We start from the raw sequence: 57671 nt of genomic DNA, 5'->3' as shown, positions 1-57671 counted from the left end.
GCCGTGGCGGTTCATCACCGAACCGAGGAACAGGTCGGTCACGCCGACGATTTTCAGGGTGAAGCCGAGTTCGGTTTTCCACTGCTGGTTGCGCTCGGCAATCAGTTGGGCCAATGCCCGGTTTACACCGCCGAAGCCGACTAGAGCCAGTTTGTATTCAGTCATTTTTGTTATGTCCCTTGATCCGGGTGATGAGGTTTGTTGGGATCTAGGTTAGGGGGCTGGGGTGGGCAGTGAAATATGCCAATTTGCTCTATTTTCTGGGCGTTTTGACCAGGGGGTGGGCGAAGTGGTGGGTGGGGGGAAAGCCGACAGAATCGACTGGCCGAACACAGGCCTCTGTGGGAGTGAGTCTGCTCGCGAAGGGGTCAGGTCAGGCAACATTGATGTCGACTGGTCTACCGCCATCGCGAGCAAGCTCGCTCCCACAGTTTTTTTCAGTGTTTGGTCCATTGGAGTCGGGGCATTCATCTGCGCCGGCTCTTGTGGCGAGGGAGCTTGCTCCCTCGCCACGGGGTTTGTGGTGGCTGGCTTATTTGTGAACACCATTAGCGGTAGTGAGTAGGCGGGGCCTGGCTGAACACATTCCCCTGTGGGAGCGGGCTTGCTCGCGAAAGGGCCAGGTCAGGCGACATTGATGGTGGCTGGTGTACCGCTATCGCGAACAAGCCCGCTCCCACAGTTTTCTTCAGTGTTTGGTCTATTAGCGGCAGAGCATGCACCCGCCGGCTCTTGCTCCCGCTGGGCTGCGCAGCGGCCCCAAATCATTCAACGCGGTGGGTCAGGTTGATTGAGTCAACTTGGTTGGGGCTGCTTTGCAGCCCAGCGGGAGCAAGCTCCCTCGCCACGGGGTTTGTGGTGGCCGGCTTATTTGTGGACACCATTAGCGATAGTGAGTAGGCGGGGCCTGGCCGAACACAGGCCTCTGTGGGAGTGAGTCTGCTCGCGATAGGGCCAGGTCAGGCGACATTGATGGTGGCTGGTGTACCGCTTCGCGAGCAAGCCCGCTCCCACAGTTTTCTTCAGTGTTTGGTCTATTAGTGGCAGAGCATGCACCCGCCGGCTCTTGTGGCGAGGGGATTTATCCCCGCTGGGCTGCGAAGCGGCCCCAAATCATTCAGCGCGGTGGGTCAGGTTGATCGAGGTCAACCTAGTTGGGGCTGCTTTGCAGCCCAGCGGGAGCAAGCTCCCTCGCCACGGGTTGGGTGTAGGTTCAGACCACCGAAGACAACACAAACGATGTCACGGTGTTCTCCACGCCCGGCAGCGCGGAGATCTCTTTCCATACTTTATGGACCCGCTCCGGGTTCGCCGCCCCCACCCGCAGCATCAAGTCAAACTCGCCACTCATGACGTCGCACTGCAGCACTTCCGGCATCGCCTGCAACGCTTGCAACACCTCCGCGCCACGCATGCGGTCGTAGCGGTAGACGAAGATCACGGCGTTGATGTTCGACGACGCTTGCGCGCCCTCCCCCGTGCGAACGGTGTAGCCCTGGATCACGCCGTCGCGTTCGAGGCGTTCGATGCGTTGGCGGACGGCGTTGCGCGAGAGGTTGACCTTGGCCGCCAGCTCGGCGTGGGCGGCGCGGGCGTTGAGTCGCAGTTCGGCGATGATGCGTTCGTCGAGGGGATCGAGGATTCGCTTCATGGGGCCTCCTGTTACAGCGCGCCGAGCAGTTGATGGAGGGCAGCGAGGTCGTCCGGCTGGATGCGATGGATCTGCGCTGGGCCATGCTCGGAAGCCGGACGTTGTTGCGCCGCCACGGGGATCCCCAACTCACCGAGCAAGACCGCCGATTTGATCGGTGATATCTCGCCCAGGGTCACCATCGGTGCCACCAGGCTTCTGCGGTACAAACGCGCCGCGAGCACGCCGGTGGCGGTGTGTGGGTCGATGACATAACCGGTGTCGCGATACAGCGAAGTGATCTCGTTCAGCGTCTGTTCATCGCTGACCGCGTACGAGTCGATGATCATCCGCGCCTTTAGCCAGAATTCATTGGCGATGGTCATTTCGCCGTCGGTTTCGAAGGTGTGCATCAACGCGCTCACGGCTTGATCATCATGCCCGTAGAGCTCCCAGAGAAAGCGTTCCAGGTTGGAGAAGATCGACAAGTCCATGGCCGGCGACAGGGTCTTGCTCGCACGTAACCGCGAATAGTGGTTCTTCAAAAAGAACTGATGCAGCGCATCGTTCTGGTTGGTGACGACGATCATTTGCGTGATCGGCAAACCCATCTTCTGAGCGATGTAGCCGGCATAGACTTCGGCAAAACTCGCCGCCGGTACGCTGAAACCGATGGGCCGCTGACCGCCGCCCAACTGCAGCACGGCGTGAAAATAAAACACCAACTGCGCCATGACGCTGACCCAGTTGCTGGAGTTGAAACTGATCGCCTCATGCTCTCGGAACAGTTGGGTGACGAGGGTCTGGCATTCATCGAAACTGCCCTCCACGGCGACTTGATGAATCCGCGGATGCGCCGTTGCTTGCAAGTCGTGAAGCTGGTCTTGCGGTACGCCGGCCTCGGGATAGATCACCACCACGTCGGTCTCGTCGCAGTGCTTGAAGGCCTCGATGGCGGCCAGGCCGGTGTCGCCGTTGGTCACGCCGATCACCACGGCGCGACGCCCGCGTTTGCGCAGGAAATACTGCACCAGCCGCGCCTGCAATTGCGCGGCAAAATCTTTCGAAGAGCGAGTCGGCCCATGGAACAATTCCAGGACCCACTCGTTGCGGTCCACCTGATGCAACGGCGCCAGGGAGCGGTGGCTGAACTGGCTGCCGGCTTCCTTGAGCAAGCGCTTGAAGTCAACCTCGGGGATCGCCTCGCCTACGAACGGGCGCATCACTCGGTAGGCCAGTTCGTCGTAGGACAGCGTCGACCAATTAGCGATGTCCTGGGGTTCGAACTGCGGCAGTTCCACGGGGACAAACAGCCCACCATCTTCGGCGATGGCCGACAGCACGACTTTTTCGAAATCGACCTGCACGGCGGAATTTCGGGTACTCACGTAGCGCATGGTCAACTCCGCAAACTCAGATAAAACAGCTCATTTGTAGCGATGCGCCTGCTCCACCAGCCAGGTGGAAAACCGCGCCGCGTCCGGGTGTTGCTCGGCCCCGGAACTGCGCACCAGGTAGAACGATTCGCTGGCTTCGATGCGCTGGGCGAAGGGTTCGACCAGGCGTCCGTCGTCCAGCAATTCACTGACCATCGATGACCGCGCCAGGGCGATGCCCTGCCCCAGTTCGGCCATGCGCAAGGTGCAGACCAGGGTGTCGAATTGCAGGCCGGTCGAAGAATCCACGCTGTCGACGCCGACCCTGTTCAGCCAGTAACCCCAGCCTTCTTCGTAGCCCAATACGTGCAGCAGCGGATGCTTGGCTACGTCCGTCGGCGCCTTCAGCGTCGCCATCAGGGCCGGCGAGCAAACCGGGAACAAGGTGTCCCAGGTCAGCCGTTGCGACACCAGGCCGGGCCATTGGCCGTGGCCCCAGCGAATCTCCATGTCGTCTTCGCCGTCCAGCTCCTTGACCCAGATGTTGCTGATGTAGCGGATATCGACGTGGGGATGTGCCTGACGGAAATCCACCAGTTTCGGTGCCAGCCAGTGCACGAAAAACGCCAGGCTGCCGCGCACCTTGATCGGCCGGCGCTTGTGCTGGCCGAAGATTTCGTTGGTGCCCACCGCCAGTCGCGTGATCGCGTCTTGCACCACCGGCAGGTAGGCCTGGCCTTCTTCGGTCAGACCCAGGCCACGGGGCAAGCGCTTGAACAGCGCCACGCCGAGGTGGCTTTCCAATTGGCGGATCTGCTGGCTGACCGCGCCCTGGGTCAGGAACAATTCATCGGCGGCGTGGGTGAAGTTCAGGCAGCGGGCGGACACTTCGAACGCCCGCAGCCAGTTCAACGGGGGCAACGTTTTTTGCTTCATGGTCTTACCTCGTTAACCCCCACGCACCGGGCACGCTTGCCCGCCCCGTCGATGCGGTTAGAACGCGTCGGACGGTTGTGCCACGAGGGCGACCGACAAGCGTCGCTCGCGGCTTTTGCGGGTAATGTAATACACGAAGTAACACCAGGCGATGAACGGCAAGCCGAAGTACAGCGCCACTCGCTGTTCAGGGTCGAAGGCGATGCCGACACACGCCAGGCTGCAGCACACCAACGCTCCCAGCGGCACCCACGGATAACCGCGAACGCGGAACTTGAGGTCGCGAATGTCGCCGCCGTTGGCGACGTAGTGGCGGCGGAAGCCGATCTGGCTCGCCGCGATGCTCATCCACACCACCACCACGGCCAGGCCGGAGATCGACACCAACGCCAGGTAGATGGTGTCGGCGGCAAACACGCTGCTGAGCAACGATGCGGCGCCGCCGGCCATGCTGACGATGATCGCGTTGAGCGGCGTTCCCATGCGGGTCAGGGCCGAGAACTGCTTGGGCAGGTGGCCTTGGTCGCTGAGGGTCCAGAGCATGCGCGAGGCGGCATACAGCCCGGAGTTGGCCGCCGACAACAGGGCGGTGATGATCACGAAGTTCATGATGTCGGCGGAGTACGGAATGCCGATGTAGGTGAACACGGTGACGAACGGACTTTCCACCAGGCCAGCCTGTTCGCGGGGCAACAGCGTCGCGAGGACAAAAATGGTCCCGACAAAAAACACCGCCAGGCGCAGCACCGTGGTGCGGATGGCGCGGGGTACGTTGCGTTGCGGATCCTTGGTTTCCCCGGCAGCGATGCCGATCAGTTCAGTGCCGGAGAAGGCGAAGGAAACTGCCAGCAGCGTCATCGCAATCGGCATGAAGCCCGTAGGAAAAAGTCCTTCGCGAGTGAAGTTGCTTAACCCGATGCTGTGGGCCTGGTCGATGTTCAGCAAACCGAGAATCGCACCACCGCCGATCAGCAGGAACACCACCACAGTCAGCACTTTGATCAACGACAGCCAGAACTCGGTCTCGGCGAACAAACGCACCGACACTACGTTGGTGAGGAACACCACGCCGGCGAACAGCGCACTCCAGATCCACACCGGGGTGTCGGGAAACCATCGGGTCATGAGAATGCCAGCGGCGGTGAACTCGGAACCGATCGCCACCGTCCATGTCAGCCAGTACAGCCACGCCACGGTGTAGCCGGTGCCGGGGCCGAGGAAGCGTGTTGCATAGGTGCTGAACGAGCCGGTTTCCGGCATCTGCACCGCCAGCTCACCGAGGCACATCATCACCATGTAGACCATGAGCGCGCCGATGACGTACGCGATGACCGCGCCCATCGGGCCGGCCTGGTTGACGGTGTAGCCGGAGGTCAGGAACAGCCCGGTGCCGATCACGCCACCCAAGGCGAGCATGACGATATGGCGCGTCTGCATTTCCTGCTTGAAGCCGGCCCGCGTACTGCTTTGTTGTTCTGTTAGGGACATGGTTGTTTCTCATGAAATGTCAGGGCGCGCATCGACGTCTACGCGAGTCAGACAAGCGCCGCTGAGCTTTTATTATTATTCCTATTCATGAACGCCCCGCTGACAGCCTTGTCGCGGGGTTATCAACTTGCTGACTTCAGTTTGCGGCCTCGGTGAGCACTTCATTGAGTTGCGGGTCGAGGGACTTCCTGACGAAGGCGAAGGCCTGTTTCAGGTCATCCAACAAGTCGTCGGTGTCTTCGATGCCGACCGACACGCGCACCAGCCCTTCGGAAATCCCCAGGGCCAGGCGTTCTTCCAAGGTGTTCTCGACGTGACTGGTGGTGCGGGCCGGGCCGTAGATGGTTTCGACTGCGCCGAGATTGCCCGCGCAATGAGCAAAGCGCAGACGCGGCAACAACACCTTGACCGTGTCCATGCCTCCCTCCAGCACAAAGCTGACAATGGCGCCGAAACCGGACATTTGCGCGCAGGCCACTGCGTGATTGGGATGGCTCGGCAAGCCGGGATAGTTGACCGATTCCACCAGCGGTTCCGTGCACAGGAACTCCGCCAGGGCGCGGGCGCTCGCCTGTTGCTGGCGCATGCGCAGGGCGAGGGTTTTCATGCCACGGATGATCATGTAGGCCGAGAACGGGTCGAGCGTGGCGCCGTTGATTTCGCGGTAATGACGCACCTTCGCCATCAAGGCTTCGCTGCCGCACACCAGGCCGCCGAGCACATCGCCGTGGCCGCTGAGGAATTTGGTCGCGCTGTGGATCACCACGTCGACACCCAGTGCCAGCGGGTTCTGGTTCAACGGCGTGGCGAAGGTGTTGTCCGCCACCACCAGGGCGCCGACGTGTTTCGCCGCCGCAACCAGGCGCGGGATGTCGAGGATTTTCAGGGTCGGGTTGGTTGGCGTTTCCAGGTACAGGACCTGGCAGCCCTTGGCGATTTCCCGCTCGATTTCCTCGTGGTCGAAGGTCTCGCACAAGGTCACCGCGACGCCGGTGCGCGGCAGGAATTCTTCGAAGATTTTGTTGGTGCCGCCGTAGCTGTCCTTGGTCGACACCACGCGATCGCCATTGGCGAGGAAGGTGTAGAGCACGCTGCTGATCGCCGCCATGCCGCTGCTGAAGGCCACGGCGGATTCGGCCATTTCCAGTTCGCGGATCTTCGCTTCGACGGTCTCGACGGTCGGGTTGCTCATGCGGCTGTAGATAAAGCCCGGCGCCTTGCCCAACGCGACGTCGTACCAGACGTCGATGTCGTCATAACCGTACGCGGCGCTGACGACGATGGGGGTCTGGGTGGCGTTGTAAGGATGCCTGACTTGCTCCCCGCCCCACACCGCCCGGGTGCCCGCTCCTGCGTTGATAAGCCCTGCGCTGTCAGGTTTTTTGTTCATTGTGACTACTCGCACTGAGGGGGTGGACGTTGAGCCATCCGCCGGAATCTGAGGGCCAATATAGGGAAAAGCCGCGCCTCCGAGAAACGATGTTATCGGTGCCAAAGGGGTTGTTTTTTTAATGGCTGGATGAGACCCAGCAAGTAAGTGGGTAATACAAAAATCTGTGGGAGCGAGCTTGCTCGCGATTGGGATTTATCTGCTGCAAAGATGTTGGCTGACCCACCGCTTTCGCGAGCAAGCTCGCTCCCACAAGGGATTTGGTGTGGTTCCAGCCTATCCGGGACCAATTAAAGATTTGCCCTACAAACACTGCCTCCTTCCCTGACTTATTTCTCCGGCCATCCCCGGCAAAGTCTCGCGCCCACTTCAGCGTTGCGAGAGGCCTACATGTCCATCAACGACAAAATCCTTGCCCAGGGCAACGTCATTGGTTCGTTGGTGATGGCGCTCATGGACTCGGACCAGCCGGATGTCGAGGCGGTGTTGCAGGACTTTCGCCACTGCCTGAGCGACTACGACAGTTGGGCGGAACGTTTCTGGACGGGTCGGGCGTTGGACATCGAGCAGATGTTCAAGGTGGGCAACGAGGTGTCGCTCGCACCCGCGAAAAATGGCGGCAAGCAGGTCAGCGCCGTAGTGGCGGCCTGCCCCGCCCAAGGCCCGCTGACGCTCGTGCACATGTTCCAGTCCTCGCGCTTCGTGCCGATTGGCAACACACCCGTGATGCTGGAACCGATCATTGGGGGCGAGCCGGGGAAGGAAATTTTCGGCGAGCCGATCCGCCACGAGATCGGGCCGAGCGGCATCCTGGAAGTCAGCGAATGCGACCGAGGAAAGCGCTACCGCATCACCTTTTTTCCTGATGTAACGACTGCTCATGTCGAGGCGCTGTACGCGTCCTACCAGAAGGTGATTGGCGAGCTCGAAGGCTGGCTGAGTGCCGAGTGGGACGAGTTTCACCCCCTGTGGAAAGAGTTCTCCGACAGCGGCTTCGCGAAGCGCTTCAATGTGCTCCAGCAAGCCGAGCTTCGCGGCTTTGAAAAAGCCGTGTACGGACTGTGGGACAGCGTCAAACAGCTTTTCAAGCTGCTGGCGGACCTGCAAGCCAACAGCGAAAAGCTGTTGGAATACCTTACCGAAGCCGAGCTTGAGCAACTGCTGGAAGCGTCATCCGAAGCGATTGCCAAAGGCCTGATGATCCTCAGCGATGAGCCCTTGCTCTTCGTCTACACGGCGGCCTTTACCAGTTGGCTGCGGATGATGCCGCCGCAGTACAGCGCCGAGGTCATGGGTGAGTTGCGCGCGTCGGTGCTGATCAACTTCCTGTTGGCGGCGGTTACCGGTGGACTGGGCGTCGGCCTGCGCATGAGCGGCAAGGTGCTGCGTCATGTCCGTTCGGAGCGTGTCCGGACGTGGCTGCAGGCCTCGAGCCAACGCCTGGGCCAACTCGGTGGCGACAGCCTTAACGCTCATGCCGATGTGCTCAAGCCGGTGGTGATCGCAGGCCGAGGCCCGTCCGTGGGTCCCGCGCCTGTCACTCCGCTACAGATCACTGCAGGAGATTCCCCACCACTGTCGGTCAGAAATCCGGCCCCGGTCGTGCGGGAAAAATCCCAGCCCTCTACTCGGCTGAGCAAACAAGAACACCACGACGACGCCTCCACTCAATCGACAAACCCCAACGGCGACCCCGCCGACAGCGCCGCCCAGACCCGCACCCACGGCTGCCCGGTGTCGATGGTCACCGGCGAAGAACTGCTGACCTTGGACGACGGCATCCTCGACGGACGCTTGCCGTTTACCTTCACCCGCCTCTATCGCACCAGCGCCGCCGAGCTGGACATCGGCCTCGGCCGCGGGTGGAGCCATGCCCTGGCCCATCGCCTGGTGATCGAAGGCGAGCAGGTCATCTGGCTCGACCAGGAAAACCGCCGCACCACCTTCCCCCGGCCCAGCCTGAAACGCCCGGCCATCCACAACAGCCTGGCCCGCGCGGCGATCTACCTGAGCAATGAGCCGGACGAACTGATCATCGCCCAGCCCGGCGAAGACGCCCCTTTCCTACATTTTCGCGACGGTTGTCTGATCGCCCTGAGCGATCGGTACGACAACCGCCTGACCGTCCAGCGCAACATCTACGGCGACATCAGCCGGCTGGACAACGGCGCCGGACGCTGCCTGCGCTTGCGCTACGAACATCGCCACCTGGTCGCCATCGACTACCAGAGTTTTCACCCGGCGCCGACCCGCGACGAAAGTTGGCGCACTGAACAAACGCTGGTTTCCTACCGCTACGACGGCCGTTTCCGACTCATCGAAGCGACCAATGCGGCTGGCGAAAGCGAGCGCTACGACTACGACGACCAGCACGTCATCCTCCAGCGGCAACTGGCCGGCGGCGCGAGTTTTTACTGGGAGTGGCAGGGCTCCGGTCCGGCGGCGCGCTGCGTGCGGCACTGGGCGTCGTTCGCGCAGATGGACAGCCGCTACACCTGGAGCGAGGACGGCAGCGTCACCGTTCACAACCTCGATGGCAGCCAGGAAGTCTACGTCCACGACGACCGCGCGCGACTGGTGCGCCAGGTCGATCCCGCCGGCGGCGAACACCTCAAGGCCTATGACGAACAGGGCCGGCTGATCGCCGAGCAAGACCCGCTCGGCGCCGTCACCGAATACCGCTACGACGAAGTCGGACGGCTGGTGGCGCTGATTCCGCCTGAAGACGAGCCCACGTCCTACGAATACCGAAACGGTTTCCTGCACACCCGGCAGCGCGGCAAAGCCGTGTGGACCTACCGCCGCAACGACCAGGGCGATGTCATCGAGGCCATCGACCCGGACGGCCAAAGCACCTGGTACCACTACGACGGCCAAGGGCAACTGAAAACCATCAGCTACCCGGACGCCAGCACCCATTATTTTGTGCGCAATCACCTGGCCCAGTTGACGGAAGAAACCCTGCCCGATGGCAGCCAGCGGTGTTTTTCCTACGACGCCCAAGGGCGTTTGCTGACCCGCCAGGACGAACACGGCGCCACCACCCATTACCAATGGGACGCCGTGGGCCGCTTGCTGCAAACCACCTTGCCCGGTGGCGCCACCCGCACCTGGCGCTACAACGCCTACGGCAAGGTCATCGCCGAACGGGACGAACTGGGCCGCACCACCCGCTACGAATACGCCGACGATTTGCACCTGATCAGCCGTCGGCTCAACCCCGACGGCAGCGAACTCAAATATCGCTACGACTCGGCGCGGCTGTTGCTGACCGACATCGAGAACGAATCCGGCGAACACTATCAGCTGGACTACACGCCCAACGGACTGATCCGACAGGAAACCGGCTTCGATGGCCAGCGCACCGGTTATGCCTACGACCTCAACGGCCACCTGCTGGAAAAGACCGAGTTTGGCGCCGATGGCAGTCAGCGCATCACTCACTACCAGCGTGACAGGGCTGGCCGCCTGGTGCGAAAAACCTTGCCAGATGGCGAGGCGGTCGATTACCGCTACGACGCCCTTGGACGCTTGGTCAGCGTCGACGACGGCCATTGGCCGCTGGCTTATGAATATGACCATCAGGACCGCCTGGTCGCCGAACACCAGGGCTGGGCCACCCTGCGCTATCGCTATGACAGCGTCGGTCGTTTGATCCACTGCCGACTGCCCGACCGCAGCACCCTCGACTATCGCCACGCCCGCGGCGGCGCGCTGATCGCCATCGACCTCAACGGCACCTGCCTGACCGAACACCGTTTCAAGGGCGGCCGCGAAACCCAACGCCAGCAAGGCCTGCTGCTCAGCGACTATCGCTACGACGAGCAAGGTCGCCTCAAGGCCCAAACCGTGTGGCAGACCGAGCAGCACCAATTGTTCTGGCGCGATTACTCCTACAGCGCCAACGGCAACCTCGCCGCCCTTTCTGACAATCGAAACCGCCGCAGCTACCAATACGACGCGCAAGATCGCCTGCTCCGCATCGACTATGCCCACAGCCAAGGCCCCGAACGCTTCGCCCACGACCCGGCCGGCAACCTGCTGCTGCAAGACCGCCCCGGCCCGACCACCCTCAAGGCCAACCGCCTGCTCATGGAGGGCGACCGCCACTACGACTACGACGCCTACGGCAACCTCATCCGCGAACGCCGCGGCAAAACCCAATGCCTCGTCACGCACTACCGCTACGACAGCCAACACCGCCTCATCGGCGTCACCAGCCCGGACGGCAACGAAACGTCCTACCGCTACGATGCCTTCGGCCGACGCATCGAAAAGACCGTGGCCGGCCAGACCACGGAATTTATCTGGCAAGGCGATCAAGTCATCGCCGAAAGCAGCGACCACTACCAAAGCTACGTCTACGAACCCGGCACCTTCCGCCCCCTCGCCCTGCTCGAAGGCGAAGGCCCGGACAACGCCACGCCGTTCCACTACCACAACGACCACCTCGGCACGCCCCAGGAACTGACCAGCCACCAGGGCGAAATCGTCTGGGCCGCGCGCTACAACGGCTACGGAAAACTCACCGAACTGCGGCACGGCAACAGCAAGCGCCTGGAACAACCGCTGCGCTTCCAGGGCCAATACCACGACCGGGAAAGCGGCCTGCATTACAACCGGCACCGGTACTACAATCCGGAGACGGGGCGGTATCTGACGCTCGATCCGAGCAAGCTCAAGGGTGGTCTCAACGGGTATCGGTACACCCTGAACCCGACGGGGTGGGTGGATCCGTTGGGGTTGGAGGATTGCCCTGGGGGTGACGGGTGTAAGAGGCCTGCGGTTGGCGAGCAGGATCCGGCGGCTAAGGTTGCAGTTAGCCAAACCGAACCTAAGTTACCTATTCCTAAAAAGGAAGAGGATTTCCTGTATCGCGGCGATGAGCGGGATCCCGAAGATGTTTTTGAAAATGGCTTTAAAAGCAAAGGTAAAAGCAAGGATTTGTTTCTACACTCTATAGATAGTGATTGGCCCCCTAGCTATTACATTAGTACATCCTCTTCAAGAAATGTAGGAAAGAGATTTGCCACCGGCGACCACACAAGAATAGGGTACTTGTATACACTGCAGAAAATTCCGGGGCATGATCTGAAAAAAGAGCTAGGGTCGGCATATTTGTTTGGAGCCGAACAAGAGATTGCAATTCCAGGCCGAATAAAAAATGAAGATGTGCTCGGAGCAACTTTAATACTTGAAAATGGAAAAGAGTTTGGGTACTCCATACCCAACCCCAATAGGAGAATAAAATGATCTCCAAAGTCGACGTGTACATATCCAGAGGGAAAACAAAAGAAAAAACCCGTCTTGTGTGTGACTCAGAAAAAATCGCAATAACTTTTTCTACAGCAGGCGGCATTGAAAAAACTTATGCGGGCGGCAATTTTTATAGGTGCTTTTCTAGTCTCCGGCGAGACAATCCGGATGTGATTTTTTTCTGTAAAGGTGCGAAGACGAATGTTCACCCCTCCGGAATGTCAGCACAGATGTCGCAGGGGCTAAAAGCGTATGAACTGAGCATGGGCGTCGCTCCAACGCTCGATGACTTGGTTTATATATTTGATTATGACGATAGCAATTTGGCAAGCGACCCGGACAAACAAGAAGCTTTTTTCAAGGAGTGGATTGAATCTCACTTAAGAAAAACTTAAAAGTTAAACTGCATTTTCTTTCAATACAAAGAACAGCAACGCGCAGCAGCAGTCTAGTCAATGGGCCCCGTCAATTAAAAAAGCGTCTTAATTCGAAGCCTAGCGCACCTACAGAGCTTATTAAGCAACAATGAAAATCAAACACCACGAACTCTTTCAGTTTTTTGGATGCTACTTCCATCAAGATTGGATGTGCGAGTCGCCAGACCCTGACGACATAATAAGAAGCTTTGCTTCTGACTCTACACCTGAAACCATATTCATGGTTAAAAATGAAATCTCGACGCTATTAAAGCTTAAACTTAGCAACGAAAATATTAGAAAACTTATTATGAGTGAGATGCCATGCAACTATTGCTACTGGTTGGATTGGGAGTCCGGCGAAATGTGGTTAAAGCATATTCTGCAAGTTATGACTCACACTGATGCCTCCCAGCTTGGCAATGATTAAAGGTGGCAGCCGTACGCAGGTTAGCAGACCGGGGAAACAAGAAACCGGCGCGTCCGGGGACGCCCTGCGCACAGCCACCATCAAGTACAGAATGAAGAACTTCTGACTGGATGACGCCTTGCACAACCTGTTTCACCACGAGCTGCTAAACCCGATCACGATGAGCAGTGACGGGATTCAGCTACCGGCGTGGGCCGAGGCGCACAAGCCGGCGGATTCTGGCGTAGTTGTAGGCAAAGGCGCAAGGCGGTGTCGGCAAGCTGTCACCTCTGTGGATTATGGAGATAGGTCTGTCAGATCAGTTGGATAACTCCCGGCTGACACACCGCCATCGCGAGCAAGCTCGCTCCCACAAGGGATCACCTAAAGGCCCAGAGCCGCGCTTCGAGCCGGCCATGACGCCGATAACCAAAAAAACGGAACCCAATCCCAGCGCTCCCCCTCAATTCCAGAGAGACCAACCCGAGACGGAGCCCGCCGCCATGAACCACCCGACCCTCACCTTCGCCCAACTCCACCTCGGCGATCGCTTCACCCTGCCCGCCGATCACCGCTTATTCACCAAGCTCACCGACAGCACTGCCCGTGAGCACAGCGTGCATTCGATCAATCTGAAGGAGGAAGGTTACGGTTACGCCGAAGACCCCATAAAAAACCTGCCCGGGGAAGCGCCGATCGAGTACGTCCCGGTCGGTGGGCCGTTGCGGGCTGGTGGATAGGGCTCCTGCCGACGTTATAAACGCCGCGACATGAGCCACGGTTCCTTGCCCCAGGCCTCGAAGCGCTCCAGCACTTCCCAACCAAGCTTGGCGTAGTAGTCCCGTTCACTGTGGGTGTGCAGGTACAACGTCGCGAAGCCAGCCTCTTTGGCATCGTTGCAGATGCCTTCGATCAATCGCGCGGCGAGGCCTCGGCGGCGGGCGTCCGGGTGGACGAATACGCAGGCGAGCCAGGGGCCGAGCTCGGGGCGCTCGGGCAGGTCGTCATTGGCCAGCGAGGCGCCGCCCAGTAGCTGGTCGTGTTCCAGGGCGACCAGGCATTTCCAGCGGCCATCGCGCTGCCCTGCCGAGAATTCCTCCTGCCAATGGCCGAGTGATTGGTGGGCGAATTCGTAGGTGAATTCCCGATATAGCCATTCGGCCATCAGGTTGCATTTGTCCATGTGGTTAACAAGCCAATCCACTCGCAGCATTTGTACGGTCCTTATCGAGTCGCTCCACCAGCGCGAATACCTCCGCAGATGCCTACCCGCGCGCATTCCCAGCAAATACCCACCAGCAACGCCCCAACCTATCGTAATCTCGCATCTGCACAAGCCCTGCCCCGAATCCGGCCGAGATCACAGTCCAAATGCCTTCCATCTATCAACTCAAGCCCGCTTTCCAGAATCTGCTTCGCCCCACCGTACAACGCCTTTACAACAAGGGCGTCACCGCCAACCAGGTGACCTTGCTCGCGGGCGTCGTTTCCGTGCTGGTGGGGGCGGTGATTGCGTGGTTCGCCAGTCATCCGTGGGTTTTCGTCCTGGTGCCGGTGTGGATGTTCCTGCGCATGGCGTTGAATGCGGTGGATGGCATGTTGGCGCGGGAGTTTGGCCAGCAATCGAATCTGGGCGCCTACCTCAATGAGCTATGCGATATCATCGCCGACGCTGCCTTGATCCTGCCTTTTGCCCTGTTTCCCGATACCAGCCTGTTGCTCGTGTTGTTGGTCACGCTGTTGGCGTTGTTCAGCGAATACGCCGGCGTGCTCGGGGCGATGGTCGGGGCTTCGCGGCGCTATGACGGGCCGATGGGCAAGAGTGATCGCGCCTTTGTGTTTGGCGTGCTGGCGACCGGTATTGCCCTGGGTTGGCTCGGGGCGCTGTGGGTTGATGGTGTGATGGCGGTGGTTGCCGCCCTGCTGGTTTATACCTTGGTCAATCGGGTCCGTCATGGCCTGAGCCAAGTGACGGAAAACGCTCCCTCAGCATAAGGAAGTTGCAATGCGCGAAGCCCAGGAACTGACGTTCACCACCCACGATGGCGTGGAGTTGTTCTACCGGCACTGGCCGGCTGTCGAGGCCACGGCGGGTGAACCCCGCCAGGCTGTGTTGTTGTTTCACCGCGGCCATGAGCATTCGGGGCGCATCGCGCACCTGGTGGATGAGCTGGATTTGCCCGGGTTCGAGTTTTTCGCCTGGGACGCACGCGGCCACGGCCAGTCGCCTGGCGAACGCGGCGACAGCCCGAGCTTTGCCACCAGCGCCCGGGACGTGCAGACCTTCTGCGATCACATCGGCGCGACGCACCAGATCGACGAACAGAACATTGCCGTGGTTGCGCAAAGCGTCGGCGCGGTGATCGCGTCCACCTGGGTCCACGATTACGCGCCGCGCATTCGCTCGCTGGTGCTGGCGTCGCCGGCCTTCAAGGTCAAGCTCTACGTGCCGTTCGCCCGTCCGGGCCTGGCGCTGATGCGCAAGTTCCGTGGCAACTTCTTCGTCAACAGCTACGTCAAGGCCAAGTTCCTCAGCCACGACCCGGAACGAGTCGCGTCCTACGACAGCGATCCGCTGATCACCAAGGCCATCTCGGTGAATGTGCTACTGGGCCTGTACGAAGCCGCCGACCGGGTTGTAGCCGATGCCCAGGCGATCCAGGTGCCGACGCAGCTGTTGATTTCCGGTTCCGACTTCGTGGTGCATCGCAAACCCCAGGAGCAGTTCTTCGAGCGGCTGGGCAGCTTGCACAAGGAAAAACACATCCTGCCGGGCTTCTTCCACGACACCCTCGGTGAGAAAAACCGTGCGCCCGCCATCGCCAGCGCCCGTCGCTTTATCTTGCAGAATTTTGCCCGTCCGCTGGAGCGCCCTTCCCTGCTGGACGCCGATCGCCTCGGCGTGACCTGCGCCGAAGCCGAAACCCTGGCGACGCCGCTCCCGCACAACTCGCTGCGTGACCTTTACTGGCGCATGACCCGCGCCAGCATGCGCTTTGGCAGCAAGTTGTCTGCGGGTGTGAAGCTGGGCTTCGACACCGGGTTCGACTCCGGCAGCACGCTGGACTACGTCTATCGCAATCGCCCCACCGGTACCTCGGCGCTGGGCAAGATGATCGACCAGAACTATCTGAACTCCATCGGCTGGCGCGGCATTCGCCAGCGCAAGGTGCACGTTGAAGAACTGCTGCGCCTGGCGATGGCCGAGCTGCGCGCCCAGGACCGCGAGGTGCGCATCGTCGACATCGCCGCCGGTCATGGCCGCTACATCCTCGAAGCGCTGCAAGGCGTCAGCCCGTTGCCGGAGTCGATCCTGCTGCGCGACTACAGCGACATCAACGTGCGCGACGGCAGTGCGCTGATCGTGGAAAAAGGTTTGGGCGAGATCGCTCGATTCGTCAAGGGCGATGCCTTCGACCGCCAGGACCTGGCAGCGCTCGAACCGAAGCCGACCCTCGCCGTGGTCTCCGGCCTGTATGAATTGTTCGCCGACAACCAGATGGTCGGAGGCTCCCTCGCCGGCCTGGCTGAAGCCGTGGAGCCCGGCGGTTTCCTGGTCTACACCGGCCAGCCATGGCACCCGCAACTGGAACTGATCGCCCGCGCCCTGACCAGCCACCGCGCCGGCCAGGCGTGGGTAATGCGTCGACGCACCCAGGCGGAAATGGACCAATTGGTCGAGGCAGCAGGCTTCCGCAAGATCACCCTGCGGGTCGATGAGTGGGGCATTTTCAGCGTTTCGCTGGCGCAGCGGGTCCAGTAATGAGCGCCGTCATCGCTCCAGCCCGCGAACCCGCGCTGTTGAAACCGGCAGTGCTGTGGCTGCTGTTGCTGGCGCCGCTGTTTTTCACCACGTACGGCTTCGCCACCTGGGTCACGGCCCAGCGTGACGACGTCGGCAGCCTGGTGTTCGGCTGGGAAAGCCACATGCCGTTCATGGCCTGGACCATCGTGCCGTACTGGTCGATCGACCTGCTGTACGGCTTGTCCCTGTTGCTGCCCAACAGCCGCGACGAACTCAAGCGCCACGCCTTGCGCCTGCTCACGGCCCAGGTGATCGCGGTCAGTTGCTTCCTGCTCTGGCCGCTGACGTTCACCTTCCCCCGACCGGAAATGGACGGCGTGTTTGGCTGGTTATTCGAGGTGCTGGCGGGCTTCGACAAGCCGTTCAACCAGGCACCGTCGCTGCACATCGCGCTGCTGGTGGTGCTCTGGGTTTGTTATGAGCGCCACCTGCAAGGCGTCTGGCGTTGGTTGATGCACGGCTGGTTCGCGTTGATTGGCGTGTCGGTGCTGACCACGTATCAACATCATTTTGTCGACGTGCCGACTGGCGCGCTGGCCGGGTGGTTGTGTGTCTGGTTGTGGCCGCTGGACCGACCGAGTCCGCTGTTCAGTGCGCGCCTGACGACAGATCCTCCCCGCCGCCGCTTGGCCTTGCGTTATGGCCTGGGCGCGGCGGCGATGTTTATCCCGGCGTTTGCCTTCGGTGGCACATGGCTCTGGCTGATCTGGCCAGCAGTGGCGGTGCTGATGGTGGCGCTGAATTATCTGCTGTTCGGCGCGAGTGGGTTCCAGAAGCGCGAAGACGGTCGACTGAGCCCGGCGGTGCGCTGGATTCTGGCGCCTTATCTGGCGGCGGCGTGGATCAATTCCCGCCTGTGGACGCGCAAGCACCCGCAGCCGGATCAGATCATGGATGACGTCTGGCTCGGGCGGATTCCTACGTCATCTGCGCTGAAAGACAGTCCGTTCAGCGGGGTGCTCGACCTTTGCGCCGAGTTGTCCATGGACACCACGGCCATCGCCTACCGCTCCGTGCCGGTACTCGACCTGACCGCACCGACCGCCGAGCAATGCCTGGAGGCCGCACAGAAAATCGAGCAACTGCGCCAGCACGGGCCGGTGCTGGTCTGCTGTGCCTTGGGTTATTCGCGCAGCGCCACGGCCGTGGCGGCGTGGTTGCTTCACAGCGGCCGGGCGGCGAGTGTCGATGCCGCAATCGTGCAGATCCAGCGCGCTCGACCGCGCATCGTCTTGCACGCCGAGCACCGTCGGGCACTGGAACAGTTATCCACAACGCAGGGGAATGCTCATGATCAGTGATATGGAGCTCCACACCGTGGCGAGCCTGTTGCGCCGCGGTCATTCGTTGGATCAACTGTCCACGGGGCTGACGTTGCTGGCGGCGCTGCTGGGGTTGGGGCAATGGCTGGTGGGCGTGATCGATCCGTGGTTGCTGCTGTTGAGTGCTGCGCTTGTGGTTATCGGGGTGCTGGAAAAATACTGGGCGTTGCGCGTGGCGTTCGACGCCGATCTGTTCCAGCGCATGGCGGACAGCACCCACTCCCTGGCCGAACGCACCTATGAACTGGATCAAGCCCTGACCGCGTTGGGCCTGCAACCCGCCGAACGCGCCGGGCGCCTGTGGACCGAAAGGCGGCACGGCGCGTTATTGCTGCTGCGGCGGCAGTCGCGGTTGCTGGCGATACAAGTTGTCCTGGTGCTGGGCTTCATCCTGGCCAGTCCCTGGCTAGCGTCAGGTATCTAGATCGTTGTAGTTGTTGTGGCGAGGGGATTCATCCCCGCTGGGCTGCGCAGCAGCCCCCAAACCGGACAACTTGGTGTGCCAGGAAGATTGAGTAAAGCTTTAGGGCTGCTGCGCAGCCCAGCGGGGATGAATCCCCTCGCCACAAAAGAGTGCTCGCCACAGTGATACTTATGTTTCTCAGGACAAGGAATCCTCATGTTCGAACCCGTGGTCGCCAACCTCATCACCTCCGCCGCGCGGATGGTCACCGGCGCTCGCAGCCTGTGGCTCGGCTGCGCGCCCAAGCCCGTGCAGCGGATCTATTTCGCCAACCACAGCAGCCACGGTGATTTCGTGTTGCTCTGGGCCTCGCTGCCGCCGGCGCTGCGCAAGCTCACCCGCCCGGTCGCCGGGGCTGATTACTGGCAAACCAGCCCGATGCGCCGCTACATCATCAACCGGGTGTTCAACGGCGTATTGGTGGACCGCGAGCGCAAGGATCCTTCCTACAGCCCCTTGCAGCCAATGCTCGACGCGCTGGAAAACGGTGACTCGCTGATCATCTTCCCCGAGGGCACGCGCAACCCGGACGAAGGCCTGCTGCCGTTCAAGAGCGGGATCTACCACTTGATGAAAAGCCACCCCGAAGTGGAGGTGATCCCGGTGTGGATCGCCAACCTCAACCGCGTCATGCCCAAGGGCCGCGTGTTGCCGTTGCCGCTGCTGTGCACGACCAGTTTCGGCGCACCGCTGTGCATCGAAGAAGGCGAAAGCAAAGAGCAATTTCTAGAACGCAGCCGCGCCGCGCTGCTGGCACTGGCCCCGGAGCACGTTTGACATGGATCGATATACCCTGATGTTGTTTGGCGGGATCGGCGCGATTCTGGTGCTGGCCTCGTTGGTCGGTTTCATCCTCAAGCTACGGACCAAAGGCGCGCCGAACTCGGTCATCGAGAACCTCAACGCGCGGATCAACGCCTGGTGGATCATGGTGCTGGTGATCGGCATCGCGTTCTGGCTCGGCAACGCGGCAGTGATCCTGTTGTTCTACGCGGTGTCGTTCTACGCGCTGCGGGAATTCCTCACCCTCACCCCAACCCGGCGCAGTGACTACCCGGCCCTGGTGGCGGCGTTCTACCTGGCGCTGCCGCTGCAATACCTATTGATCTACTACGACTGGTACGGGCTGTTCTCGATCTTCATTCCGGTGTACGTGTTCCTGCTGCTGCCGATCCTCGCGTCTCTGGGCGGCGACAGCACGCACTTCCTGGAACGCGCTTCGAAAGTGCAATGGGGCTTGATGATCGCGGTGTTCTGCATCTCCTTCGTGCCCGCCCTGCTAACGCTGGACATCGCCGGTTTTGAAGGACGCAACTTGTTGCTGATCGCCTACCTGGTGATCGTGGTGCAGCTCTCGGATGTGTTGCAGTACGTCTGCGGCAAGCTGTTCGGCAAACGCAAGATCGCGCCCAACCTGTCGCCCTCGAAAACCGTGGAAGGTTTTGTCGGTGGTATTTTCCTCGCCTCGCTGATCGGCGGTGCGCTGTGGTGGATCACGCCGTTCAATCCGTGGCAGTCGTTCCTCATCGCGCTGTTGATCAACCTGCTGGGCTTCGCCGGCGGCATCGTCATGTCGGCAATCAAGCGCGACCGTGGGGTCAAGGATTGGGGCCACATGATCGAGGGCCACGGCGGCATGCTCGACCGCCTGGACTCGGTGTGCTTCGCCGCACCGATCTTCTTCCATCTGGTTCGGTATTGGTGGACTTGAGATAACCCTGTCCTGAGACACCGCTTACCCCTGTGGCGAGGGGATTTATCCCCGTTGGGCTGCGAAGCGGCCCCATAATCCGCGCATGCTGTGCGTCAGGTTGACCGAGTTACTTGCTCTTGGGACCGCTTCGCGCTCCAGCGGGGATAAATCCCCTCGCCACAGGGGCATTTGCACCCACCCAACAGGTACCTTGCCCTCGGTTCAATGCGCCAACATATTGTGATGCACGCTGTACATGATCCACAGCGACAGCCCCACCAGCAGCGCAATCACCACGGTGGAGAACACCAGCGCCGTCACGTTCCAGCGTTGATGCGGTGAGAAGTTGAGGTGCAGGAAGTAGATCAGGTGCACGACGACCTGGATCACCGCAAAAATCGCCACGACGCCGGCTGTCACAGGCTTGGGCAGCGTGGGATACATCACCAGGGCGAACGGGATGACGGTGAGGATGACCGACAGCACAAACCCGGTGAGGTAGGATTTCACGCTGCCGTGACTGGCGTCGACGCTGCCATGAAGGTTGCTCATTTACATCACTCCAAACAGATAGACCACGGTAAACACGCAGATCCACACCACGTCGAGGAAGTGCCAGAACAGGCTCAGGCAGCCCATGCGCGTGGCGTTGACCGTGGTCAGGCCGTTGCGTTGGACCTGGAACATCACCACCGCCATCCAGATCAGGCCGGCGGTGACGTGCAGGCCGTGTGTCCCCACCAGCGTGAAGAACCCGGAGAGAAAGGCGCTGCGGTCGGGGCCGTAGCCTTCGCCGATGAGCTTTTGGAACTCATGGATTTCCATGCCGATAAACGCCAGGCCGAGGACGAAGGTCAGGCCGAGCCAGGCCAGCACCTTCTGCTTCTGCCCGGCGCTCAGCGCGAGCATGGCGAAGCCGTAGGTAATGCTGCTGAACAGCAGGATGAAGGTTTCCGTGAGAACGTAGGGCAATTCGAAAATATCGGCGGCACCAGGCCCGCCGGCCACGCTCTGCCCGAGCACCGCATAGGTCGCGAACAGCGTTGCGAACAAAATGCAGTCGGTCATCAGGTAGATCCAGAACCCGAACAGGGTCATGGAGCTTGCATCCGAATGCCCGTGTTCGGATTCCGGCGCGGTGGCGTTTGGCTGGACGAGATTGGACATGGTCAAGCCTCCGCCAACATCTTGATGCGTTGGTTTTCGATGCGCGCCACCTCCTCGGCAGGCACGTAGTAGTCGATGTCGTCATCGGCGCTACGCCAGATCACGCCACCAATGGCGGCGACGAGCCCGACGATGGCCAGCCACCAGATATGCCAGACCAGGGCAAAGCACATGATCAGGCTGAACAGGCTGATGACCAGCCCCATGGCAGTGTTGCGCGGCATATGGATGGCTTGGAAATCGGCTTCGACGGCGCTCTTCTGGCCGCGCTCCTTCATGCCCCAATAGGCATCGATACCCTCCACCACCGGTTGCTGGGCGAAGTTGTAGAACGGCGGCGGCGAGGCGGTTGACCACTCCAGCGTGCGCCCGTCCCACGGATCCCCCGTCAGGTCGCGGTTCTGGTGGCGTTGGCGGATGCTGAAGTAGAACTGCAGGATCTGGCAGCTGACCCCGCAAAGGATGATGCCCACGCCCAGCAACTCCGCCAGCAGCCATGGCTCCCATTCGGGCACGTTGAAGTGGTTCAGGCGCCGGGTCATGCCCATGAAGCCGAGGAAGTAAGACGGCATGAAGGCGAAATAGAACCCGATGATCCAGCACCAGAACGCCGCCCGGCCCAAGCGGTCGTGGAGCTTGAAGCCGAACGCCTTGGGGAACCAGTAGGTCAGGCCGCACATATAGCCGAACACGGCGCCGCCGATGATCACGTTGTGGAAGTGGGCGATCAGGAACAGGCTGTTGTGCAGCAGGAAATCCGCCCCGGGCACCGCCAGCAGCACGCCGGTCATGCCGCCGATGCTGAACGTGACGATAAAGCCCACCGTCCACAGCATCGGCGTTTCAAAGCGCACCCGCCCGCGGTACATGGTGAACAGCCAGGTGAAGATTTTCACCCCGGTGGGCACGGCGATGATCATGGTCATGATGCCGAAGAACGCGTTGACGTTCGCCCCCGAGCCCATGGTGAAGAAGTGGTGCACCCAGACGATGAACGACAGGATGGTGATGACGATCGTCGCCCACACCAGCGAGTGATAGCCGAACAGGCGCTTGCGGCTGAAGGTCGACGCGACCTCGGAAAAGATGCCGAACGCCGGCAGGATCAGGATGTACACCTCCGGGTGGCCCCACGCCCAGATGAGGTTGACGTACATCATCGGGTTGCCGCCCAGCTCGTTGGTGAAGAAGTGCATGTCCAGGTAGCGGTCGAGGCTGAGCATGAACAACGTGGCGGTGAGGATCGGGAACGACGCGAGGATCAGCACCGCCGTGCACAGCACCGTCCAGGTGAACACCGGCATGCGGAAAAGGGTCATGCCCGGTGTACGCATTTTCAGGATCGTGACGAAGAAATTCACCCCGGTGAGCAACGTCCCGACCCCGGATATCTGCAAGGACCAAATGTAATAGTCCACCCCGACCCCAGGACTGTAGGAAAGCCCCGATAACGGTGGATAAGCCACCCAACCGGTGCGGGCGAACTCACCCACCGCCAGGGAGACGTTCACCAACATCGCCCCGGCGACGAACAACCAGAAACTCAACGCGTTGAGGAACGGGAACGCCACGTCCCGGGCGCCGATCTGCAAGGGCACGACGATGTTCATCAAGCCCACCACCAGCGGCATCGCCATGAAGAAAATCATGATCACGCCGTGGGCGGTGAAGATCTGATCGTAGTGCTCCGGCGGCAGGTAGCCGGGCGAACCGTCGGACGCCATCGCCTGTTGCGTGCGCATCATGATCGCGTCGGAGAAGCCGCGCAGCAGCATTACCAGGCCGACGACGATGTACATCACGCCGATGCGCTTGTGGTCCACCGAGGTAAACCACTCGTTCCACAGGTAGGCCCACTTGCGGTAGTAGGTGATGGCGGCGATGCCAGCCAAGGCGATCAGCGCCACTACGGCGAGGGTCCACATGATGATGGGCTCATCCGTCGGGATCGCCTCAAGCGTCAGTTTTCCAAACATGCTGTTCTACTCCAGATCGTGTTACTGCCCTTGCTGCCGGGCCCCGACGGGTGATTCGATGCTGCCTTGCATGTGCCCCATGCGATGCTCGACTTCACGGGAGCGGTTCATGCCTTCGTACTTATCGATGATGCTCTGGAACAAATCCGGCTGGATCGAGGCGTAGTGTTCAACCGGGTGCTTGACCGTAGGCCGGGCGAGTCGCGCATAACTGTCCTTGTCCAAACGCCCCTGCCCCGCCCGTACGCCGGCGACCCACTTGTCGAAGCCCGCCGCATCGGTGGCCAGGGTCCGGAAGTGCATGTCGGAGAAACCCGGGCCGTTGTAGTTGGCGGCGATGCCTCGGTATTCCCCCGCCTCGTTGGCGATCAGGTGCAGTTGGGTCTGCATGCCGGCCATGGCATAGATCTGCCCGCCCAACGCAGGAATGAAGAACGAGGTCATGGCGCCGTCGGACGTCACGCGAAAGTTCACCGGTGTGTCCAACGGCATGGCCAGTTCGTTGACCGAGGCGATGCCCAGTTCCGGGTAGATGAACAGCCACTTCCAATCGGTGGCGACCACCTGTACCACCAACGGCTTGACGTCGGAATCCAGCGGTCGATAAGGATCGAGCGCATGGGTGGACTTCCAAGTGACCACCCCCAGAATGATGATGATCACCAGCGGCACACCCCAGACCACGGTTTCGATCTTGCGCGAGTGCGCCCACTCCGGCGTGTATTTCGCCTTTGTGTTGGAGGCGCGGTATTTCACGGAAAAGATGAACGCCATGACAATCACCGGTATCACCACCAGCAACATCAACAGCGTCGAGAGAATGATCAAGTTGCGTTGGTCAACGCCGACCTGTCCCTTGGGATTGAACAACACCATGTCGCAACCGCCGAGCAACAGCATCCCGCCGACCAGCAACAACCTTGATACGTAACAAGGCAGTCGGGTTCGCATGTCTTGGGCTTCGCTTATGGGTTGTTTGTCAGTTGCCGCGCGATCTTGTCCTTGATCGACAGGCGCTGCTCCTTGAGCCCGCGGAGGTCGTCATCCTCGACGTTGCCCGCCGAAATCGATTCGGCCGCCAACACTTGGTTATCCACATCCGTGTATTCATCGAGCAAGCGATCAAGTTCCGGGTCTTGCTGGCGCCGCTGTTGAACCGCCTCTTTGCTGCAATTCAAATCCTGGTAAAGATCGTGAGAAGCAGGCATGGCCTTCTCCTTTCAGCAGTGTTGTTGGGTACACGATTTTTAGAATTGGCCCCCACGCCTTAGTTGAGAGAAACATCCTGATACGGTGACGAACGGCATCGCTGGCAAAAAAAAGCCCACGAGACGTGGGCAAAGGGAAAGCGGATATATCGAGGGCCGCGTCAGGAGGATTGTCTACCGGCGGCCGAGGGCATTGCCGTGGAGTCCACCCGGACCGTGCGTGACTGAAGTATTGCCTTCTCCCACTCCCTGGCATCGTGGCTGCAAAAAATCTCGACGTGCCCGTCCTGAACCCGCGCCAGTTCCCGCAGGCGATCCTGATTGCGCATCCGTGCCGAGCGGCAGGTGTCCATCATGTATTGATAGAACTTCAGGCCCGGCGGGCAACGGCGCTCGGCTTGATGGACTTCATCGTGAAAAAAATACGCGTCGCCGGCATGCAGCATCCAGCCGTCAGGCGTGCGCAGGGCGATCCCGGCATGGCCGGCGGTATGGCCCTGCAGCGGCACCAGGAAAATGTCCTCTTCTTCGGCGCCGATCAACGCACGCACCGAATCGAAACCGAACCAGGTGTCGCCGTCCGGGGCATAGAACTCCCAATTATCGACGCCCTGCCACTGGCGCGCCTGGAACCGGCGCCGACTGATCCAGCTGTCAGCCGAGCGGGCCGCCGCCATTTCGTCGCGCATGACATGCACCCGCGCCTGGGGAAAATCCTGCAGCCCGCCGGCGTGATCGAAATCCAGATGCGTCAGCAGGATATGCCGCACGTCGTTGGCATCGAAACCCAGGCGCCGCACCTGATCCAGGGCCGTCAGGCGATGTTCGAACTTGATGTTGTTGAAGGCCCGGAAAAATCGACTCAATCGCTCGGGCGTCTGCACGTCCCGCTGGCCAAAACCGGTGTCCACCAGGACCAGGCCGTTGCTGTCGGTTTCAATCAGCAGGCAATGACACACCAGGCACGCCGTCAGCCCCCGGCTGTAGCCGTCGAACAGCTTCCCGCCCACCGGGCACATGCAACCGCAGTTCAGGTGGTGGATATGCATGGAGGCCTCCTGCACGAATGGCGTGTCGATTTCTAGACTCTAAGAAATCGACAGGAAGGCGACAGGTGCAATTCCGCAAAGGCGACAGGCGGTGGCTATGCCCGGGAAAAGATACCCTGTGGGAGCGAGCTTGCTCGCGATGGCGGCCGGTCAGTCACATGGATATCGACTGGTCCACCGCTATCGCGAGCAAGCTCGCTCCCACAAGGGGTTCGGTGTCAGGGGATCAATCGAGGATCAGATGCGGCAGGAACCGGCTGGAGTCCTTGGTGATCAGGCTGTTGTCTTCCCGCACGCCAATGCCGGCCGCCTGGTCGCCGATGACCCAGGAACCGATCAGCGTGTAGCTGTCGCCGAAGCGTGGCAGTGGCGCGAATTCCTGGAGGATGAACGGCGCGTCGGTGTAGGGCCCGTCTTCCTTGACGATCAAGCCGTCAGCGGTCTGCAACTCGATGTTGGCGCCTTCCCGGGAAAAGAACGGCTTGCGCACCCAGCCCTTGGGCACCGCTTTGCTGGTGTCGGTGTCGAGGTGAGCCGCGAGCAGGTTCGGGTGGCCTTTGTTGAATTCCCACAGCAGGGGCAAGATGCCTTTGTTGGAGATGATCGACTTCCAGGCCGGTTCGAAAAACTGCGTGTCGCATTGGGCAATCGCAGCACCAAACGGTTCGTGGAAGATGAACTCCCAGGCGTGCAGCTTGAACAGGTGCGGAATCCAGCGTTCTTCCAGGTCGACGAACCGTCCGTCGCTGTTGAGGCCGATGTCTTCGATATCGATGTGCCGCGATTCGATGCCGACTTTTTCCGCGATCAGGCGCAAGTAATCCGTGGTGCCCTTGTCCTCCACCGAGCCTTTCATCGAGGCGAAGTAAAATGGCTCGGTGAGCTGCAACTGGGCGAAGGCCTGGTGCAGCTTGGTGTCGATGCTGTTGAACTGGTCGGCATGGGCCGGCAGCATGCCGCGCTCGATGCACTGTTCCAGCCAGCCCCACTGGAACGCCGCCGCCTCGTAGAGGCTGGTCGGCGTGTCGTAGTTGAGCTCCAACAGCTTGGCCGGGCCCGTGCCGTTGTAGGAGAAATCCATGCGCCCATACAGGTGCGGGTGGCCTTCAAGCCATGAGGTGCGCACCAGGTCGAAGAACGGCGCGGGAATGCTCAGGCGCTCCAGCAATTCTTCGCTCCGGACCACCCGGGCCACGAGGTCCATGCACATCTCATGGAGCTCGGTGGTCGGGTCTTCCAGGTCATCCTCGATCTGCTTGAGGGTGAACTGGTAGTACGCGCTTTCGTCCCAATAGGGTTCGTCGTCGATGGTGTGAAACAGAAAGCCGAGCTGCTCAGCGGTCTGCTTCCAGTCAGGACGTTCTGCGCACTGGATCTTCTTCATGGCGCTGGTTCCTCAACCGCCGGAGCTGCTGGAACCGCCCCAACCGCTGCGGGCGCTGGAACTGCTGCCGAAACCACCACGGGACGTGGAGGACGAGACGGACATCGCCTTGCTGCTCTTGATGGAGTCGGTGTAGCTGCCATACCGCGCCTGGTTGGACTTGTTGAAGGTCGAACCTCTCGACACCCGCTGGCTGAGCGTCGAAGACCCGAAGTCGCCACGGTCATCGCGGTAGCGGTAGACCGGTTCGGAGTAATAGCTGTTGCGGTTGCTGCTCAACATGTTACCGATCAGCATGCCGGTCAGCAGGTTGCCGAAGCCGGAACCACCGACGTTCGCTTCCGACGCCGGCAATTGGGCCCGGGCGGCGTCGACCTGGGATTGCGTGACTTCGCCATCGGCACTCAGCTCGAAACCACCGAGCTTGGGGATGAACTTGCCGGCCGAGTCCTGCTGGCACCAATCGGGGACAAAGTCGGCATCGCAATCAGCCTGGCTGTCGTAGGTCGGCGCGATGCGACGGTGCTCGGCCATGGCGGTCATGTAGGCGTCGGCGCAGATGTCCACCGGCAGCTTTTCATCGACACATTGCTGGACGGACTGGAAGTTGTACTTCTTCTGCAACTTGTAGGTTTTTTCCGTTGGCCCGCAACCGGATATCGCCAGGGCGACCGATGCAGCCAGCGAAAGCTGGACGTACTTGCTTCGTTTCATCGGGATCTCCGTGGCGCGATCAGTTCGTGGAAGGCGTCATGCACGCGGCGTTCAACATGCCGACGCTGATGGCCACGGCGGCAATGTAGATACCGGCGGCGATTTCACCGTTCTTGATGCGCGCGGAAGCGCCCTTGAGTACCAGGCTGGTCACCAGGAACGCCAGCAACTGGACGACCGCGGCGATCACCGCCCAGACGACGAAGTCCAGCATGTTGATCGAGTAGGCAATCACGTTGCTGGCCGGAATGGCGAAACCGATGACGGCACCGCCCAGGGCGATGGCCGCGGCCACGTTGCCCGAACGGATCAGTTCGAATTCCTTGTGCGGTGTGACGCGGGTGTAGATGAACTGGAACAGCGCAAACAGCACGGCGGCGCCGAGGATGTACATGACAAAGCCGAGCACGGCGGCTTTGTTCAGGGAAATGGAGAGCGCTTCAAGCATGGACTTCTTCCTTATTCAAAAAGTGTTCAGGTCAGTGGTGTACAGCGAAATACCCAGCGAAGTGCTCAGGCTGACAGTGCCTTCGGCGTCCTCTTCGACGGAGAACAGCAGGAACTCCCGGCGATCCGTCAGGCCCGTGTCGCGGGCGTACAGCATCGAACGGTGTTCGACGTTGTAGGACTCGTCCGGATTGCTCACGCGCTCGCTCAACACCACCAGCTCCGTCTGTCCCGCCTCGGTGCCCCATTCGCGGGTGTATTCGACGCCGTCGTGGGTGTAGGTCGGCAGGCCGATCAGGCTTTCGGGGCCGGCGAGGCGACGCAACTCGGCCTCACTGTTGATCGTGACGTAGCTGAGGTAGTTGAACAGGATCACCGACTCGACCTGCCCGGCGACGTCACCGCTGGTGTGCACCTGAAACCAGTAGTCCTCGTCGTTCATGTAGGCGCGCGACAGCCAGTTCGACTGCCCGAGGTCGACGATGCCCAGGCTCCAGATCTGTTGGTTGGCCGGGACCACCACGGCGCTGTTGCCGTCGAGCAACAACTTGAGCGTCGCATCGAACATGACTTGCTTGCCAGAGGCCAGGCCCAGCGGCCCAACGACAGGTGTGCTGGTTGTCGTGTTCGCGTTCGGGGCCTCAAGCCCCATCAACTGTTTAAACCACCCCATGGGAAATATCCTTGAGACGCGTGGAAGCGATGTAGAAAAGTTCGCCGCCCATGACGCGGGTGGCGCCAGGCGGGTTGATCGATGGATGTCGGGCGCCCTTTGCGCGGTAACCGATCAGCGTAGCGTTGTGCTGCTCTTTCATGCGGGTGTAGAGGTCGCCGAACGTCGCTTCGAACGCCTCGGGCAGTTTCATCAGGTACTGGGTGGCGCCTTCGCCGACACAGAGCAATTCATTGATGACCACTGACGAGCCCGGGTCCTGGGAAGCACGCACCAGCATTTCGATCGCCATGCTCGAGGTGCATTCCAGGCTCGGCGCGTAGGCGCTGGCGAGGGCGGCAATCTCGCTGTCATTGAAATGAGCGACGACATGCCCGACCGGTCCCAGACGATTGACCGCCAGCACGGTGGCCAGGGTCAGGTCGTCGGAATGGGTGCGCACCAACACACGTTCGGCGCCCGGCACGCCGGCACGTTGCAACAACGCGACGGAAGACAGGCTATCGCCCTTGATGTATGTGGCCTTGCCGGGCATGGGGTTTTCTTCGAGATCGCAATCGCAGATGACGATCAGGTTGTCATTGGACGTTTCGTCCTGCAGCAGCAGTTCAATGACCCGCTCGCTGGAAGCACCTTCCCAACCGATCAGAACCGTGTGACCGCTCTTACCGGTGAAATCGCCTTTGCCCTTCATGCCTTTTCTCCATACATCGATGACGCTGCTGGTGGTTTTGCCGATGACCGTCGTCAACAGGGCAATGCCCCCGAGCATGATCCAGGTCGCCACGAAAATTCGCCCGGCGGATGTCTGCGGCAACAGATCGCCATAGCCGACAGTGAGCGTGGTGGTGAGATAGAAGTAGATAAACGTGGCGGCGGTGATGAGGTGCTGCTCGCCCAGCAGCACCAGGCCGATCCAGGCGATGGACAGATGCACACCCAACGCAATGGCCAGCCCCGCCCAACCGAAGCGATGGAAGAAGGACGACGCGTAGGTGCGCAACAGAAGGAAAATCGACATTTCGTCCCTGACTCCGTGGGGCTTGGTTCCTGGCGGGCTAATCGCTCTGGCATCCGAGTGCCCGAGCGTAGTGGCCGGACAGCATTAAACCTGTTGCGGGGCTTGGATAGAAGTACCTTGGCGACAATAAATCCGCTGAGCAGGCAGGCCTGGCACAGTCCTTGTGGCGAGGGGATTTATCCCCGCTGGGCCGCGAAGCGGCCCCCAAGTAGCGAACGCTACCTGACTGACACACCGAGGTGTCAGGTTTTAGGGCTGCTTCGCAGCCCAGCGGGGATAAATCCCCTCGCCACAGGTTTTGTGTTCGGCCTGCCTCGATTTTACTCAGCCGATTTTTTCTTCAGGCGTTCCAGGATCGCATTGGCGCTGCCTTCGTTCGGCGTGATGCCGAGCATCGCGCAGCTTGCGCTCCAGGTCAGAGCCGGTCGAAGCCTCGGCCAGCTCGTCCTGGGCTTGCAGTTCAGCGGCACGTTGTTGTTGCTTGGCCTGCAGGCGGTTGAGGGTTCCGACGGCGGTTTCCAGCTTGCCATTGGCGCCGCCGCTGGCGATCGAGGCGCTGACCTGGGCCTTCTGCACGCTTTCCCGGGCCTTGGCCATGTCCACTTGCTGGCGCAGGCTCTTGATGCGGCTTTCGGCCTTGGTGATGTCCTTGCGCATGTTGTCCGCATAGCCACCGAACTCGGTCGCGTGCTTTTGCTCGGCGTCCAGTTCGTTGGTCAGGGTCGAAATGGCTTCGGCCACTTCCAGGGCCAGGTCTTCGCGGTTGGCCTGGATCGCGGCCAGGGCCTTGGCTTCCAGGTCCTTGATCTTGGCGTTGTATTCGCCGACGCGATCGGTCGCCAGCTTGTGCTTGGCCATGATGGTGACCAGCTCGCGCTTGGCATTGGCCAGCGCGGTGTCGGCGTCGCGGATTTCCTGGTCGAGGATGCGCAGGGCCTGTTGGTCGACGATCGATTCGCCGACTTCGTTGGCACCGCCACGCAGTGCGGTGAACAACTTGCTCCAGATGGACTGGGTCATGGGAGGGTTCCTATTCGGCGAATTAAATGAAGAAGCGTTCGAAGGCTTCGCTGGCGCGCTGGACGTTGTCGACGAGGGTTTTGACCTCGGTGACGACGTTGGTCAGGCTGGAACCTGCGCTCAGGGAGCCGAACATGTTGTAGACGACCTGCCCGTTGGGCATGGACTCGATGCCGATCGACGACAGCGGGAACATTTCCCGGCTGCGCAACACGGCGTCGTTGAAGGCCGCGACGTCGTTGATCGACTCGACATCCACCAGCACGGTATCGACGATGATCTGGTCGCCGACCACGGCGATGTAGATCGGCAAGCCACCGAAGTCATTCATTTCCAGCTTGATGCTGGACTCGGCGCCTTGGACGAGGGAGAGGGTGATGTCGTTCGCGACCACTTCATCCAGAGCCTGAAGGGCGCTGTAGAGGCGATCGATGTTCCAGTTGTTACCTGCGCTCATGTAATCCTCCGACATGAATGGGCCAGCCAGAATCGGCTGGCGTAGCTGTTTCTCCATTTGCTTGAGCAGGCTTCGGTTTTCAGGAAGCACCCAAGTCTCGTGTTTCACATACCCGGCGGCACTCAGGCCCGCGCGCATCTGCTTCATGTAGAAGCTCGATGGCTTTTTCGCGGAGGGTTTGGCGCGCTCTCCCGTGCGGCTCGCTGAATCGGTCACAGACCCGTCATCCGGGTCTGATGGAGAGCTGGTTGGCATGGTACTGACCCCACTGTGAAAAACTCACGCGTGAGAAACACTACAGGTACTTTCCAAGCCTCACAATAGCTCACGCGTGAGATTTTTCTGAATCACAAACACCGACGAACCCTGTGGGAGCGAGCTTGCTCGCGATAGCGGTACACCAGCTTGCAGAGATGTTGGATTGACCGACGCCATCGCGAGCAAGCTCGCTCCCACATTGGTTTCCGAGCGTTCACAGATCAGGCGTTCGCCATAGATCCCCTGTGGGAGCGGGCTTGCTCGCGAAATCGGTGTGTCAGCTTGCATTGATATTGAATGTGCCGCCGTCTTCGCGAGCAAGCCCGCTCCCACAGGTTCCGCGCAGGCTTTACGGATAGCTAAAGCTCTTGACCAACGTCAGCTCGCCCACCGCCCGCATCGGCACCACGAAGGTCTCCATCTTCTCGCTCGGTGTGCCTTCTTCGGTGATGACAGTGACTTTTGCCGTGGTCAGGGCTTGTTGCGCTTGCTCCACTGGTTCGCCATCGCCCTCTTCATCCTCATCACCGCGGTACCCGCCGCCGTAGTAGTTCACATACACCAGGTACTGGCCCTTGATCGGCGCGGGCATGGCGAAGATTTCCGGGCCGTAGCCGGTGGTGACGTCGACATCGAGGGCAGCGCCGTTGGCGACGGCGCGGTCGCCGTACCAGATGTGCGCGCCATCAGGCGTGACGAGGTGCAGGTCCAGGTCGGTGCCGTCGCTGTCCCAGGTCAGCAACACCCGCAACTTGGCCGGGGTGGCGCCGCCGCTGGTGTTGAGGAATTGCGTGCGGTGGCGCTGCTGGCCATCGGCGCTGCGCACCTCAACGCTGTTGCTGCCATTGGGGAACGAGAACGGCCGATCAAAGCGACCTTCCTCGTCGAGCTTCAATGGCAAGCTCACGCCGTTGACGATGAGTTGGCCCGGCTCATTGCTCTTCGGCGTGCCTTTGATCTGGCCGGTGATGCGGGCGGTGTTGGCCTGGCCTGGGGGCGTGTTGACCGACGAGGCCGGGTAGTTGACGGTCTGGCTGAAGCTTTCGCCCTCGCCGCCCGGCGCACCGCTGCGCCAGCCGCCAATGGGGGTTTCCAGCTTGATGGCGTCGGCGGCCATGGTCGGGGGCAACGCGGTCAGGGCGCAGAGCAACAGCAAGACCTGTGGATAACGGAGTGTCATGGTCTATTCCAGCAAAAGGTGACGGGCGAGCCCTTCGATATAGTTTTCGTCCTGGCCATTGGGGTGAGCCTCAAAAGCCAGGTGCAGATATTCATGGGTCAGGTCGAGGCGGTCTTGCAGCGACAGCACGCCGCGCACGTAGATGCGCTGGCGCTCTCGGTCGACATACGGCCGGCCGAAGGCGACGCGGCACACCGCGAAGGCACTGATTTCGTTGTAGCCGACTTCGCTTTCCAACCGCTCACGCCAGCCCCGTCGCTGTTTGAGTAGCCACTCCTGGGCGGCGGGCAGTGCTTCGCAGGACGCCACCGGGTTGTCCCAACGGCTGAGGCTGGCACGTGGATAGGCGTGCAACAGGATCGCGTCGTAGCGCTGGCCGCCGTTGGCTTGCTCGACGGCCTGGGCCCAGGACAACTTGTCCGGGCCGGGTTGATCGGAGTGATACGTCACATCGGTGCCGGCCAGGACCAGGTCGCTGGTCCACGCGGCAATCGCTCGGGTTTCCGGCGCCGCCGGACGCGGCGCGACGCGCTGGCGATGGCTGCTGTCGTCGATGCTCAGGCAATCGCCGTTGCGCTGGGCGTTTTGCAACAGGTAGGTGCGGATAGCCACGGCCAATGCCTTGGCCGCTTCGGCGGGTTCGGCCTTGGCTTCGCGCTGCAGGACCCGAGCGACGTATTCCTCCCGGTCCAACCGCGCGACCAGTTTGCCAGGCAGCAGGAACAGTTCGCCGTCGCTGTGGATATCCAGCTGGTTGCCGTTGCTGAACTCGACGCGGTAGTCGCCGCGCAGTTGTCCCGGCGTGGCTGGACGTTCACCGGACATCACTCGTTGCAAGGGATAGCGGGCAAACAACCCCACTTCCACGCAACGCCCGGTTTCCGCCGGCCAACGGGATGGCAGTGCCATGGCCAAGCCATCGCCATATTTCTTCAAGACCTGCTGGCTGGTACCGCGTCCACCGGCCCAGACGGGCGTGCCATCGACCAGCCAACCGGCGAAACCGCCCTGGCGCGACGAAGGCCCTTGATCGCCCAGCCAGCTCCAGGTCTTGACCCGCAGGCGACCGCCCAACTGACCGACCAACCGACCATCCGCCGCGCCAAGCACTACGTCGAGCAACACCCGACGAGCCTGATCCTGGGCCGGCAGCGTCGCCAGCGCCTTGAGCAGCTCTGCCACGGGCACTTGGGTTTGCGGCTGCAAGGCCGGCAGGTCCTGCAACCATTTCGGCGCCTGCCGCGCTTGCCAGTAATCCCGCCAGCCAGGCGCCGAAAGTCCGAGCCGTTGCGGTTCGAAATACAAGCCGCAGGACTTCACCAGTGCCTGGTCGCGACCAATGCTCTGCCCGGCGTTGCAGCAATAGACTTCTTCTTTCGATTCGCCTCGGCATTCATAGGCCGGCTCGCGGGCATCGGTGTCCACCAGCCAGGCGTAGACGAAGAGTTTCCACAAGCTGCCCAGCGGTGCCTGTAACGAATCGGGCAACGGCTGGCGGTCCAGCACCTGGGTCTGGCTTACGCGCAACAGTTGACCGTCGAAGGCCAGGCGCAGCGGCTCCTCCTGCGCTGTCGCCAGCACAGGAATCAAGCACAACCACCACCAGCCCCAACGCCTGCGCATGTCAGTCGACCGTCACCTGACCGAGCGCCGGTTTCTGTTCGCGGGCCTGGTTCTGTGGCGCGTAGACCTGAGTGAAGCGCACCGGCGGCAGGGTGAACTGACCCTTCTGGGAGAAACGCACCAAGTGCCGCAGGCGCAGCTCGCCACTGAGGGCATCCACCGGCACGGCGTAAGCCATCTGGCCCGGCTCGAAGCGGGCCTTTTCCAGGGACGTCGGCTCGCTGTCGGCCTTGCCCATCAATTGGATGCCCCAGGTGGTGCGTTCCACATCGGCGCCCGGCGGCAGCGGCACTTCGAGCATGCCGTAGCGCAGCGGCGTCGCGGCCTTGCTGTTGATGATCACTTCATCCAGATAGAGGGCGTCGCTGGACAACGGCTTGTTGCCCACGGCTTCGAGCTTGAAGGTGAACGCCTCGTCGCCTGGCACCAGGCGCGACAGGCGACGGGTGATCGACACGGCCATCGGCGCCACGGGGGCTTGCTGGCTCTGGAAGCTCAACGCCGCTTGCAATGGACGCTCCTGGGCGCCGGTCAGGGTCAGTAGCGTTGGAAGCTGCGCGCCCTGCCATTGCCAGTAGGTTTCGCCGGTCGCGCCTTGCTTGGCTTTCCAGCCTTCGCCCGGCGCCAGGGCCACGGCCGGCGCGGCCTGTTCGATGCTGCGCTGCAACCAGGTCAGGGCCAGTGCGCGTTCCAGGGTGGACTGCTGCGGCAGCACGCGCTCCAGCAATGCGCTGGCGCGAGCCTGATCGAAGCCTTGCACCGACAACAACAAAGCCTCGACGAACGGCTGGGAGCTGAGTTCCAGTTGCTGTTGCGCGGCGTCGGCCTGACGGCTGAACGCTGCCGGCAACGGCACTTTCGCCTGCTTGGCGAGGGACGCGGTCAGGACACGGGCGCTGGCCAGGCCAAGGGCCGAATCCGGCGCGTACATGACCAGGCTGTCCTCGCCGCTGTCCAGCACGCTCTCGGTGCTGTCTTCACTGGCCTTGGCCAAGTCATCCATCAGCCCACTGAGCAAGGTGTTCACCGGCAATTGCATCTGTTTGGCGAACGACAGGATCAATGCGCGCTGCAACAGCGGCGTATCGCCGGCCTGCTTGGCATAGACCTCCAGCACCCGCTGCCAGTGTTCCGGCGGCAGGTTCAGGTCCAGGGCCTTGCTGGCGTTCCAGTCGGCGTAATAGGCATAGGCAGTGAGGAACGCGTCCGGCTCGCCGTCCTGGCCCCACCAGGTGAAACTCGCCGAAGGCCCGGCCATCTGCACCAGGCGCAGGCGGCTGTTTTGCATGATCAGCCGCAAACGGTCGCGGATCTGCGGGTTCGACGCCAGGGTCGGATACGCGATGCTCAACGGCAGCAGGCGGCTGGCGGTCTGCTCGACGCCGCCATACGGATAGCTGAGCAGGTCGTCCAGGGCCGAACGGAACAGCGCTTGCGGGCTGTCATCCAGGCGCAGGCGGATATCGCTGGCGTCCGTGCGGCCAGTTCAGTGGCGTGTCGCCGCTGGCCACGTCGAGGCGTTGGCTCTGGGTGACTTGCCAACCGTTGCCGCTGGCATTGAGGTGCATGGCCAGGCTGTCCTGGGTTTCACCGTTCAATTGCAATTGAACGTTCAAGTCGCCGTCGGTCAAGGCCATGGCTGGCAGCGCGACGTAGTTGATGCCGTTTTTCAGCTCCGCCACCACACGCTGCTCGGCGCCGGCGTAGCGGATCAGCAACTCGGTTTTCAACGGCTTCTCGGACTGGCTGAAAGCGAACAGGCCCAGTTGCGGCTTGTCGCCCACGCGGAAGCGGGTCGGGCCGCTCCATTTCAGGTACAGCGGTTTCTCCGAGGCAATGAACTGTTTCTTCTGGCCGACTTGGCCATCGTCGGCGATCGCCTTGGCGGTGATACGCCAGCGGGTCAACGAGTCCGGCATCTTGAAGGTAAAGCGCGCCTTGCCGTTGGCATCGGTGACCAGCTCCGGTTGCCAGGCGGCGGTGTCGACGTCTTCGCGACGCGGCCGTTCCAGCACCTTGACCCCACGCTCGCTGCGGTTGGCCTTGCCCGGCGCGCCGGGGCTGCCTGGCAGCGCCACGTCGTAGCTGATGAAGGACAGGCTGGCGCTGGTGCGCACGTTGTTGCGGCGCGGATGGTAGAAGAACTGGTCGATGGTCGGTGCGACTTCCGGTTGCAGCGCGTAGACCATTTCATCGACAACGCTGACGGTCAGGTGCGCGGGAATCGCCTTGCCGGCGAACTGGGTCCCCAGGTCGACGGTCACCGTGTCGCCCGGGCGATAGGTGGCTTTATCGGTGGTGATCGCGACGTCGATCTGCGGCGCAACGACCTTGATGCCGGCGTTCTGGAAGCTGTATTGGCCGCCCTTGGTGTACAGCACGGAGAAGGTCAGGTTCGGCGCGAAATTATCCTTCACGGCAATGCGTGCGCGGTACTGGGTGTCGCTGAGTTTCTCCATTTTCAGCCAGTCGGCGCCCTTGGAGAGCATCGCGGTGGCCTCGACCTTGTCCCGCTCAAGCGACAGCAACGCATCGCTGACCGGCTCGGGGAAGGTGATCAGCGCCAGGGCTTCGTCACCGGTCTTGTATTCGGTTTTGTCGAGGACGATTTCGACCGTGCCCGGCACGGCCTTGATGCCTTCGCCGGTCACCGCATGGCTGGTCGCGCCGATGACCCGGCCATGGTCGTCCTTGAGCGTGAGGTTGTAAGTGCCGGGGCGGTCGAAGGTCAGGCTGAAGCCTTTGTCCTTGGCGGCCAGTTTGCCTTCGCCGGTGGTCTGGTCTTCCAGACGGACCCAGCCATAGCTGCCCGGTGTCACGGCTTTGCTTTGTTCGTTGCCGCCTTCGTTGGCGTAGCTGAACGCGACTTTCTCGCCGGCTGCGCTGAAACGGCGGGGCGCGCCCAGGCGGAAATTCGCCGCGCCGCGGTCGATGAGGATTTCCTTGGTGGTCTTGACCCGATATGCCGCGCCATCGCTGGCAAACACGGTGAGCGTGTAGCGGCTCGGCTTGTCGGCGGCCGGCAGGTCGAGGTTGGCGTTGCCCTTGGCATCGGTGGTGACTTCGCTGCTGGTCAGCTCCACCGGGAATTGCCCCAGGTATTGCAGCTCGTTATCGACCATCGACAGTTGCTGGGCGCGCAGGCTCAGGCTGACCTTGGCGTTCGCCACCGGCTTGCCGTCCGGGTACAGCAGCACCAGGTTGCCCTTGACCGGCTCGCCGGTGCGGTAGTCCTGCTTGGCCAGGTTCAGCGCGATCTCGAAGTGCGGCTTGATGTATTCGGCTACGCGGAAGGCGCTGCTGTAGAGCTGGTCCTTGTAGCTGAAGCGCAGCTCGTAGCCACCGGCCACGGCGTTTTCCGGCAGCTGGAAACGGCCTTGGGTGCCGGCCTTGGAATCGAGCTTCAGGGCCAGGGTTTGCAGCGCGGTGCCGGTAGCGTCGAGCACGCTGACGTTGACGTCGGCGGCCGCTGGCTGCACCGAGTCACGGGCGTTCTTGAACTCGCGACCGACGATTTTCAGCGACACCCAATCCCCCGGCCGGTACAGCGGCCGATCGGTGAAGGCGTAGAGCTTGGTGTCGTAGATCTCGCTGTCGTAATAGAAGTTTTCGGAGACGAATACGCCGCCCTCCTCGTCTTCGCCGATGACGAACGAACGCTCCGGGCTGACATGCTTGAGGCGCAGCAGGCCGTCTTCATCGGTGGCCCCGCTGCTCATCACGCCCAGGCCGTCAGTCCACAACACGTTCACCTTGGGCACCGAGCGCCCTTCATGCTTGCGTGCGGCCCAGACCAGCAATTCGTCACCGGCGATCTTGCTCACGGCCACGGTGTTGGAGACGAAGACCATGGTGGTCGCGCGGTATTTGCCGATCAGTGCTTCCACCAGGTACAGGCCCGGCTTCAACTGGCCCAGCGGCACATAGACGTTGCCCGGCGCGACGCTGACGAACTCGCTGGACGAACCGGCCAGGTTGACGCCCGCCGGCGGCTGGATCGGCTTGGCCTGCCACAGCGGATAGCGGAACTGGCTGACCACTGGCAAACCGGGGATCAAGGCGAATTGCGCTGGCGCGTCGTACGGCGTCGGCGCAACCAGGGCGTCGCCGATCTTCAGTTCCGGCACTTCTTCGGTGACCTGCTGGCGGGACTCGTAGGAGAACGCCCGTTGCATCACCCGACGGGATTTGCGGTACCAGTTGTCCCACAGGTACGCCAAGGTGTTCGACAGGCCCTCGCCCTTGAACTGGCCGTCGCTGACCACGCGGTGCAGGTTCTTCTGGCGCTTGAGGAACTCCAGCGGTTTTTCGATCCGATAGACGCGGATATCAGCGCCGCCGTAGGGCTCCATGCGGAACCGGCGGTAGTCGCGCCCCGGTGCTTCGAGGCGGACCATGGCTTGCTCGTCGCTGGCGAAGCTGCTGTCGGCCAGCAGGAAAAAGCTTTCACCGGACACCGGCGTATAACCGCTGGGCTCCACGGTGTCTTCGGCATTCACCAGGGGCGCCAGCACCAGGGCGAACAGCAGGGGCAGTTTTGAACACAAGCGCAGCATGCGGGCACCGGTCATTGGGTGAGAAAGTTGAGTCGATAGACGCCGATGAAGTTGGGGTTGGCTGCGTCGGGTATCCATCGGGTGTCCTTCCAGTTCATGAGTTGTTGCAGGCTTGCGGAGCGCATGCCGTTGTCGGTTGGGGTGGTCGTGCCGGTGTGATAGGCGATGTAGCGGCCCATCCAGATCATCAGGTGCTGGTCGTCGCCCTGGTCGAAGAACATCAGGTCGCCAGGCCGGGCCTGGGTGACATCCCGGCCCACCAGGCGGCTGTTGAACTGGATCAGCTTGATCGCGTTGACGTAGGGCCCGACCTTGCCGCCGCCCTGCTGCCATTGCTGGGCGAGGCTGCGTTGTGCATCGCTGAGCGGCAGCTCCGGCGGCAGGTAGCGATTGGACAGGCCATTGCTGCGCAGCCATTTTTCATCGTGGACCTTCAGCGCTTCGTTGGCGGCGAAACGCACCAGCCCGGCGCAATCCTGCTGATACCAGCGTGGGCTCGGGCCTTTGGTCAGTTGTTCCTGGGCGATGCGCACGAACCAGGCACGGAATACCTGGGACTGCTGCGCGTCCAGCGCCGGCGCCTCGACGGCAAGCGCAGGCCCACCGAGCAGCAACGCCAGCAGCAACCCATACGCGCGGTTGCGGATCAGTCCTGTCACAGCGCTTTCCATTCCAGCGGCAGCCACTGCCAATGGCCGTCCGGCTCGCTGCCTGCTGGCAACGTCAGGGCGTATTTGCCGTAGCCGCCAAGGGTGCGCAGTTTCGGGATCAGGTAGGTTTGCGCGGCGTTGTAGAACACCGGTTCCATGTCCTGGGGCAGGCTGTCGAGGGTTTCGCGCTGCATCAGTTGCGCCATGGAATCCGGGCCGAAGTAGATCGGCATCAGCAAGTCCTTGGGCACCACGTCGGCCATGGGCGGGAAGCGTTTGTCGAGGGTGCCGAGGGCCTTGTCGACCAACTTGTCATCGAGGGAGAACAGCAAGGTCGAACCGTGGCGCGCCAGGCTGACGCGCATGAACGCCTTGCCGGTAATCGCCTCGGGCTGCTGCGCTTCCTTGGCCGAATAAGGCCCGAAGTTGGAACTGACCTGGCGTTGCCATTGGTGCGTCGAACCTTCTTGCTTCTCCACCACCGGAAATGCATGTTCGGCAACGTTGTTTTCATAGGCGCCGACCATCGAACCGAACAGGTTGCCCAGGTCGGCGTCGAGCTTGCCGTCGTCTTCGTTCAGGCTCGCCACCAGCAGCGGCGTGTACAGCCGGGAATCGGCGTACCAGCACAGGCCTGCCGCGCCCGCCACGTGGTCGACCATGGCCTGGGCGGCTTTTTCCTCGGCGCCGAGTTTGACCAGCAACGGTTTCTGTTGCTCGGCGGCCAGGGGCAAGGCCACGCAGGCGCTGGCGCCCATGGGCATGGCTTGCCAGATCGGCTTGAAGTCGAAGTCCGGCTGGTTTTCCAATTCATCCATGGCCAGGAAGCTGTGCCAGCCCTTGTCGTCCATGTCGAAACGCAAGCCGGCGAAGTTCGGGATGAACCGCTGGTAGCCCATGGCGAGCACGCTGGCGTTGACGGAGATGCGCTGCTTGACCTCCGGGGCCTTGGCCGTCAGGCCGAAGGCTTCGGGGAAGAGTTTTTCGCCGGCCAGCAGCGCCTCGAGGGCCTGGGTCGAGACCATGCCACGTTCGTCGGTAGGGCCATGGCCTTGGTCGTAGAGCTTGGTCGGGTTGGACAGCACGACCAACTTGTCGCCATGGGAGGCGAAGACCAGGGATTTGCTCGCGTTATAGCTGAGCTGGTAGAGCGCGACTTCATCGCCGCTCACCTTCAAGTCACCCAGTTTGCTCAACTGAGTGTCATCCAGGGCGACTTTCGCCAGCGGCTCCAGCACCTTCGCCAACCCGCCGCGATCCATCACCAGCAGGAAATCCTTGAGACGACCGTCCGCCCCGCGCCACAACGCCACGTCCGCCGGCTGGTCGAAAAGCTGCTCGATCAGGCTGTCCTGCAGCTTGAGGTCATGCTCGTAGATGATCCGGCGCAGGCTGCCGATCAGGCCGAGGCGGTCGGCGTGGGCTTCGTAATAGAAGACGAAGTCCTCGGTGAGGGTGGCCTTGAGGAACGGCACCGCCAGGAGATCCTTGGGTAACTGGCTCAGGGAATGGGCCTCGATCAAGCCGTCGGGACGACTCACGCCGAGTTTTTCCAACGCCAGCTCCATGGGCGGCGCCTTGGGCTTGGTCATGAACCAGCCCAACCCGCCGGCCGCGCCGGCCACCAGGCACAGCCCGAGCAGAATCGCCGGCCAGCGGCGTCCAGGTTTGGCGACAGGTGTCGGCGTGGTCGGGGAAGCAGTGTTGTCGCTCATATTCACAAGGGCCTGTTCATCCGTGGACCGGATTAGTAGTTGAAAGTCTTTACCAGCAACAGATCGCCAATGGCGCGCAGGGGCACGACAAAGGTCTCGCGTTTTTCATCGACGGTGTTTTCGTTGAGCACCAGGTTGATCTGCGAGGTAATCACCTCGTTCTGGTTGCTCGTTTCATCGAAGTTGTAGCCGCCGTCGCCGTAGTTGCCCCAATAGTTCACGTAGACCAAGTAGGTGCCGTGCATCGGCGCGGTCATGGTGAACATTTCGGGACCGGGACCGTCGACCCCGTCCGGGTCGAGGCCGCCGCCGTTGCTCAGGGCCGGCTGGCCAAAGAAGGCATGTTGGCCGTCGGGTGTGACGATATGCAGGTCGAGTTCAGCGTTTGGATCGTCCCAGCCCAGCACCACGCGGATCTGCGCCGGGGTGCGCAAGTTATTGGCTTCGTAGAATTGCACGCGCTTGAGGGACTGGCCTTCGGAGCTGCGCACTTCGACGCTGTTGGAGCCAGCGCCAAAGGCGTATGGCCGGGCGAAACGCCCCTCTTCATCGGTGTAGAGATTCAGCGGGTTGCCGTTGACCGACAGGCTGTGGGGCTGACGCGCCGTGCCCATGTCCTTGATCCGGCCTTCGATCATCGTGCGATTGCGCTGGATGCCGCGGTCTATGGGCGGCGTGGGATAGGCGACCTGGGGGTTTTCCGTGCGATCGAGCAAGCCGCTGTAGCGCCAGCCGCCGACCGGCTCCGACATTTCAGCCGAAGGCCCGGCCCACGCCAGCGGCGCACCGAGCAACACGATCAATAAAGAAAGAAAACGCACGTAAGCCTCCTGCCATGCACGACGCAACCCGACACCCTTCCCGGGGCGCTGTTTGTCATTATTCGGGGTTCGTCTGAAGGCCCCGTTACAAGGGGCCGAAGATGGCGCGAAGAGTAGCCATTTGACAGTTTTTTCACAATCGGGAAACGCGCGATTCTGTGTGGGAAATCACGTATCGAACGTGGCGTGAGCCGAATAGAGGATTTATTCGGCTCACGAAATGAGCCGAATACGGAACCCGACGTCACTTCTGACGAAATCCCGTGGCGAGGGAGCTTGCTCCCGCTGGGCTGCGCAGCAGCCCCAAACCCGCCGGGTTGATCCAGTTTGCGACCGCTGCGCGCTCGAGCGGGAGCAAGCTCCCTCGCCACAAAAGCACTGGATCACGGCCCGCGTTACCCCACCCTGATTTGCCCGAAAACCCCATGTCTGCTAGTGTCGCGCCGGTTTAACAGTCAACCGGAATAGCCGCCATGGCCCGCAAAAAAGCTGCACTGGATTTCGAACAATCTCTGGCCGACCTGCAAACACTGGTCGAACGGCTGGAGAACGGCGAATTGTCGCTGGAAGACTCGCTGACGGCTTTCGAGCAAGGTATCGGCTTGACTCGCGACTGCCAGGCGGCATTGGCCCAGGCCGAGCAGAAGGTGCAATTGTTGCTCGAGCGCGACGGCGAGTTGACCGAAGAACCGTTCGACGCGGAACAGCCTGAATGATCGGCGCGTATCAGGCCAGCAGCCAGGCCCGGGTCAATGCTGCACTGGATACCTTGTTCAGCGCCCCGAGCCCGGAACTGGCGCGGCTGTACGAAGCCATGCGCTACAGCGTGATGAACGGCGGCAAGCGGGTACGTCCGCTGCTGGCCTATGCCGCGTGCGAAGCCCTTGGCGGCGCGGCCGAGCAGGCCAACGGCGCGGCTTGCGCGGTTGAGCTGATTCACGCCTATTCCCTGGTGCATGACGACCTGCCGGCCATGGACGATGACGACCTGCGTCGCGGCCAGCCAACGACTCACAAAAAATTCGACGAAGCCTGCGCGATCCTGGCCGGTGATGGCCTGCAGAGCCTGGCCTTCAGTGCGCTGCTGGACCCGACCCTGAGCGATTGCCCGGCGCAGGTTCGCCTGGACATGGTCAGCGCCCTGGCATTGGCGGCAGGCCCTGCCGGAATGGTCGGAGGCCAAGCCATCGACCTCGGTTCGGTGGGCTTGAAGCTCGATCAGGACGCATTGGAATACATGCACCGGCACAAGACCGGCGCGCTGATCGAAGCCAGCGTCAAGCTCGGCGCCCTGGCCAGCGGCCGGGCCACGCCCGCACAGCTGCAGGCCTTGCAGACCTACGCCCGAGCCATCGGCCTGGCGTTCCAGGTGCAGGACGACATCCTCGACGTCGAAAGCGATACCCAGACCCTGGGCAAGCGCCAAGGCGCCGACATCGCGCGGGACAAGCCAACCTACCCGGCCCTGCTCGGCCTCGATGCCGCCAAGGCCTACGCCCTGGAACTGCGCGACCAGGCCCTGGCCGCGCTGCGACCCTTTGACGCGGCGGCCGAACCGTTGCGCGATCTGGCGCGTTATATCGTCGAACGACGCAGCTGATACACGGTCAACCCATTTAAGTGCGTATCGGCCAAGTTCCGGCCGACGCGTGGGCAGCTTGCGATGCATAAGGTAAACTGCCGCCTCTTTCTATACCTATAACGATTCGCCTGATGCCCACGACGTTCCAAGAGATTCCCCGCAAGCGCCCGACCACGCCCCTGCTGGACCGCGCCAACACGCCGGACGGCCTGCGTCGCCTGGGTGAAGCCGAGCTGGAAACCCTGGCCGATGAGTTGCGCCTGGAACTGCTCTACACGGTCGGCCAGACCGGTGGGCACTTCGGCGCGGGCCTTGGCGTCATCGAGCTGACCATCGCGTTGCATTACGTCTTCGACACCCCGGACGACCGGCTGGTGTGGGACGTCGGGCACCAGGCGTATCCGCATAAAATCCTCACCGGACGTCGCGACCGCATGGGCACGCTGCGCCAGAAGGACGGCATCGCCGCCTTCCCGCGCCGTTCCGAGAGCGAATACGACACCTTCGGTGTTGGCCACTCCAGCACCTCCATCAGCGCCGCCCTGGGCATGGCAATTGCCGCCCGCCTGCAAAACAGCGAACGCAAGGCGATCGCCGTGATCGGCGACGGCGCACTGACCGCCGGCATGGCCTTCGAGGCGCTGAACCATGCGCCGGAAGTCGACGCCAACATGCTGGTGATCCTCAACGACAACGACATGTCGATCTCGCGCAACGTCGGCGGCTTGTCCAACTACCTGGCGAAGATCCTTTCCAGCCGCACCTACGCGAGCATGCGCGAAGGCAGCAAGAAGGTCCTGTCGCGCCTGCCCGGCGCCTGGGAAATCGCCCGCCGCACCGAAGAATACGCCAAGGGCATGCTGGTCCCCGGCACGCTGTTCGAAGAGCTGGGCTGGAACTACATCGGCCCCATCGACGGTCATGACCTGCCCACGCTGATCGCCACCCTGCGCAACATGCGCGACCTCAAGGGCCCGCAGTTCCTGCACGTGGTCACCAAGAAAGGCAAAGGCTTCGCCCCGGCGGAAGTCGACCCGATCGGCTACCACGCGATCACCAAGCTCGAACCCCTGGACGCTCCGGCGGCCGCGCCGAAAAAGGCTGGCGGACCGAAGTATTCCGGCGTGTTCGGCCAATGGCTGTGCGACATGGCCGCCGCCGACCCGCGCCTGGTGGGCATCACCCCGGCGATGAAGGAAGGCTCGGACCTGGTGGCCTTCAGCGAACGCTACCCGCAGCGCTATTTCGACGTGGCGATTGCCGAGCAGCACGCCGTGACCCTCGCCGCCGGCATGGCCTGCGAAGGCGCCAAGCCTGTCGTGGCGATCTACTCGACGTTCCTGCAGCGCGGCTATGACCAGCTCGTCCACGATGTAGCCGTGCAGAACCTCGACGTGCTGTTCGCCATCGACCGCGCCGGGCTGGTGGGCGAAGACGGCCCGACCCATGCCGGGAGCTTCGACTTGTCGTACCTGCGTTGCATCCCCGGCATGCTGGTGATGACGCCGAGCGATGAAAACGAACTGCGCAAGATGCTCACCACCGGCCACCTGTTCAACGGCCCGGCGGCGGTGCGCTACCCGCGCGGCACCGGCCCGAACGCCACGATTGAAAGCGAATTGGAGCCGATCGAGATCGGCAAGGGCGTGATCCGTCGCCAGGGCAAGCAAACGGCCCTGCTGGTGTTTGGCGTACAACTGGCCGAGGCCCTGAAAGTCGCCGAGACACTCGACGCCACCGTGGTGGACATGCGTTTCGTCAAACCCCTGGACGAAGCCATGGTCCGCGAGATGGCCGCCAGCCACCAACTGCTGGTGACCGTCGAAGAGAACGCCATCATGGGCGGCGCCGGCTCGGCAGTCAGCGAATGCCTGGCGCGGGAAAACATCCTCAAGCCAGTGCTGCACCTGGGCCTGCCGGATACCTACGTCGAACACGCCAAGCCGGCGCAGATGCTGGCCGAATGCGGGCTGGACGAGGCTGGGATCGAAGCGGCGGTGCGGCTGCGGTTGCAACTGCTGGGCCTGTAAGTTCAGCCCACACAAGCCCCTGTGGGAGCGAGCTTGCTCGCGATAGCGGAAGATCAGTCAATTAACCCATTGGCTGACAAACCGCTATCGCGAGCAAGCTCGCTCCCACATTGGTTTTGTGTGAATCAAGCATGATTGGAACCCCATGAAACACCGCCTCGCCCTCACCCTCGCCCTGCTCCCCATCCCCGACCTGCTGGCCGACACCTTCGAACGCGATCAAGCACTGACGCTGCCCGATATCCTGATCAGCGCCAACCGCCAGGTCGAGGCCCGAAATGACAGCAGCGCCGCCAACACGATCTTCACCCGCGACGACATCGAACGCCTGCAAACGGCCAGCGTCACCGACCTGCTCAGCCGCGTGCCGGGTGTGCAGGTTGCGCCACTGGGCGGGCGCGGCAGCCTGCCGGGGATTTACATCCGAGGCACCAAGTCAGCCCAGAGCCTGGTGCTGGTGGACGGCCAGCGCATCGGCAACGCCACCTCCGGCGACAGCAACCTGCAACGCCTGAACATCAATCAAATCGAACGGGTGGAAGTGCTGCGCGGTTCGCGCTCGGTGATCTACGGCGCCGATGCGGTGGGCGGGGTGGTCCAGATTTTCACCCGACGCGGTACCGAACAAGGCCTGCAACCGCGCCTGCACCTCGGTTTTGGCAACCACCAGACCTGGGAGCGCAGCCTTGGCCTGTCCGGTGGCGACAAGCAGACCCGCTTCAACCTGGGCGCGAGCCTGGACGAAACCGCAGGAGGCAATCGAACCCACGAGTCCTACGCCAGCGACCGCGACGACGACGCGAACCGCAACCGGTCCTTCAGCCTGAGTTTGAGCCATGCGCTCAACGACGACCTGGAAGTCGGCGTGAACCTGCTGGATAACCGCGGCAAGAGCGAATACGACAACCCGTTCGGCCGTTTCGACCCCAACACCTTCGAGTCCCTGCCCCAGCAGCCTTATAGCGAATTTGCCGTGAGCAGCTTCAGCACCTACGTGGACGGGCGAATCAACGATGCCTGGCAATCCCGCCTCGAACTGGGCCACAGCGAGAACCGCGAGAAAACCTACGACAAGCTCAGCGATGTACGCGAAACCTTCAATACCTACCGTGATTCGCTGACATGGCAGAACGACGTGACGCTCGACGGGCGCAACAGCCTGATCCTGGGCGGCGACGGGTATCAGGACCGGGTCAACAGCAGCACACCGTTCGATGAAGACAGTCGCTGGAACCGCGCAGCGTTTATCCAGCACCGCTTCCGGGGCGAAAGTTTTTCCACTGAACTGGGCCTGCGTCGTGACCAGAACCAGCAATTCGGCGGCCAGAACAGCTGGAGCGGAACGCTCACCCTGCCGGTCAACCCGGATAACGACGTGTTGCTGACCTACAGCGAAAGCTTCCGCGCGCCGACCTTCAACGATCTGTATTACCCGGACTACAGCAACCCCGACCTGAAACCCGAGACCGCCAAGAGCTACGAACTGCAATGGCGCAGCCAACTGAGCCACCGTGCCAGCGTCGAGGCTTCGCTGTACCGCACCGACCTGGAAGACGCGATCATTTTTGGCCGCGACTCACGTCCGCAGAACGTCGCTTCGGCGCGGATCAACGGCTTCGAGATGGCCTACCGGCAGGAACTGTTCGGCTGGCAGGGCAACCTGGGCCTGGCCATCATCGACCCGCGCGATCGCGACAGTGGCCACACCCTCGCCCGCCGCGCCCGACGGACGCTGAACCTGGACCTGGATCGGCAATTCGATCGCCTGGGCCTCGGCGCCACCTGGCAAGCGGTGAGCAGTAGCTATGACGATGAAAACAACCGCAATGCCTTGGGCGGCTATGCCCTGCTCGGGTTGCGCGGCAGTTGGGCGCTGAGCCGGGAAGTGAAGCTGGAGATGAAGGTGGATAATGTGCTGGACCAGAGTTACAGCCGGGCGCTGTACAGCCATGACGGTGAGCAGCATGGGTATCGGGAGGAAGGTCGGGCCTGGTTGTTTGGGGTGACCTGGACCCCGGCGCTCTGATCCAGAACCTGTAGCGTCTGGACTGGCCTCATCGCGAGCAAGCTCGCTCCCACAGTTGATCTTCAGTGACCACAGGTTTTGTGTTCACAACAAAACCTGTGGGAGCGAGCTTGCTCGCGATTGCAGGCGCCGCGGTCTACCGATCTGGCGCAATCAATTCGCACAACCGCGCAGTCGCCTCGATCATCTGCCCGCTGGGCCGCTCCAGCCCTTTGTCATTGACCAACAGCAACCTCCCCTGCGCCACCGGCCAGGTTTTCCAGGCGTCTAGCTGCGCCTGGTCCGTGGCCAGGATCATCTGCGGTTGGCGCTGCAACACCGACTCCACGCTCACCTGCGGCGCTGGCAGATCGAGGTCGGCAAAAACGTTGTGGGCGCCGCACACGGCCAGCGCATCACTGATGATCTGCCCGCCACCGACGGTGTACAACGGCCGGTCCCAGACCTGATAGAACACCGGCACCGGCGTGTCCCGGCGATAGCGTTGTCGCAGCGCCTCAAGACGTTCACGCAACTGCGCCGCTCGCTGCACGCCCCGTTCCGGACGGCCGAGCTGGGTGGCGATGTCTTGAATTTGTGTAATGAGCTGGTCAAGGCTGTGGGGTTCGGCGACGTAGATCGGAATGCCCAGCGCTTTAAGTTGCGCGCGCTGCCCCGGACCCACGCTGCCCGGCCAGAGCAGAAGCAAATCAGGCTTGAGGCTGAGCAGACGCTCCATGTCCAGCTGGCCGTAACGCCCAACCGAAGGCAGATCCTTCAGGACCGTCGGACGTTCACCGCCATCCAACACGCCCACCAGCAGGTCGGCGGAATCGAGCTCGACAACGATTTCCGAGAGCGAGGGCGCCAGGCTGACCACACGGGTCGCCGCCATCGTCGAGGCGCTGGTGGCCAGCAGCAGGACCGCCAGCCAAAGACGCATCAACCGAGCTGACGCGGGATGCGATACAGGTAGAACAACACGGCGGTGGATAACGCCAGGAGCATCAACGGCACCGCTTCGAGGCCAACGAACACCGCCAGGGCGCCAATCCATGCTGGCAGGCCTGCCACCAGGAAGGCTGCGCGCCGTCGCGCCGCCAGGGTGATCCAGGCTTGGGGTTCTTCAGGTGTATCGAGGGACTTTTGCGTGGCGACCAGGGCGTTTTTATAGCCGCCGAAGAACCGCAGGCTGACAAACATCGACGCCACGCCCGCAATGAACAGCGGCATCGCCAGCACTGGCAGGATAGCCTCGCCCTGGCCGAATACCGCGTTGATCACGAACAGCGGCAGCAAGGCCAGCGCCAGGTACTGCCACCAGCTGACGGCCAGGCGCCGCCGGACTTGGCCGCGCGTCACGCCCGGTCGACCTCGCCCTGGTGCTCGTTGCCCATCATGTGGTCGAGCTTGCTGGCCTTGGTTGCCAGGTAGAGTTTGTTGTGCGGGTTGTGACCGGTGTGCAGCGGCACGCGCTCGGCCACTACGATCCCCATGTCGGTCAGCGCCTTGACCTTGCGCGGGTTGTTGGTCATCAACCGCAAGGACTTGATACCCAGGTGCTCGAGCATCGGCAAGCAGATGCTGTAGTCGCGCAAGTCGGCGGCAAAGCCGAGGCGCTCGTTGGCTTCCACCGTGTCCGCACCGCCGTCTTGCAGCTCATAGGCGCGGATCTTGTTCAGCAGGCCAATGCCACGCCCTTCCTGGCGCAAATACAGCAACACGCCACGACCTTCACGGGCGATGGCCTGCAATGCCGCTTCGAGTTGCGAGCCGCAATCGCAGCGCTGGCTGAACAGGGCATCGCCCGTCAGGCATTCGGAGTGCAGGCGGCCGAGTACCGGAGCGCCGTCGGCGAAATCACCCAGGCTCAGCACAACGTGCTCGCGACCGGTGGCTTCATCGAGAAAACCATGCATGGTGAATTGCGCAAAGGGCGTTGGCAGCTTGGAAGCGGCAACAAAAACGACAGGCACCGGTGTGCTCCTGATCTAGTACTGAAGATTCGCAGAGGCGGGCATTGTAACAGCACGATCCGAGGGACGCTTAGGCTGAATTACTGCCTATTAGCATCGAAAAGTTTGATCACGGCTTCGGTGGCTTGCCATTCTCGTCAAACGGATAGGGTTGCTTCCAGCGTTCGAAAATCGGTTTCAACTCGCCGCTCTTCACCAGCACTTCCATACGGCGGTCGAACAGCGCCCGCAACGTACGGCCGTTTTCGTTATTGGCGAACCCCAGGTACAGCGGCAGATTGATCAGCGGCGAGAGTTTGAATTGCTTGGGATCGTCAGCCTTGGCGAGCACATCCTGGATTTCCATCAACGCATCGATATAAAAATCGGCACGATCATGGGCCAGCATCGGCAAGATACCCACGGCGCGGTGAATTTCATTGAAACGCCGGATGTTGGGCAGGTAGTTGTTGTATTCGTACCCGCGCATCCACACCAGTCGATAGTTGCCAATCGTCGCCAGCGTCGGTGACGGCTTGGAGGCCAGCCCCAGGGCATAGATATGATCGACGTCGTAATGCCAATGCGGGTACAGCAGCCCTTCGGTTTCATCGCGATAGGCGCCTACCTGTGCATCCACCTCCCCACGTTGCACCAACCCGATCGAGCGGGTGTAGGGCACGCTGCGGGTCTCCAGCTTGACGCCTTCAGGCTCGAACACGGCCCGCAAGATGTCCCAGCCCATGCCCTGGCCATCGGCCTGGGTGTAGTCGGCCCACTCTTCGCTGGCCGCACGGATCTTGCCGGGCAGCGGCCCCGATTCGGCCGCCGGAACACCGAGCAGCGCCCCTAAACACAGCAACAGCAGTAGTGCGCGGCTTACGCCCATGCCTGGTTCCCTCAGGTAAAACACCACACCAACCCTTGCATTGCGAGCCAGGCAAACACCCCGGCCAGGACATCGTCGAGCATGATGCCGACACCCCCGTGTACATGCCTGTCGATCCAGCGGATGGGCCATGGCTTGAGGATATCGAAGAAGCGGAACACCAGGAAACCCGTCAGCAACCAGTACCAGCCTTCCGGCACCAGCCACAAGGTAATCCACATGCCGACCATCTCGTCCCAGACGATACCTTCATGGTCATGCACCCGCAGGTCGTCCGCCACTTTGCCACATAACCAGAAGCCGAACAGCATGGTGATGCCGAGCATCAGCCAGTAGCCCCAGTCCGGCAACATCTGCCACAACGGTATGAAGGGTAGCGCAACCAGCGAGCCCCAGGTGCCCGGTGCTTTAGGCAAAGTACCCGAACCGAAGCCAAAAGCCATGAAATGCCAGGGATTGCGCCACACCGAAGGCGGGACAAACTCTGCCGGAACCTGATTGGGATGATCTGTCACGGTGTCTCCCGAAAATGTTGATAACCCCGTATTTGTGGGGTGATGTCGCGTCCGAGGCTGTCCGCCAGCATGACGCCCTGCCCGGCGCAGACCTTGCCGACCACATGGATCGGCCAACCTTCGGCCAAAAGCGCCGATAATCGGACCGGCGGCAGGGTAAACAACAACACGTAGTCGTCGCCACCACTCAGTGCCGCCTGTTGGGCGCCCGGCTGGCCGAGCAATGCCACCAGAGCGTTGGACAGCGGTAGTCGGTCCCGTTCAACAGTCAGTGCCACATCCGAGGCCTGCGCGATATGCCCGCAATCGGCCAGCAAGCCATCGGAAATATCCATCGCCGCACTGGCCTTGCCCCGCAATGCCAGGCCGAGGTCGATCTGCGGCTGCGGTGACCAGTAATGCGCCAGCAGCGGCCCGGCGACCTCAGGTTCGGCGCTGCGCTGGCCGAGGACCAGCGGCAACGCCCCAGCGGCATTGCCCAGCTCGCCGCCGACACACAACAGATCGCCCGGCTGCGCGCCGCTTCGGGTCAAGGCCTGCCCGGCCGGCACGCGACCGAACACGGTCATGGTCAGGCTCAACGGGCCGCGGGTGGTATCACCGCCCACCAGCGCCACGCCGCACGCCTGGGCCATCTGGCTCAAACCGTGGGCGTAGGCTTGCAGCCAATCGGCGGTCACGGTTGGCAGGGTCAGGGCGAGGGTGAAGGCAACAGGGCTGGCGCCCATGGCAGCCAGGTCGCTCACCGCCACAGCCAGCGAGCGCTGGCCGAGCAGGAACGGGTCGCAAGGATCAGGGAAATGCACACCGGCCACGAGCGTGTCGGTGGAAACCGCCAGCTGTTCCCCGGAAGGAACGGCCAGCAAGGCGCAGTCGTCGCCGATCCCCAGCGCAACGCCCTCGCCGCCCTGCGCGCATGGCGCAGCGGCGAAGTAATGGCGGATCAGCTCAAACTCACCCATGGGATTTCAAGCGCTATCAGCGCTTGAACGCCTTCACTTCAGCTTCACGCAGGCGCGGGGCGAGCTTGTCGAGCACACCGTTGACGAACTTGTGGCCGTCGGTGGAACCGAAGACTTTCGCCAGTTCGATCCCTTCGTTGATCACCACGCGATACGGTACGTCGACGCGCTTGAGCAGCTCCCAGGTGGACAGGCGCAGGACCGCCAGTTCAACCGGATCCAGCTCTTCGATGGCCAAGTCCAGGCAAGGCGTCAGCGCCGTGTCGATTTCGGTCTTGAACTGCGGAACCCCGTGGAGGATTTCGCGGAAATACGCGCCGTCGACATCACTGAAATCGTTATCGACGCGAAACTGCGCTTCGATCTCGTTCAGCGATTGCTTGGCCATGTGCCATTGGTACAGGGCCTGGGTCGCGAGCTGACGGGCTTCGCGGCGCTTGACGCTCTTCGAAGGCTTGCCGGCATCCGCGGGCTTTGGATCGCGCGGGTTGAAACGATCGCTTTCGTCGCTAATCACTTGGCCTCCAACTGCGCCAGCAGGCTGACCATTTCCAGGGCGGACAGGGCAGCTTCGGCACCTTTGTTACCGGCCTTGGTGCCGGAACGTTCGATGGCTTGTTCGATGGAATCAACGGTCAGCACGCCGAACGCGACCGGTACGCCGAACTCCATGGACACCTGGGCCAGGCCCTTGGTGCATTCGCCAGCGACGTATTCGAAGTGCGGAGTACCGCCACGAATGACCGCGCCGAGGGCGATGATCGCCGCGTATTCGCCCTTTTGAGCGACTTTCTGCGCAACCAGCGGAATTTCGAAGGCGCCAGGCGCACGGATAATGGTGATGTCGCTTTCGCTCACGCCATGGCGAACCAGGGCATCGACCGCGCCGTCGACCAGGCTCTCAACCACGAAGCTGTTGAAACGGCCAACTACCAGCGCGTAGCGGCCCTTGGGGGCGATGAAGGTACCTTCGATGGTCTTCAGGGTCATTCGTCAGATCTCTTAAAGAGCCGGAGCACGTTCGATACGCGCTCCTCAGTGATATTAGCCACGAATACAGGGTCGTGGATCCCGCCATCTCATTCACTTGCACATCTTTTATGGTGAGGACACTTACTCCCGCCGAACCACGTCGTAGGAGCTGTCGAGTGCAACGAGGCTGCGATCTTTCCCCAGACACTTGAGTCCCAAGCGAAAGATCAAAATCAAAAGATCGCAGCCTTCGGCAGCTCCTACACCCGTTGGGAGCAAACTCCCTCACCACATAAAATCAGCAAGCCTGATAATGCCGCAATCCCCGGGCCATTATTCGGAGGGCACGTATTCTACAACTTCCAGATCGAAACCGGATATCGCATTAAATTTCATGGGTGCGCTCATCAGGCGCATCTTGCGTACGCCCAGGTCGCGAAGGATCTGCGAACCGGCACCGACGATGCTGTAGGTGGTCGGTTTTTTCACCGGTTGTTGTTCGGTGGTTTCGCGGATATGCGCCAGCAGCACATCGCCATCGAGCGGATGTCCGAGCAGCAGCACCACGCCGCTGCCCGCCTCGGCCACGGCGGCCATGGCGGCGCGCAGGCTCCAGCGGCCGGGTTGCTTGACCATCAGCAAGTCGCGCAGCGGGTCCATGTTGTGCACGCGGACCAGGGTCGGTTCTTCAGCACAGACAGTGCCCAGGGTCAGCGCCATGTGCACGTCGCCTTCCACCGAATCGCGGTAGGTCACCAGGTTGAACTGGCCCAGTTCGCTGTCCAACGGCTGCTCGGCAATCCGCTGAACGGTACGTTCGTGGATCATCCGATAGTGGATCAGGTCGGCGATGGTGCCGATCTTGATGTTGTGCTCGATGGCAAAGGCTTCCAGCTCCGCGCGACGGGACATGGTGCCGTCGTCGTTCATCACTTCGCAGATGACGCCGGCGGGCTCGAAACCGGCCATGCGCGCCAGGTCGCACGCTGCTTCGGTGTGGCCGGCACGGGCCAGGGTGCCGCCGGCCTGGGCCATCAGCGGAAAGATATGGCCCGGGCTGACGATGTCTTCGGCCTTGGCGTCGGCGGCCGCAGCGGCTTGCACGGTGCGCGCGCGGTCAGCGGCGGAGATACCGGTGGTCACGCCCTCGGCGGCCTCGATGGACACGGTGAACTTGGTGCCGAAGCCCGAGCCATTGCGCGGCGCCATCAGCGGCAGCTTCAGCAGTTCGCAGCGCTCGCGGGTCATCGGCATGCAGATCAGGCCACGGGCGTGCTTGGCCATGAAGTTGATGTGTTCGGCCTTGCAGCATTCGGCGGCCATGATCAGGTCGCCTTCGTTCTCGCGGTCTTCGTCATCCATGAGGATGACCATCTTGCCTTGGCGGATGTCTTCAACCAGTTCTTCGATGCTATTGAGCGCCACGCGGCACCCCCTTGGGTCAGGATTTGAGGTAGCCGTTGGCGGCCAGAAAACTTTCAGTGATGTTACCGGCCCGCCGTTGTGAAGGGTCAGACTCTGCGGCCTTGTCGCCCAACAGCAGGCGCTCCAGGTAACGGGCCAGCAGGTCGACTTCCAGGTTGACCCGGCGACCTGGCCGATACGAAGCCATGATGGTTTCGCTCAACGTATGGGGAATGATCGTCAGCATGAACTCGGCGCCATCCACCGCGTTGACCGTCAGGCTGGTGCCGTCGACAGTGATCGAGCCTTTATGGGCGATGTACTTGGCCAGTTCTTTCGGAGCGCGGATACGAAATTCCACGGCACGGGCGTTATCGGTACGCGAGACGACTTCACCGACGCCATCCACATGGCCGCTGACCAGGTGACCGCCCAGGCGGGTGGTTGGTGTAAGGGCTTTTTCCAGGTTGACCGGGCTGCCACTCTTGAGGTCATTCATGGCGGTGCAGTCGAGGGTTTCGCGGCTGACGTCGGCGAGGAAGCCATTGCCCGGCAGCTCGACGGCCGTCAGGCAGACACCGTTCACGGCGATGCTGTCGCCCAACTTGACGTCGCTCAGGTCGAGCTTGCCGGTTTCGACATGGACCCGCACATCGCCGCCCTTGGGGGTGAGTGCGCGGATGCTGCCGATGGATTCGATGATGCCGGTAAACATGGAGTCCTCCTCGAGAACGGGCCGCCGCTTGAGCGAAAGCCGGGAATTATACGCTCGCCAGCGGAACGGGGATGGCAATGACTCGCCAGTCATCGCCCACGGCGCGAATGTCGATGATTTTCAGCTGCGGCGCGTCTTTCATCTGCGCCAGCGGCCAGTCGAGCAGCGGCCGCGCTGTGGAACCGAGGAACTTGCCGGCGACGAAAATCTGGAATTCGTCCACCAGGCCTTGCCGGGCAAATGCTCCCGCCAGTCGCGGGCCGGCCTCCACCAGCACTTCATTCACGCCTCGGGCCGCCAATTCAACCAACAGCCGTCGCAAATCGACCTGACCGTCGTCACCCGCCACGATCATGCATTCGGGACCGTTGGCGTACTGTTCTTCCACCGCCATGCAGGTAGCGACCAGCGCCGGGCCAGCCTTGAAAAACGCCGCATTCAGCGGCACCCGCAGGCGTCCATCCACGAGCACGCGCAATGGCGGGCGGCTCATGGCCAACGCGGTCTGCTCGGCGTCCAGCCCCAGCTCGTCGGCGCGCACGGTCAGCCGGGCGTTGTCCGCCAGCACCGTGTCGGCACCGGTCAGCACGACACTGGCCTGGGCCCGCAGGCGTTGGACCGCCGAACGTGCAGCGGGGCCGGTGATCCACTGGCTCTCGCCGCTTTCCATGGCCGTGCGACCGTCGAGGCTCATGGCGAGCTTGACCCGCACGAACGGCAGGCCGTGCTCCATGCGCTTGAGAAAACCTTCGTTGAGCTTGCGCGCTTCGCCTTCGAGCACGCCGCTTTCGGTGGCGATCCCGGCCTGGGCCAACCGCTGCAGGCCGCGGCCGGCGACTTCGGGATTGGGGTCCTGCATCGCCGCCACCACCCGCGCCACGCCGGTATTGACCAACGCATCGGCACACGGCGGCGTACGGCCATGGTGGCTGCACGGTTCGAGGGTCACATAGGCCGTGGCGCCCCGGGCGTTGTCACCGGCGGCCCGCAGGGCATGGACTTCGGCGTGGGGTTCGCCAGCGCGGATGTGCCAGCCTTCGCCGACCACCTGCCCGTCCCGCACGATTACGCAACCTACCCGAGGATTGGGGTGGGTGGTGTAGTGACCACGTCGCGCCAACTCCAGGGCGCGGGCCATGTAGTGGGCGTCGAGGACGGCTTGTTGCGCCGGGCTGGTCATTCTTTCACCGGCTCGCGGGCCAGGCGGTCGATTTCCTCGCGGAATTCGTTGAGGTCCTGGAAACGTCGATAGACCGAGGCGAAGCGGATGTAGGCCACTTCATCGAGCTTCTGCAACTCGGCCATCACCAGCTCGCCGACGACGAGGGACTTGACCTCGCGCTCGCCGGTCGCGCGCAGCTTGTGCTTGATGTGCACCAGCGCCGCTTCCAGGCGCTCGACGCTCACCGGGCGTTTTTCCAGGGCGCGCTGCATGCCGGCGCGCAGTTTTTCTTCATCGAACGGCTGGCGGCTGCCGTCGGTCTTGATCAGGCGCGGCAACACCAGTTCAGCCGTCTCGAACGTCGTGAAACGCTCGCCGCAGGCCAGGCATTCGCGGCGGCGGCGGACTTGTTCGCCTTCGGCGACCAGTCGCGAGTCGATGACTTTGGTGTCGTTGGCACCGCAGAAGGGACAGTGCATGGTGGCAGGCAACAAAAAAAGGGAGGGCCATGGTAGCGCATCCCACTGGCAAGACAAGCCATAGGGTTTACGGTATACAGACGGGCTTATCGCCAGATCCATGGAATTCACCTTGCTGGAGCCACCCATGCCGCTACGATCCATTGTTTTGCTCAGCCTTTTCAGCCTGCTGATGGCGTGCAGCAGCGACGCCCCCAAACCCGCCGCGCCGGCTCCAACGCCCGCGCCAAAACAGGCCCAGGAGAAGGCCCGCCAGGCAGCGGAGCTGGGACCGCTGCCGGCTGTATCAGCGCGAGTTGAGCGGCACCTTGCAAGGCGTGCCGGCCGGGGCTGAAGTGGAACTGGCGCTGCTGGTGATCGATGACAAGGATCGCCCGCAGCAACTGCTCGCCAGTTCCAGCCTGATCGGCACCAATCAGGCCCTGCCGTTCCACCTGCGCTTCAACCCCGAGGCGTTCCCCGTTGGCGCCCGCGTGGAATTGCGCGGCCGGGCCAGCCAGTCGGGCCAGTTGATCCTGCACCTGCCGGAGCAACGCATCAGCCAACCGACCACCCAGGCGCTGGGCGTCCTGCAATTCGTCAAAGCGCCATGAGGGCACCGCAGGACCTGCAACAAGCGCTGGGCGAGTTGCTTGGCGATGCGCGCCTGGTGGCCTGTCCGCTACCGGGCACAGACTTGAAGTTGTGGCTGATTGACGGCGACAACATGGACCGCGCCTTCAGCCCGGAGGAAACCCGGCGCATCCTCCACGAACCGCCCTACTGGAGTTTTTGCTGGGCCAGCGGCCTGGCGATGGCACGCTACCTGGCCGAACAACCACAGTGGGTCGAAGGCAAGCGAGTGCTGGATTTCGGCGCTGGCTCCGGGGTGGCGGGCATCGCGGCGATCAAGGCCGGC

At 62.0% G+C, this 57671-nt stretch carries 51 protein-coding genes and 3 pseudogenes (2 of these 54 cut by a window edge); 16 read left to right on the top strand and 38 right to left on the bottom strand.

The annotated features are described in order from the left end of the window. From AB4N42_RS06850 to AB4N42_RS06825, 6 genes are all read right to left on the bottom strand, one after another. A protein-coding gene (locus tag AB4N42_RS06850) for a homoserine dehydrogenase (protein WP_460116001.1) crosses the window boundary here: on the bottom strand, nt 1-165 show its start. The gene continues 894 nt to the left of window position 1, outside the view; only the first 165 of its 1059 coding nucleotides appear in the window; its start codon is at nt 163-165; its stop codon lies off the left edge, out of view. Between the two features lie 1048 nt (nt 166-1213). Further along, nucleotides 1214-1651 (bottom strand): Lrp/AsnC family transcriptional regulator, encoded by a 438-nt coding sequence (locus AB4N42_RS06845; RefSeq protein ID WP_053188548.1) that lies wholly within the window; start codon nt 1649-1651, stop codon nt 1214-1216. A gap of 11 nt (nt 1652-1662) precedes the next feature. Beyond that, the gene (thrC, locus tag AB4N42_RS06840; protein WP_460116000.1) at nt 1663-3027 is read right to left on the bottom strand and encodes a threonine synthase; all 1365 of its coding nucleotides are present in this window, start codon (nt 3025-3027) and stop codon (nt 1663-1665) included. A gap of 30 nt (nt 3028-3057) precedes the next feature. Beyond that, entirely contained in the window at nt 3058-3942 is an 885-nt protein-coding gene (locus AB4N42_RS06835; RefSeq protein WP_460115999.1) for a LysR substrate-binding domain-containing protein, read from the bottom strand. Nucleotides 3943-3999: 57 nt separating this feature from the next. Continuing rightward, nucleotides 4000-5430, bottom strand: a complete 1431-nt coding sequence (locus tag AB4N42_RS06830) for an amino acid permease (protein WP_217860422.1) — start codon at nt 5428-5430, stop codon at nt 4000-4002. 136 nt (nt 5431-5566) lie between these two features. Next, nucleotides 5567-6820, bottom strand: a complete 1254-nt coding sequence (locus AB4N42_RS06825; RefSeq protein WP_460115998.1) for a cystathionine gamma-synthase family protein — start codon at nt 6818-6820, stop codon at nt 5567-5569. A 390-nt stretch (nt 6821-7210) separates the two neighbouring features. On the opposite strand from AB4N42_RS06825, the gene AB4N42_RS06820 reads away from it, so the two are divergent. From AB4N42_RS06820 to AB4N42_RS06805, 4 genes are all read left to right on the top strand, one after another. Continuing rightward, on the top strand, nt 7211-12073 hold the full coding sequence (locus AB4N42_RS06820) for an RHS repeat-associated core domain-containing protein (RefSeq protein WP_460115997.1): 4863 nt from the start codon (nt 7211-7213) through the stop codon (nt 12071-12073). Beyond that, on the top strand, nt 12070-12471 hold the full coding sequence (locus AB4N42_RS06815) for a hypothetical protein (RefSeq protein ID WP_407684047.1): 402 nt from the start codon (nt 12070-12072) through the stop codon (nt 12469-12471). Before AB4N42_RS06820 ends, AB4N42_RS06815 begins: the two co-directional genes overlap by 4 nt. A gap of 130 nt (nt 12472-12601) precedes the next feature. Next, the gene (locus AB4N42_RS06810; protein ID WP_407684046.1) at nt 12602-12922 is read left to right on the top strand and encodes a contact-dependent growth inhibition system immunity protein; all 321 of its coding nucleotides are present in this window, start codon (nt 12602-12604) and stop codon (nt 12920-12922) included. A 482-nt stretch (nt 12923-13404) separates the two neighbouring features. Next, nucleotides 13405-13641, top strand: a complete 237-nt coding sequence (locus tag AB4N42_RS06805; RefSeq protein WP_460115996.1) for a hypothetical protein — start codon at nt 13405-13407, stop codon at nt 13639-13641. Nucleotides 13642-13655: 14 nt separating this feature from the next. Here AB4N42_RS06805 and AB4N42_RS06800 read toward each other — a convergent pair whose 3' ends face one another. Continuing rightward, nucleotides 13656-14114 carry a GNAT family N-acetyltransferase gene (locus tag AB4N42_RS06800; protein WP_460115995.1) on the bottom strand — a complete coding sequence of 153 codons (459 nt, stop codon included), beginning with the start codon at nt 14112-14114 and terminating at the stop codon, nt 13656-13658. 158 nt (nt 14115-14272) lie between these two features. Here AB4N42_RS06800 and AB4N42_RS06795 point away from each other — a divergent pair, with 158 nt between their 5' ends. From AB4N42_RS06795 to AB4N42_RS06770, 6 genes are all read left to right on the top strand, one after another. Then, nucleotides 14273-14896, top strand: a complete 624-nt coding sequence (locus tag AB4N42_RS06795) for a CDP-alcohol phosphatidyltransferase family protein (protein WP_334598389.1) — start codon at nt 14273-14275, stop codon at nt 14894-14896. A gap of 10 nt (nt 14897-14906) precedes the next feature. Continuing rightward, nucleotides 14907-16664: a bifunctional alpha/beta hydrolase/class I SAM-dependent methyltransferase gene (locus AB4N42_RS06790; RefSeq protein WP_258648363.1), complete on the top strand. Its 1758-nt coding sequence runs from the start codon at nt 14907-14909 to the stop codon at nt 16662-16664. After that, nucleotides 16664-18007 (top strand): phosphatase PAP2/dual specificity phosphatase family protein, encoded by a 1344-nt coding sequence (locus AB4N42_RS06785; protein ID WP_460115994.1) that lies wholly within the window; start codon nt 16664-16666, stop codon nt 18005-18007. The genes AB4N42_RS06790 and AB4N42_RS06785 overlap by 1 nt, the downstream gene beginning before the upstream one ends. Beyond that, nucleotides 17997-18452, top strand: coding sequence for a hypothetical protein (locus AB4N42_RS06780; RefSeq protein ID WP_198796683.1), 456 nt, complete (start codon nt 17997-17999; stop codon nt 18450-18452). The genes AB4N42_RS06785 and AB4N42_RS06780 overlap by 11 nt, the downstream gene beginning before the upstream one ends. A gap of 195 nt (nt 18453-18647) precedes the next feature. After that, complete coding sequence (locus tag AB4N42_RS06775; protein ID WP_030140428.1) at nt 18648-19268, top strand: lysophospholipid acyltransferase family protein; 621 nt, start codon at nt 18648-18650, stop codon at nt 19266-19268. 1 nt (nt 19269) lies between these two features. Beyond that, nucleotides 19270-20202 (top strand): phosphatidate cytidylyltransferase, encoded by a 933-nt coding sequence (locus AB4N42_RS06770; RefSeq protein WP_460115993.1) that lies wholly within the window; start codon nt 19270-19272, stop codon nt 20200-20202. A gap of 204 nt (nt 20203-20406) precedes the next feature. Here the strand turns inward: AB4N42_RS06770 and cyoD are convergent, their stop codons facing one another. The 19 genes and pseudogenes from cyoD to AB4N42_RS06675 all read right to left on the bottom strand — a co-directional run bounded on the left by cyoD (nt 20407) and on the right by AB4N42_RS06675 (nt 42103). Continuing rightward, entirely contained in the window at nt 20407-20736 is a 330-nt protein-coding gene (gene cyoD, locus AB4N42_RS06765) for a cytochrome o ubiquinol oxidase subunit IV (protein WP_030140430.1), read from the bottom strand. Continuing rightward, nucleotides 20737-21351, bottom strand: coding sequence for a cytochrome o ubiquinol oxidase subunit III (gene cyoC / locus AB4N42_RS06760; protein WP_460115992.1), 615 nt, complete (start codon nt 21349-21351; stop codon nt 20737-20739). A 2-nt stretch (nt 21352-21353) separates the two neighbouring features. Then, nucleotides 21354-23327, bottom strand: a complete 1974-nt coding sequence (gene cyoB / locus AB4N42_RS06755) for a cytochrome o ubiquinol oxidase subunit I (RefSeq protein ID WP_198796682.1) — start codon at nt 23325-23327, stop codon at nt 21354-21356. 21 nt (nt 23328-23348) lie between these two features. After that, a complete protein-coding gene (gene cyoA, locus AB4N42_RS06750) occupies nt 23349-24278 on the bottom strand; it encodes a ubiquinol oxidase subunit II (protein WP_198796681.1) in 930 nt (309 codons plus the stop codon). Nucleotides 24279-24292: 14 nt separating this feature from the next. Beyond that, a complete protein-coding gene (locus AB4N42_RS06745) occupies nt 24293-24535 on the bottom strand; it encodes a YdcH family protein (protein ID WP_030140434.1) in 243 nt (80 codons plus the stop codon). 161 nt (nt 24536-24696) lie between these two features. Then, nucleotides 24697-25584, bottom strand: a complete 888-nt coding sequence (locus tag AB4N42_RS06740; protein WP_030140435.1) for an MBL fold metallo-hydrolase — start codon at nt 25582-25584, stop codon at nt 24697-24699. 226 nt (nt 25585-25810) lie between these two features. Next, nucleotides 25811-26968 carry a glutathionylspermidine synthase family protein gene (locus tag AB4N42_RS06735; RefSeq protein WP_030140436.1) on the bottom strand — a complete coding sequence of 386 codons (1158 nt, stop codon included), beginning with the start codon at nt 26966-26968 and terminating at the stop codon, nt 25811-25813. 12 nt (nt 26969-26980) lie between these two features. Further along, on the bottom strand, nt 26981-27682 hold the full coding sequence (locus AB4N42_RS06730) for a DUF1190 domain-containing protein (protein ID WP_030140437.1): 702 nt from the start codon (nt 27680-27682) through the stop codon (nt 26981-26983). Nucleotides 27683-27701: 19 nt separating this feature from the next. Continuing rightward, nucleotides 27702-28130: a DUF350 domain-containing protein gene (locus AB4N42_RS06725; protein WP_030140438.1), complete on the bottom strand. Its 429-nt coding sequence runs from the start codon at nt 28128-28130 to the stop codon at nt 27702-27704. A gap of 15 nt (nt 28131-28145) precedes the next feature. Beyond that, nucleotides 28146-28802 (bottom strand): DUF2491 family protein, encoded by a 657-nt coding sequence (locus AB4N42_RS06720; RefSeq protein WP_460115991.1) that lies wholly within the window; start codon nt 28800-28802, stop codon nt 28146-28148. Then, nucleotides 28789-29823, bottom strand: coding sequence for an ion channel (locus tag AB4N42_RS06715; protein ID WP_030140440.1), 1035 nt, complete (start codon nt 29821-29823; stop codon nt 28789-28791). Before AB4N42_RS06715 ends, AB4N42_RS06720 begins: the two co-directional genes overlap by 14 nt. Before the next feature lie 320 nt (nt 29824-30143). Next, nucleotides 30144-30843, bottom strand: a pseudogene (locus tag AB4N42_RS06710) (PspA/IM30 family protein). Between the two features lie 22 nt (nt 30844-30865). Further along, nucleotides 30866-31447 (bottom strand): YjfI family protein, encoded by a 582-nt coding sequence (locus tag AB4N42_RS06705; protein ID WP_198796680.1) that lies wholly within the window; start codon nt 31445-31447, stop codon nt 30866-30868. Nucleotides 31448-31907: 460 nt separating this feature from the next. Further along, nucleotides 31908-32738, bottom strand: a complete 831-nt coding sequence (locus tag AB4N42_RS06700; protein WP_198796679.1) for a YfaP family protein — start codon at nt 32736-32738, stop codon at nt 31908-31910. 3 nt (nt 32739-32741) lie between these two features. Further along, nucleotides 32742-34361 carry a DUF2300 domain-containing protein gene (locus AB4N42_RS06695; RefSeq protein ID WP_460115990.1) on the bottom strand — a complete coding sequence of 540 codons (1620 nt, stop codon included), beginning with the start codon at nt 34359-34361 and terminating at the stop codon, nt 32742-32744. Between the two features lies 1 nt (nt 34362). Next, nucleotides 34363-38932: pseudogene (locus tag AB4N42_RS06690) on the bottom strand (alpha-2-macroglobulin family protein). Continuing rightward, nucleotides 38929-39588, bottom strand: coding sequence for a DUF1175 domain-containing protein (locus tag AB4N42_RS06685; protein ID WP_217860440.1), 660 nt, complete (start codon nt 39586-39588; stop codon nt 38929-38931). The pseudogene AB4N42_RS06690 and the gene AB4N42_RS06685 overlap by 4 nt, the downstream one beginning before the upstream one ends. Next, complete coding sequence (locus AB4N42_RS06680) at nt 39573-41282, bottom strand: DUF2138 domain-containing protein (protein ID WP_323155645.1); 1710 nt, start codon at nt 41280-41282, stop codon at nt 39573-39575. Before AB4N42_RS06680 ends, AB4N42_RS06685 begins: the two co-directional genes overlap by 16 nt. A gap of 32 nt (nt 41283-41314) precedes the next feature. Then, entirely contained in the window at nt 41315-42103 is a 789-nt protein-coding gene (locus AB4N42_RS06675) for a YfaP family protein (RefSeq protein WP_030140447.1), read from the bottom strand. A gap of 473 nt (nt 42104-42576) precedes the next feature. On the opposite strand from AB4N42_RS06675, the gene AB4N42_RS06670 reads away from it, so the two are divergent. The 4 genes from AB4N42_RS06670 to AB4N42_RS06655 all read left to right on the top strand — a co-directional run bounded on the left by AB4N42_RS06670 (nt 42577) and on the right by AB4N42_RS06655 (nt 47741). Then, complete coding sequence (locus AB4N42_RS06670; RefSeq protein ID WP_003185917.1) at nt 42577-42819, top strand: exodeoxyribonuclease VII small subunit; 243 nt, start codon at nt 42577-42579, stop codon at nt 42817-42819. Next, entirely contained in the window at nt 42816-43703 is an 888-nt protein-coding gene (gene ispA / locus AB4N42_RS06665; protein ID WP_198796674.1) for a (2E,6E)-farnesyl diphosphate synthase, read from the top strand. Before AB4N42_RS06670 ends, ispA begins: the two co-directional genes overlap by 4 nt. Before the next feature lie 113 nt (nt 43704-43816). Next, nucleotides 43817-45715 (top strand): 1-deoxy-D-xylulose-5-phosphate synthase, encoded by a 1899-nt coding sequence (gene dxs, locus AB4N42_RS06660; RefSeq protein WP_460115988.1) that lies wholly within the window; start codon nt 43817-43819, stop codon nt 45713-45715. A 145-nt stretch (nt 45716-45860) separates the two neighbouring features. Next, the gene (locus AB4N42_RS06655) at nt 45861-47741 is read left to right on the top strand and encodes a TonB-dependent receptor domain-containing protein (RefSeq protein WP_460115986.1); all 1881 of its coding nucleotides are present in this window, start codon (nt 45861-45863) and stop codon (nt 47739-47741) included. A gap of 136 nt (nt 47742-47877) precedes the next feature. On the opposite strand, the gene AB4N42_RS06650 is transcribed toward AB4N42_RS06655, so the two are convergent. The 12 genes from AB4N42_RS06650 to nrdR all read right to left on the bottom strand — a co-directional run bounded on the left by AB4N42_RS06650 (nt 47878) and on the right by nrdR (nt 56773). Further along, on the bottom strand, nt 47878-48663 hold the full coding sequence (locus AB4N42_RS06650) for a cobalamin-binding protein (protein WP_407684032.1): 786 nt from the start codon (nt 48661-48663) through the stop codon (nt 47878-47880). Beyond that, nucleotides 48663-49082 (bottom strand): MFS transporter, encoded by a 420-nt coding sequence (locus tag AB4N42_RS06645; RefSeq protein WP_198796672.1) that lies wholly within the window; start codon nt 49080-49082, stop codon nt 48663-48665. The genes AB4N42_RS06650 and AB4N42_RS06645 overlap by 1 nt, the downstream gene beginning before the upstream one ends. Next, nucleotides 49079-49696 (bottom strand): GTP cyclohydrolase II, encoded by a 618-nt coding sequence (ribA, locus tag AB4N42_RS06640; protein WP_030140454.1) that lies wholly within the window; start codon nt 49694-49696, stop codon nt 49079-49081. The genes AB4N42_RS06645 and ribA overlap by 4 nt, the downstream gene beginning before the upstream one ends. 109 nt (nt 49697-49805) lie before the next feature. Next, the gene (locus tag AB4N42_RS06635; RefSeq protein WP_198796671.1) at nt 49806-50564 is read right to left on the bottom strand and encodes a substrate-binding periplasmic protein; all 759 of its coding nucleotides are present in this window, start codon (nt 50562-50564) and stop codon (nt 49806-49808) included. 11 nt (nt 50565-50575) lie between these two features. Next, a complete protein-coding gene (locus tag AB4N42_RS06630; RefSeq protein ID WP_030140455.1) occupies nt 50576-51079 on the bottom strand; it encodes a phosphatidylglycerophosphatase A family protein in 504 nt (167 codons plus the stop codon). Next, on the bottom strand, nt 51076-52041 hold the full coding sequence (gene thiL / locus AB4N42_RS06625) for a thiamine-phosphate kinase (RefSeq protein ID WP_198796670.1): 966 nt from the start codon (nt 52039-52041) through the stop codon (nt 51076-51078). The genes AB4N42_RS06630 and thiL overlap by 4 nt, the downstream gene beginning before the upstream one ends. Nucleotides 52042-52057: 16 nt before the next feature. After that, entirely contained in the window at nt 52058-52558 is a 501-nt protein-coding gene (nusB, locus tag AB4N42_RS06620) for a transcription antitermination factor NusB (RefSeq protein ID WP_198796669.1), read from the bottom strand. Next, nucleotides 52555-53031, bottom strand: a complete 477-nt coding sequence (ribH, locus tag AB4N42_RS06615; RefSeq protein ID WP_030140459.1) for a 6,7-dimethyl-8-ribityllumazine synthase — start codon at nt 53029-53031, stop codon at nt 52555-52557. Before ribH ends, nusB begins: the two co-directional genes overlap by 4 nt. Nucleotides 53032-53346: 315 nt before the next feature. Beyond that, the gene (ribBA, locus tag AB4N42_RS06610; RefSeq protein WP_181288415.1) at nt 53347-54438 is read right to left on the bottom strand and encodes a bifunctional 3,4-dihydroxy-2-butanone-4-phosphate synthase/GTP cyclohydrolase II; all 1092 of its coding nucleotides are present in this window, start codon (nt 54436-54438) and stop codon (nt 53347-53349) included. Nucleotides 54439-54454: 16 nt separating this feature from the next. Next, nucleotides 54455-55132, bottom strand: a complete 678-nt coding sequence (locus AB4N42_RS06605) for a riboflavin synthase (RefSeq protein ID WP_217860447.1) — start codon at nt 55130-55132, stop codon at nt 54455-54457. A gap of 46 nt (nt 55133-55178) precedes the next feature. Next, nucleotides 55179-56312, bottom strand: a complete 1134-nt coding sequence (gene ribD, locus AB4N42_RS06600; protein ID WP_460115985.1) for a bifunctional diaminohydroxyphosphoribosylaminopyrimidine deaminase/5-amino-6-(5-phosphoribosylamino)uracil reductase RibD — start codon at nt 56310-56312, stop codon at nt 55179-55181. Then, nucleotides 56309-56773 carry a transcriptional regulator NrdR gene (gene nrdR, locus AB4N42_RS06595; protein ID WP_013694316.1) on the bottom strand — a complete coding sequence of 155 codons (465 nt, stop codon included), beginning with the start codon at nt 56771-56773 and terminating at the stop codon, nt 56309-56311. Before nrdR ends, ribD begins: the two co-directional genes overlap by 4 nt. A 127-nt stretch (nt 56774-56900) precedes the next feature. Here nrdR and AB4N42_RS06590 point away from each other — a divergent pair. Both AB4N42_RS06590 and AB4N42_RS06585 read left to right on the top strand, forming a co-directional pair. Further along, nucleotides 56901-57366: pseudogene (locus tag AB4N42_RS06590) on the top strand (YbaY family lipoprotein). Then, nucleotides 57363-57671, top strand: the beginning of a protein-coding gene (locus AB4N42_RS06585; RefSeq protein ID WP_030140464.1) for a class I SAM-dependent methyltransferase. Its footprint extends 345 nt past the window's final position; only the first 309 of its 654 coding nucleotides appear in the window; the start codon lies at nt 57363-57365; its stop codon lies beyond the right edge, outside the window. Before AB4N42_RS06590 ends, AB4N42_RS06585 begins: the two are co-directional and overlap by 4 nt.

The sequence above is a fragment of the Pseudomonas sp. H2_D02 genome, assembly GCF_054677635.1.
The sequence above is the reverse complement of the archived record's forward strand: the minus strand, read 5'-3'. Positions and strand labels throughout refer to the sequence as shown.

Coding starts and splice junctions, on each gene's coding strand:
- thiL (WP_198796670.1), bottom strand. CDS start 52,041: ATGGGTGAGTTTGAGCTGATCCGCCATTACTTCGCCGCTGCGCCATGC.
- cyoA (WP_198796681.1), bottom strand. CDS start 24,278: ATGCGAACCCGACTGCCTTGTTACGTATCAAGGTTGTTGCTGGTCGGC.
- AB4N42_RS06825 (WP_460115998.1), bottom strand. CDS start 6,820: ATGAACAAAAAACCTGACAGCGCAGGGCTTATCAACGCAGGAGCGGGC.
- AB4N42_RS06820 (WP_460115997.1), top strand. CDS start 7,211: ATGTCCATCAACGACAAAATCCTTGCCCAGGGCAACGTCATTGGTTCG.
- nrdR (WP_013694316.1), bottom strand. CDS start 56,773: ATGCACTGTCCCTTCTGCGGTGCCAACGACACCAAAGTCATCGACTCG.
- thrC (WP_460116000.1), bottom strand. CDS start 3,027: ATGCGCTACGTGAGTACCCGAAATTCCGCCGTGCAGGTCGATTTCGAA.
- ribH (WP_030140459.1), bottom strand. CDS start 53,031: ATGACCCTGAAGACCATCGAAGGTACCTTCATCGCCCCCAAGGGCCGC.
- AB4N42_RS06725 (WP_030140438.1), bottom strand. CDS start 28,130: ATGCTTGAAGCGCTCTCCATTTCCCTGAACAAAGCCGCCGTGCTCGGC.
- AB4N42_RS06815 (WP_407684047.1), top strand. CDS start 12,070: ATGATCTCCAAAGTCGACGTGTACATATCCAGAGGGAAAACAAAAGAA.
- AB4N42_RS06790 (WP_258648363.1), top strand. CDS start 14,907: ATGCGCGAAGCCCAGGAACTGACGTTCACCACCCACGATGGCGTGGAG.
- AB4N42_RS06810 (WP_407684046.1), top strand. CDS start 12,602: ATGAAAATCAAACACCACGAACTCTTTCAGTTTTTTGGATGCTACTTC.
- AB4N42_RS06740 (WP_030140435.1), bottom strand. CDS start 25,584: ATGCATATCCACCACCTGAACTGCGGTTGCATGTGCCCGGTGGGCGGG.
- AB4N42_RS06685 (WP_217860440.1), bottom strand. CDS start 39,588: ATGGAAAGCGCTGTGACAGGACTGATCCGCAACCGCGCGTATGGGTTG.
- AB4N42_RS06720 (WP_460115991.1), bottom strand. CDS start 28,802: ATGGGGTGGTTTAAACAGTTGATGGGGCTTGAGGCCCCGAACGCGAAC.
- AB4N42_RS06795 (WP_334598389.1), top strand. CDS start 14,273: ATGCCTTCCATCTATCAACTCAAGCCCGCTTTCCAGAATCTGCTTCGC.
- cyoD (WP_030140430.1), bottom strand. CDS start 20,736: ATGAGCAACCTTCATGGCAGCGTCGACGCCAGTCACGGCAGCGTGAAA.
- AB4N42_RS06780 (WP_198796683.1), top strand. CDS start 17,997: ATGATCAGTGATATGGAGCTCCACACCGTGGCGAGCCTGTTGCGCCGC.
- AB4N42_RS06835 (WP_460115999.1), bottom strand. CDS start 3,942: ATGAAGCAAAAAACGTTGCCCCCGTTGAACTGGCTGCGGGCGTTCGAA.
- AB4N42_RS06805 (WP_460115996.1), top strand. CDS start 13,405: ATGAACCACCCGACCCTCACCTTCGCCCAACTCCACCTCGGCGATCGC.
- AB4N42_RS06670 (WP_003185917.1), top strand. CDS start 42,577: ATGGCCCGCAAAAAAGCTGCACTGGATTTCGAACAATCTCTGGCCGAC.
- dxs (WP_460115988.1), top strand. CDS start 43,817: ATGCCCACGACGTTCCAAGAGATTCCCCGCAAGCGCCCGACCACGCCC.
- AB4N42_RS06680 (WP_323155645.1), bottom strand. CDS start 41,282: ATGAGCGACAACACTGCTTCCCCGACCACGCCGACACCTGTCGCCAAA.
- AB4N42_RS06650 (WP_407684032.1), bottom strand. CDS start 48,663: ATGCGTCTTTGGCTGGCGGTCCTGCTGCTGGCCACCAGCGCCTCGACG.
- AB4N42_RS06775 (WP_030140428.1), top strand. CDS start 18,648: ATGTTCGAACCCGTGGTCGCCAACCTCATCACCTCCGCCGCGCGGATG.
- AB4N42_RS06635 (WP_198796671.1), bottom strand. CDS start 50,564: ATGGGCGTAAGCCGCGCACTACTGCTGTTGCTGTGTTTAGGGGCGCTG.
- AB4N42_RS06705 (WP_198796680.1), bottom strand. CDS start 31,447: ATGAAGCAGATGCGCGCGGGCCTGAGTGCCGCCGGGTATGTGAAACAC.
- ispA (WP_198796674.1), top strand. CDS start 42,816: ATGATCGGCGCGTATCAGGCCAGCAGCCAGGCCCGGGTCAATGCTGCA.
- AB4N42_RS06785 (WP_460115994.1), top strand. CDS start 16,664: ATGAGCGCCGTCATCGCTCCAGCCCGCGAACCCGCGCTGTTGAAACCG.
- AB4N42_RS06845 (WP_053188548.1), bottom strand. CDS start 1,651: ATGAAGCGAATCCTCGATCCCCTCGACGAACGCATCATCGCCGAACTG.
- ribD (WP_460115985.1), bottom strand. CDS start 56,312: ATGACCAGCCCGGCGCAACAAGCCGTCCTCGACGCCCACTACATGGCC.
- AB4N42_RS06830 (WP_217860422.1), bottom strand. CDS start 5,430: ATGTCCCTAACAGAACAACAAAGCAGTACGCGGGCCGGCTTCAAGCAG.
- AB4N42_RS06800 (WP_460115995.1), bottom strand. CDS start 14,114: ATGCTGCGAGTGGATTGGCTTGTTAACCACATGGACAAATGCAACCTG.
- AB4N42_RS06715 (WP_030140440.1), bottom strand. CDS start 29,823: ATGTCGATTTTCCTTCTGTTGCGCACCTACGCGTCGTCCTTCTTCCAT.
- AB4N42_RS06735 (WP_030140436.1), bottom strand. CDS start 26,968: ATGAAGAAGATCCAGTGCGCAGAACGTCCTGACTGGAAGCAGACCGCT.
- AB4N42_RS06770 (WP_460115993.1), top strand. CDS start 19,270: ATGGATCGATATACCCTGATGTTGTTTGGCGGGATCGGCGCGATTCTG.
- cyoB (WP_198796682.1), bottom strand. CDS start 23,327: ATGTTTGGAAAACTGACGCTTGAGGCGATCCCGACGGATGAGCCCATC.
- cyoC (WP_460115992.1), bottom strand. CDS start 21,351: ATGTCCAATCTCGTCCAGCCAAACGCCACCGCGCCGGAATCCGAACAC.
- AB4N42_RS06655 (WP_460115986.1), top strand. CDS start 45,861: ATGAAACACCGCCTCGCCCTCACCCTCGCCCTGCTCCCCATCCCCGAC.
- AB4N42_RS06730 (WP_030140437.1), bottom strand. CDS start 27,682: ATGAAACGAAGCAAGTACGTCCAGCTTTCGCTGGCTGCATCGGTCGCC.
- AB4N42_RS06605 (WP_217860447.1), bottom strand. CDS start 55,132: ATGTTTACCGGCATCATCGAATCCATCGGCAGCATCCGCGCACTCACC.
- AB4N42_RS06745 (WP_030140434.1), bottom strand. CDS start 24,535: ATGCCTGCTTCTCACGATCTTTACCAGGATTTGAATTGCAGCAAAGAG.
- AB4N42_RS06700 (WP_198796679.1), bottom strand. CDS start 32,738: ATGACACTCCGTTATCCACAGGTCTTGCTGTTGCTCTGCGCCCTGACC.
- AB4N42_RS06695 (WP_460115990.1), bottom strand. CDS start 34,361: ATGCGCAGGCGTTGGGGCTGGTGGTGGTTGTGCTTGATTCCTGTGCTG.